The 56,238-nt window shown below is 49.6% G+C and carries 57 protein-coding genes and 3 pseudogenes (2 of these 60 only partly in view); 28 read left to right on the top strand and 32 right to left on the bottom strand.

Features of this window, described 5'->3' with window-relative positions; genetic code table 11:
* The 4 genes in view from ACFX4O_RS03275 to ACFX4O_RS03290 are tightly spaced (each overlapping or abutting the next) and all read right to left on the bottom strand, a layout consistent with a single transcriptional unit that may run on beyond the window.
* A protein-coding gene (locus tag ACFX4O_RS03275) for an ABC transporter ATP-binding protein (RefSeq protein WP_380207237.1) crosses the window boundary here: on the bottom strand, positions 1–597 show its 5' portion. It extends 441 nt beyond the left edge of the window; only the first 597 of its 1,038 coding nucleotides appear in the window; it begins with the start codon at positions 595–597; its stop codon lies beyond the left edge, outside the window.
* Positions 597–1,577: an ABC transporter ATP-binding protein gene (locus ACFX4O_RS03280; RefSeq protein ID WP_380207239.1), complete on the bottom strand. Its 981-nt coding sequence runs from the start codon at positions 1,575–1,577 to the stop codon at positions 597–599. The genes ACFX4O_RS03275 and ACFX4O_RS03280 overlap by 1 nt, the downstream gene beginning before the upstream one ends.
* Entirely contained in the window at positions 1,574–2,419 is an 846-nt protein-coding gene (locus ACFX4O_RS03285; RefSeq protein WP_131406143.1) for an ABC transporter permease, read from the bottom strand. Before ACFX4O_RS03285 ends, ACFX4O_RS03280 begins: the two co-directional genes overlap by 4 nt.
* On the bottom strand, positions 2,416–3,354 hold the full coding sequence (locus ACFX4O_RS03290) for an ABC transporter permease (protein WP_131406142.1): 939 nt from the start codon (positions 3,352–3,354) through the stop codon (positions 2,416–2,418). Before ACFX4O_RS03290 ends, ACFX4O_RS03285 begins: the two co-directional genes overlap by 4 nt.
* Positions 3,355–3,619: 265 nt before the next feature.
* On the opposite strand from ACFX4O_RS03290, the gene ACFX4O_RS03295 reads away from it, so the two are divergent.
* Both ACFX4O_RS03295 and ACFX4O_RS03300 read left to right on the top strand, forming a co-directional pair.
* Positions 3,620–4,375: an autoinducer binding domain-containing protein gene (locus tag ACFX4O_RS03295; protein WP_380207241.1), complete on the top strand. Its 756-nt coding sequence runs from the start codon at positions 3,620–3,622 to the stop codon at positions 4,373–4,375.
* A gap of 85 nt (positions 4,376–4,460) precedes the next feature.
* A complete protein-coding gene (locus tag ACFX4O_RS03300; RefSeq protein ID WP_380207243.1) occupies positions 4,461–5,354 on the top strand; it encodes a proline iminopeptidase-family hydrolase in 894 nt (297 codons plus the stop codon).
* A 52-nt stretch (positions 5,355–5,406) separates the two neighbouring features.
* Here ACFX4O_RS03300 and ACFX4O_RS03305 read toward each other — a convergent pair whose 3' ends face one another.
* Positions 5,407–5,943: a helix-turn-helix transcriptional regulator gene (locus ACFX4O_RS03305; RefSeq protein ID WP_380207245.1), complete on the bottom strand. Its 537-nt coding sequence runs from the start codon at positions 5,941–5,943 to the stop codon at positions 5,407–5,409.
* Positions 5,944–6,755: 812 nt separating this feature from the next.
* On the opposite strand from ACFX4O_RS03305, the gene ACFX4O_RS03310 reads away from it, so the two are divergent.
* The 5 genes from ACFX4O_RS03310 (at position 6,756) to ACFX4O_RS03330 (ending at position 12,272) form a co-directional block, all read left to right on the top strand.
* Entirely contained in the window at positions 6,756–7,457 is a 702-nt protein-coding gene (locus tag ACFX4O_RS03310) for an oligogalacturonate-specific porin KdgM family protein (RefSeq protein WP_340224044.1), read from the top strand.
* Between the two features lie 73 nt (positions 7,458–7,530).
* A complete protein-coding gene (locus ACFX4O_RS03315; RefSeq protein WP_380207247.1) occupies positions 7,531–9,240 on the top strand; it encodes a pectate lyase in 1,710 nt (569 codons plus the stop codon).
* A gap of 105 nt (positions 9,241–9,345) precedes the next feature.
* Complete coding sequence (locus ACFX4O_RS03320) at positions 9,346–9,795, top strand: DUF3828 domain-containing protein (RefSeq protein ID WP_380207249.1); 450 nt, start codon at positions 9,346–9,348, stop codon at positions 9,793–9,795.
* A 453-nt stretch (positions 9,796–10,248) separates the two neighbouring features.
* Complete coding sequence (locus ACFX4O_RS03325; protein WP_380207251.1) at positions 10,249–11,913, top strand: methyl-accepting chemotaxis protein; 1,665 nt, start codon at positions 10,249–10,251, stop codon at positions 11,911–11,913.
* 161 nt (positions 11,914–12,074) lie between these two features.
* A complete protein-coding gene (locus tag ACFX4O_RS03330) occupies positions 12,075–12,272 on the top strand; it encodes a hypothetical protein (protein WP_380207253.1) in 198 nt (65 codons plus the stop codon).
* A 51-nt stretch (positions 12,273–12,323) separates the two neighbouring features.
* On the opposite strand, the gene ACFX4O_RS03335 is transcribed toward ACFX4O_RS03330, so the two are convergent.
* From ACFX4O_RS03335 to ACFX4O_RS03355, 5 genes are all read right to left on the bottom strand, one after another.
* The gene (locus ACFX4O_RS03335; protein WP_380207255.1) at positions 12,324–13,415 is read right to left on the bottom strand and encodes an NADH:flavin oxidoreductase/NADH oxidase; all 1,092 of its coding nucleotides are present in this window, start codon (positions 13,413–13,415) and stop codon (positions 12,324–12,326) included.
* Between the two features lie 155 nt (positions 13,416–13,570).
* Positions 13,571–14,389, bottom strand: coding sequence for a phosphate/phosphite/phosphonate ABC transporter substrate-binding protein (locus ACFX4O_RS03340; protein WP_380207257.1), 819 nt, complete (start codon positions 14,387–14,389; stop codon positions 13,571–13,573).
* Positions 14,355–15,320 (bottom strand): fatty acid desaturase, encoded by a 966-nt coding sequence (locus tag ACFX4O_RS03345; RefSeq protein WP_380207259.1) that lies wholly within the window; start codon positions 15,318–15,320, stop codon positions 14,355–14,357. The genes ACFX4O_RS03340 and ACFX4O_RS03345 overlap by 35 nt, the downstream gene beginning before the upstream one ends.
* Before the next feature lie 349 nt (positions 15,321–15,669).
* Positions 15,670–16,035 carry a nuclear transport factor 2 family protein gene (locus ACFX4O_RS03350; RefSeq protein WP_380207261.1) on the bottom strand — a complete coding sequence of 122 codons (366 nt, stop codon included), beginning with the start codon at positions 16,033–16,035 and terminating at the stop codon, positions 15,670–15,672.
* A gap of 54 nt (positions 16,036–16,089) precedes the next feature.
* On the bottom strand, positions 16,090–16,839 hold the full coding sequence (locus tag ACFX4O_RS03355) for a glucose 1-dehydrogenase (RefSeq protein ID WP_131406129.1): 750 nt from the start codon (positions 16,837–16,839) through the stop codon (positions 16,090–16,092).
* A 165-nt stretch (positions 16,840–17,004) separates the two neighbouring features.
* Between ACFX4O_RS03355 and ACFX4O_RS03360 the strand changes: the two genes are divergently transcribed.
* Positions 17,005–17,910, top strand: a complete 906-nt coding sequence (locus tag ACFX4O_RS03360; RefSeq protein ID WP_380207264.1) for a LysR family transcriptional regulator — start codon at positions 17,005–17,007, stop codon at positions 17,908–17,910.
* 149 nt (positions 17,911–18,059) lie between these two features.
* On the opposite strand, the gene ACFX4O_RS03365 is transcribed toward ACFX4O_RS03360, so the two are convergent.
* Positions 18,060–18,185, bottom strand: coding sequence for a hypothetical protein (locus ACFX4O_RS03365; protein WP_380207266.1), 126 nt, complete (start codon positions 18,183–18,185; stop codon positions 18,060–18,062).
* A gap of 143 nt (positions 18,186–18,328) precedes the next feature.
* On the opposite strand from ACFX4O_RS03365, the gene ACFX4O_RS03370 reads away from it, so the two are divergent.
* The 3 genes from ACFX4O_RS03370 (at position 18,329) to ACFX4O_RS03380 (ending at position 20,286) form a co-directional block, all read left to right on the top strand.
* Positions 18,329–19,279: a hypothetical protein gene (locus ACFX4O_RS03370; RefSeq protein WP_380207268.1), complete on the top strand. Its 951-nt coding sequence runs from the start codon at positions 18,329–18,331 to the stop codon at positions 19,277–19,279.
* 9 nt (positions 19,280–19,288) lie between these two features.
* Complete coding sequence (locus tag ACFX4O_RS03375; RefSeq protein ID WP_131406126.1) at positions 19,289–19,579, top strand: hypothetical protein; 291 nt, start codon at positions 19,289–19,291, stop codon at positions 19,577–19,579.
* Between the two features lie 302 nt (positions 19,580–19,881).
* A complete protein-coding gene (locus ACFX4O_RS03380) occupies positions 19,882–20,286 on the top strand; it encodes an H-NS family nucleoid-associated regulatory protein (RefSeq protein ID WP_017455745.1) in 405 nt (134 codons plus the stop codon).
* A gap of 108 nt (positions 20,287–20,394) precedes the next feature.
* Here the strand turns inward: ACFX4O_RS03380 and ACFX4O_RS03385 are convergent, their stop codons facing one another.
* Positions 20,395–21,978: a carbohydrate porin gene (locus ACFX4O_RS03385; RefSeq protein ID WP_380207270.1), complete on the bottom strand. Its 1,584-nt coding sequence runs from the start codon at positions 21,976–21,978 to the stop codon at positions 20,395–20,397.
* Between the two features lie 202 nt (positions 21,979–22,180).
* Complete coding sequence (locus tag ACFX4O_RS03390) at positions 22,181–24,067, bottom strand: beta-glucoside-specific PTS transporter subunit IIABC (protein ID WP_380207272.1); 1,887 nt, start codon at positions 24,065–24,067, stop codon at positions 22,181–22,183.
* Between the two features lie 443 nt (positions 24,068–24,510).
* On the opposite strand from ACFX4O_RS03390, the gene ACFX4O_RS03395 reads away from it, so the two are divergent.
* On the top strand, positions 24,511–25,926 hold the full coding sequence (locus tag ACFX4O_RS03395; protein ID WP_380207274.1) for a nucleoside hydrolase-like domain-containing protein: 1,416 nt from the start codon (positions 24,511–24,513) through the stop codon (positions 25,924–25,926).
* Positions 25,927–25,978: 52 nt separating this feature from the next.
* Here the strand turns inward: ACFX4O_RS03395 and ACFX4O_RS03400 are convergent, their stop codons facing one another.
* From ACFX4O_RS03400 to ACFX4O_RS03415, 4 genes are all read right to left on the bottom strand, one after another.
* On the bottom strand, positions 25,979–27,376 hold the full coding sequence (locus ACFX4O_RS03400) for a glycoside hydrolase family 1 protein (protein ID WP_380207276.1): 1,398 nt from the start codon (positions 27,374–27,376) through the stop codon (positions 25,979–25,981).
* 28 nt (positions 27,377–27,404) lie between these two features.
* Positions 27,405–28,235: a BglG family transcription antiterminator LicT gene (gene licT, locus ACFX4O_RS03405; protein ID WP_380207278.1), complete on the bottom strand. Its 831-nt coding sequence runs from the start codon at positions 28,233–28,235 to the stop codon at positions 27,405–27,407.
* A 371-nt stretch (positions 28,236–28,606) separates the two neighbouring features.
* Entirely contained in the window at positions 28,607–29,143 is a 537-nt protein-coding gene (locus ACFX4O_RS03410; RefSeq protein ID WP_131406120.1) for a FlhC family transcriptional regulator, read from the bottom strand.
* Between the two features lie 281 nt (positions 29,144–29,424).
* On the bottom strand, positions 29,425–29,850 hold the full coding sequence (locus tag ACFX4O_RS03415) for a GNAT family N-acetyltransferase (protein ID WP_131406119.1): 426 nt from the start codon (positions 29,848–29,850) through the stop codon (positions 29,425–29,427).
* A 208-nt stretch (positions 29,851–30,058) separates the two neighbouring features.
* Between ACFX4O_RS03415 and ACFX4O_RS03420 the strand changes: the two genes are divergently transcribed.
* Positions 30,059–30,736: a hypothetical protein gene (locus tag ACFX4O_RS03420; protein ID WP_380207281.1), complete on the top strand. Its 678-nt coding sequence runs from the start codon at positions 30,059–30,061 to the stop codon at positions 30,734–30,736.
* Positions 30,737–30,902: 166 nt separating this feature from the next.
* Entirely contained in the window at positions 30,903–31,832 is a 930-nt protein-coding gene (locus tag ACFX4O_RS03425) for a LysR family transcriptional regulator (protein WP_380207283.1), read from the top strand.
* Here the strand turns inward: ACFX4O_RS03425 and ACFX4O_RS03430 are convergent.
* The 6 genes from ACFX4O_RS03430 to ACFX4O_RS03455 all read right to left on the bottom strand — a co-directional run bounded on the left by ACFX4O_RS03430 (position 31,803) and on the right by ACFX4O_RS03455 (position 37,981).
* A complete protein-coding gene (locus ACFX4O_RS03430) occupies positions 31,803–33,281 on the bottom strand; it encodes a succinate CoA transferase (protein ID WP_380207285.1) in 1,479 nt (492 codons plus the stop codon). The two genes, ACFX4O_RS03425 and ACFX4O_RS03430, sit on opposite strands and share 30 nt — an antisense overlap.
* Before the next feature lie 15 nt (positions 33,282–33,296).
* Positions 33,297–34,082, bottom strand: coding sequence for a methylmalonyl-CoA decarboxylase (gene scpB, locus ACFX4O_RS03435; protein WP_131406115.1), 786 nt, complete (start codon positions 34,080–34,082; stop codon positions 33,297–33,299).
* A gap of 12 nt (positions 34,083–34,094) precedes the next feature.
* The gene (gene meaB / locus ACFX4O_RS03440) at positions 34,095–35,093 is read right to left on the bottom strand and encodes a methylmalonyl Co-A mutase-associated GTPase MeaB (RefSeq protein WP_380207287.1); all 999 of its coding nucleotides are present in this window, start codon (positions 35,091–35,093) and stop codon (positions 34,095–34,097) included.
* Positions 35,086–37,230 carry a methylmalonyl-CoA mutase gene (gene scpA, locus ACFX4O_RS03445; protein ID WP_380207289.1) on the bottom strand — a complete coding sequence of 715 codons (2,145 nt, stop codon included), beginning with the start codon at positions 37,228–37,230 and terminating at the stop codon, positions 35,086–35,088. The genes meaB and scpA overlap by 8 nt, the downstream gene beginning before the upstream one ends.
* Before the next feature lie 169 nt (positions 37,231–37,399).
* Entirely contained in the window at positions 37,400–37,603 is a 204-nt protein-coding gene (locus tag ACFX4O_RS03450; protein ID WP_131406112.1) for a hypothetical protein, read from the bottom strand.
* 153 nt (positions 37,604–37,756) lie between these two features.
* Positions 37,757–37,981 (bottom strand): hypothetical protein, encoded by a 225-nt coding sequence (locus ACFX4O_RS03455; RefSeq protein ID WP_131406111.1) that lies wholly within the window; start codon positions 37,979–37,981, stop codon positions 37,757–37,759.
* Between the two features lie 951 nt (positions 37,982–38,932).
* On the opposite strand from ACFX4O_RS03455, the gene ACFX4O_RS03460 reads away from it, so the two are divergent.
* Together ACFX4O_RS03460 and ACFX4O_RS03465 are read left to right on the top strand one after the other, a co-directional pair.
* Positions 38,933–39,400: an Hsp20 family protein gene (locus ACFX4O_RS03460; protein ID WP_131406110.1), complete on the top strand. Its 468-nt coding sequence runs from the start codon at positions 38,933–38,935 to the stop codon at positions 39,398–39,400.
* 283 nt (positions 39,401–39,683) lie between these two features.
* Entirely contained in the window at positions 39,684–39,854 is a 171-nt protein-coding gene (locus ACFX4O_RS03465; RefSeq protein WP_235855184.1) for a YnfU family zinc-binding protein, read from the top strand.
* An 81-nt stretch (positions 39,855–39,935) separates the two neighbouring features.
* On the opposite strand, the gene ACFX4O_RS03470 is transcribed toward ACFX4O_RS03465, so the two are convergent.
* Positions 39,936–40,127, bottom strand: coding sequence for a hypothetical protein (locus ACFX4O_RS03470; protein ID WP_380221739.1), 192 nt, complete (start codon positions 40,125–40,127; stop codon positions 39,936–39,938).
* A 272-nt stretch (positions 40,128–40,399) separates the two neighbouring features.
* Here ACFX4O_RS03470 and iraP point away from each other — a divergent pair, with 272 nt between their 5' ends.
* The 3 genes and pseudogenes from iraP to ACFX4O_RS03485 all read left to right on the top strand — a co-directional run.
* The gene (gene iraP, locus ACFX4O_RS03475) at positions 40,400–40,726 is read left to right on the top strand and encodes an anti-adapter protein IraP (protein ID WP_131406109.1); all 327 of its coding nucleotides are present in this window, start codon (positions 40,400–40,402) and stop codon (positions 40,724–40,726) included.
* A 476-nt stretch (positions 40,727–41,202) separates the two neighbouring features.
* Entirely contained in the window at positions 41,203–41,433 is a 231-nt protein-coding gene (locus tag ACFX4O_RS03480; protein ID WP_380207295.1) for a hypothetical protein, read from the top strand.
* Between the two features lie 421 nt (positions 41,434–41,854).
* Positions 41,855–42,943, top strand: a pseudogene (locus ACFX4O_RS03485) (IS3 family transposase); the annotation flags it as partial.
* A 189-nt stretch (positions 42,944–43,132) separates the two neighbouring features.
* Here the strand turns inward: ACFX4O_RS03485 and ACFX4O_RS03490 are convergent.
* Both ACFX4O_RS03490 and ACFX4O_RS03495 read right to left on the bottom strand, forming a co-directional pair.
* Positions 43,133–43,402 (bottom strand): hypothetical protein, encoded by a 270-nt coding sequence (locus tag ACFX4O_RS03490; RefSeq protein ID WP_380207297.1) that lies wholly within the window; start codon positions 43,400–43,402, stop codon positions 43,133–43,135.
* A 49-nt stretch (positions 43,403–43,451) separates the two neighbouring features.
* A complete protein-coding gene (locus ACFX4O_RS03495; RefSeq protein ID WP_380207299.1) occupies positions 43,452–43,754 on the bottom strand; it encodes a hypothetical protein in 303 nt (100 codons plus the stop codon).
* A gap of 370 nt (positions 43,755–44,124) precedes the next feature.
* Between ACFX4O_RS03495 and ACFX4O_RS03500 the strand changes: the two genes are divergently transcribed.
* Positions 44,125–44,349: a KTSC domain-containing protein gene (locus ACFX4O_RS03500; RefSeq protein WP_380207301.1), complete on the top strand. Its 225-nt coding sequence runs from the start codon at positions 44,125–44,127 to the stop codon at positions 44,347–44,349.
* Between the two features lie 21 nt (positions 44,350–44,370).
* Here ACFX4O_RS03500 and ACFX4O_RS03505 read toward each other — a convergent pair whose 3' ends face one another.
* The 4 genes from ACFX4O_RS03505 to ACFX4O_RS03520 are packed head-to-tail and all read right to left on the bottom strand — an operon-like array spanning position 44,371 to position 45,941.
* On the bottom strand, positions 44,371–44,841 hold the full coding sequence (locus ACFX4O_RS03505; RefSeq protein ID WP_380207303.1) for a lysis protein: 471 nt from the start codon (positions 44,839–44,841) through the stop codon (positions 44,371–44,373).
* Positions 44,838–45,281: a lysozyme gene (locus ACFX4O_RS03510; RefSeq protein ID WP_380207630.1), complete on the bottom strand. Its 444-nt coding sequence runs from the start codon at positions 45,279–45,281 to the stop codon at positions 44,838–44,840. Before ACFX4O_RS03510 ends, ACFX4O_RS03505 begins: the two co-directional genes overlap by 4 nt.
* A complete protein-coding gene (locus tag ACFX4O_RS03515) occupies positions 45,278–45,562 on the bottom strand; it encodes a phage holin family protein (protein ID WP_380207305.1) in 285 nt (94 codons plus the stop codon). Before ACFX4O_RS03515 ends, ACFX4O_RS03510 begins: the two co-directional genes overlap by 4 nt.
* Positions 45,549–45,941 (bottom strand): phage holin family protein, encoded by a 393-nt coding sequence (locus ACFX4O_RS03520; protein WP_380207307.1) that lies wholly within the window; start codon positions 45,939–45,941, stop codon positions 45,549–45,551. Before ACFX4O_RS03520 ends, ACFX4O_RS03515 begins: the two co-directional genes overlap by 14 nt.
* On the opposite strand from ACFX4O_RS03520, the pseudogene ACFX4O_RS03525 reads away from it, so the two are divergent.
* The 7 genes and pseudogenes from ACFX4O_RS03525 to ACFX4O_RS03555 all read left to right on the top strand — a co-directional run.
* Positions 45,871–46,350, top strand: a pseudogene (locus tag ACFX4O_RS03525) (DUF2303 family protein); the annotation flags it as partial. The gene ACFX4O_RS03520 and the pseudogene ACFX4O_RS03525 sit on opposite strands and share 71 nt — an antisense overlap.
* Before the next feature lie 129 nt (positions 46,351–46,479).
* Complete coding sequence (locus tag ACFX4O_RS03530) at positions 46,480–47,022, top strand: HD family hydrolase (protein WP_380207309.1); 543 nt, start codon at positions 46,480–46,482, stop codon at positions 47,020–47,022.
* Positions 47,013–47,453, top strand: a complete 441-nt coding sequence (locus ACFX4O_RS03535) for a hypothetical protein (protein WP_380207311.1) — start codon at positions 47,013–47,015, stop codon at positions 47,451–47,453. Before ACFX4O_RS03530 ends, ACFX4O_RS03535 begins: the two co-directional genes overlap by 10 nt.
* Entirely contained in the window at positions 47,447–47,656 is a 210-nt protein-coding gene (locus ACFX4O_RS03540) for a hypothetical protein (protein WP_380207631.1), read from the top strand. Before ACFX4O_RS03535 ends, ACFX4O_RS03540 begins: the two co-directional genes overlap by 7 nt.
* 329 nt (positions 47,657–47,985) lie before the next feature.
* Positions 47,986–48,270: pseudogene (locus ACFX4O_RS03545) on the top strand (dATP/dGTP pyrophosphohydrolase domain-containing protein); the annotation flags it as partial.
* Between the two features lie 23 nt (positions 48,271–48,293).
* Positions 48,294–48,569 carry a hypothetical protein gene (locus ACFX4O_RS03550; protein WP_380207313.1) on the top strand — a complete coding sequence of 92 codons (276 nt, stop codon included), beginning with the start codon at positions 48,294–48,296 and terminating at the stop codon, positions 48,567–48,569.
* 1,329 nt (positions 48,570–49,898) lie between these two features.
* On the top strand, positions 49,899–51,716 hold the full coding sequence (locus ACFX4O_RS03555; RefSeq protein WP_380207315.1) for a hypothetical protein: 1,818 nt from the start codon (positions 49,899–49,901) through the stop codon (positions 51,714–51,716).
* A 278-nt stretch (positions 51,717–51,994) separates the two neighbouring features.
* On the opposite strand, the gene ACFX4O_RS03560 is transcribed toward ACFX4O_RS03555, so the two are convergent.
* Positions 51,995–53,146 carry a reverse transcriptase family protein gene (locus ACFX4O_RS03560; protein ID WP_380207317.1) on the bottom strand — a complete coding sequence of 384 codons (1,152 nt, stop codon included), beginning with the start codon at positions 53,144–53,146 and terminating at the stop codon, positions 51,995–51,997.
* A 206-nt stretch (positions 53,147–53,352) separates the two neighbouring features.
* The gene (locus tag ACFX4O_RS03565) at positions 53,353–54,666 is read right to left on the bottom strand and encodes a hypothetical protein (RefSeq protein WP_380207319.1); all 1,314 of its coding nucleotides are present in this window, start codon (positions 54,664–54,666) and stop codon (positions 53,353–53,355) included.
* A gap of 714 nt (positions 54,667–55,380) precedes the next feature.
* Between ACFX4O_RS03565 and ACFX4O_RS03570 the strand changes: the two genes are divergently transcribed.
* On the top strand, positions 55,381–56,238 hold the 5' portion of the coding sequence (locus ACFX4O_RS03570; protein WP_380207321.1) for a glycosyltransferase. The gene runs 132 nt beyond the window's last position; the window shows 858 of its 990 coding nt (coding positions 1–858); it begins with the start codon at positions 55,381–55,383; the stop codon falls past the right edge of the window.

Consider the following 56,238-nt stretch of genomic DNA (forward strand, 5'->3'; position numbering starts at 1 on the left):
ATTGACGATCTGCCCCTGAATAGAGACATCCAGCGCCGCCACGCACTCGTCGGCGACGATCAACCGAGGTTCGATCGCCAGCGCCCGCGCTATACCTGCCCGCTGGCACTGCCCGCCGCTCAGTTGGCCGGGCCTGGCCGCCGCGTGCTCCGGGCGTAAACCGACTAACGTCAGTAGTTCTTCAACCCGTGCGCTAACCCGGTTGCGCGGCACTTTCTGGTGTACGCGCAGCACTTCGCTGATGCTCTCACCCACCGTTTGTCTGGGGTTAAGCGAGGCGAACGGATCCTGAAAAATCATCGCCGTTTGTAGCCGCAGCCGCGCAACATCACTTTTCAAACCATGAGTAATGCGGTGCCCGTCGAAACGCACTTCGCCATCGCTTATTTTTTCGAGCTGCAACAACGCCCGCCCCAGCGTGCTTTTGCCGCTGCCGGATTCACCCACTAATCCCAGCGTTTCACCCGCGTGGATTTTGAGCGTCACCTGGTTTACCGCATGGACAACACGTTTTTTGCTGAGCAACCCGCCGGAAACCGGAAACGTGACCGAGACGTTATCCGCTTCCAGCAAAGGCCAGTTTGCCGGTGTCGACATTATCCCTCCCGCTGAGTCAGTGGCTGTAACGCGTGGTGGCACGCCGCCGCGTGCGTCAGGCTGTCGCGCGCGAACAGTATCGAAGGCTGCTGCTGGCAAGCGGTGTTCGCCTGCGGGCAACGTGGATGAAAACGGCAGCCTGCCGGGAAGCTCCCCGCCAGCGGCGGCTGCCCGTTGATGGTGACCAGACGCCCCTGCCCGCCTTCGCTGGAGGGCTGGCAATCAATCAGCCCGCGCGTGTACGGATGCAGCGGCTGCGCCAGCACTTCGCGTTTGCCGCCCACTTCGCACAAACGCCCGCCGTACATCACCGCGATGCGATCGCAAGTTTGCGCCACCACGCCGAGATCGTGGGTGATCATCACCACCGCCAGACCTAACTGCTCGCGCAGCGTGGTGAGCAAACGCAGGATCTGCATCTGCACGGTGACATCCAGCGCGGTGGTTGGCTCATCGGCAATCAGCAGCGACGGTTCCGGCGCCAGCGCCACAGCTATCATCGCGCGCTGGCGCATACCGCCTGAAAACTCGTGCGGATAGTTGTTAATGCGGTTTTGCGGATCGGGAATACCCACCTGGCGCAGTAGCTCTTTGGCATCCTCTTTTGCCTGCCGACGGTTAACGCCGAAATGCAGGCGACGGCTTTCGGCAATCTGCTCGCCAATGGTCATCACCGGGTTTAAATGGCTGGCCGGGTTCTGGAAAATCATGCCAATCTCCCGCCCGCGCACCGCCGACATCTGCGCTTCGCTAAGCGTTAACAGATCGCGCCCGCCAAACCACACTTCTCCGCCACTAATCGTCAACCCCTCGCCCGGTAACAGACGCATTAACGCCCGGCAGGTCACGGTTTTTCCGGAACCACTCTCACCCACCAGCCCCAGCATCTCCCCGGCCTGTAGCCGGAAAGAGACCTTATCCACCAGCGCGCAATTGTCCCCACGGGAAATGGTCAGTTGCGAGACGTTTAGTAAAGTCATACGCGCGCTCCCAGTTTGTCGCCAAGGCCATCCGCCAACAGGCTGAATCCCATCGCCAGCAGAACTATCGCCAGCCCCGGAAAAGTGGTTATCCACCAGGCGGTGGTGATAAAACTCTGCCCTTCTGCCACCATCACGCCCCACTCAGCCGTCGGCGGTTGTACGCCGAGGCCGAGGTAGCTCACCGCCGCGCCGTTTAACAGCACCAGCACACAATCCGACATGGAAAACACCAGCGCGCCGGTCATGGCGTTAGGCAACAAGTGGCGAAACAGAATGCGGGCATGACCATAGCCGAGGCTGCGCGCCGCCAGCACAAAATCACGCTGCTTGAGAGTTAACACCTGAGCACGCACCAGCCGGGCGTAAGAGACCCAGCCAACCATCGCCATCGCGATGTAAAAGCTGCCAAGCCCCGGCCCAAGAATGGCGATAATCGCCAGCATCAACACCAGAAACGGGAACGCCAGCACGATATCGATAGTGCGCATAATTAGCGCATCAACCGCACCGCCCAGGTAACCCGACAGCGCGCCGAGCGTGGTGCCGAGCAGAAAGGGGAAGATAACGCCCAGCAGGCAGATTTGCAGATCCACCCGCGCGCCCCACAGCACGCGTGAGAAGATGTCGCGCCCGAAGTTATCCGTGCCAAACAGATGTGTGCTTCCCGGCGGCAGTAAGCTGACTGTCGAATCCTGCATGATGGGGTCAAACGGTGCCAGCCACGGGGCAAACAGCGCGACGCACAGCCACATCCCCACAATCAATAACCCCGCGTTAAGGGCATGCTGCTGCGGAATGGCCCGGCGGCGCAATACGGTCAGTACGCTGATTGCGCTCATAGTTTTACCCTCGGATCCAGCGCCACCGTTATCACGTCGGCCAGTAAGTTGACGACGACCGTGGCAAGGGCAAACACCATTACCACGCCCTGCACTACCATGTAGTCCCGGCTGAAAATCGCTTTTACCAGCAACTGCCCCAGCCCCGGAATGGCAAACACGCTCTCGATCACCACCGTGCTGCCAATCAGCCAGCCGATATTCACCGCCAGCAGGTTCAGCGTTGGCACCAGAGAGTTAGGTAATACGTGACGCCAGAAGATGCGGTTTTCCGGCTGCCCGCGCGCTCTGGCGGCCATCACGTAATCGCTGCTCATCTCCATCAGCAGGCTGGCGCGCAGGTTGCGGATCAACACCGCCGACAGCGCCAACGCAACCGTCAGACACGGCAGCACCATGTGGTGCAACTGCTCGGTAAAATCACTGCCATAACCGGAAACCGGGAACCAACCCAGCACCACGCTAAAAACAATGATCATCATGATGCCCAGCCAGAAGGCGGGGAAACCGAGCCCGGCAGTGGTGAACAGGCGAATAAGTTGGTCGGCGATGCGCCCGCGTTGACGCGCTGCCAGCGCTGCCAACGGCACAGTAAAGATAACGGCCAGCAGCACGCTCCCCAGCACCAGCCACAAGGTAGGTTCGAGACGGGAGTTAATCAGCTTTAGGGTATCGATGCGGTAGACGATCGATTTTCCTAACTCGCCCTGCACCAGATTGCGCAGAAAGTAGCCATACTGTACCCACAAAGGTTCATCCAGCCCGAACTGCGCACGGATCCGCGCCAATGCCGCTGGCGTACTGCGCACACCAAGCAGGATGCGCGCCGGATCGCCGGGGATCGCGCGCACCATCGCAAAGGTGATGATGCTTATTCCCAACAGTACCGGCAGTAGCTGCAGTGGTCGGAATAACAAAAAACGGTAACGGTGCATCAGCATTCTCCTGTGGTGCACGCAGTGTCATGAGGTTAAAAAACCGCCCCGCGATGGTGCACCACTCCCCTGGTTATCTGCGCCCGGCCTTGTTCGTCGGGCGTTTTCTTTACGCTAGCGGCATCAATGGAGGCTGGGTAGTTAGCAAAAATACTAGTTTTGCCCCTCCCGCATGACGGCACCGGAATTGCATGCCTTCATCAATCCGCGGGAGAAGTCTGCACAAAGCGTGCCTGTGACGTGGCACCGTCGACCATGAGGGGGAATGATGCGAATTAACATTGAAAACCCTGCTGCTGCCAATGCCAGCAGGCTTGAAGAGGCATTTTCCGGGCTATTTACCCAGACGCAGGCGCTGGGTTTTGATGCGGTGATTTATGACTACACGCCGGTTCCGCGCTCACTGGAAGGGACGCTTATCACACCGTCGCTGCTGGAGATGCGTAACGTGCCGGAAGATATGCGCCGCTTGTGGTGCGAGCGCGGCTACTACCAGGTCGACCCGGTGCAACATTTTGCGCTGGAGAGTTGTGCGCCGTTTGTCTGGTCTTATCAACGCCCGGACAGCGGCGCACTGTATGGCAGGCTGGATGACAACGCCCAGGAAGTGACGCATTACATGCGTGACCACAATATGCCTTGCGGCGCAACGGTGCCGCTGCATTTGCAACATGGCGGGTTTGTCACCCTCACCGGCATTGTCGCCAGCCAACAACAAGCGCGGGATATCAGCGAGACGCTGGCACAATTAACGTTTATCGTCCACCGTTTTCAGGAATCCGCCTTTCCGCTATTCGACGCGTCGTTGCTCACTTGCCGCCATGTCAAATTGAGCAACCGCGAACGCGAATGCCTGGCGTGGTCGGCTGAAGGATTAACGGCGAAAGAGATTGCCCGCAAGCTGCACCGTTCGGTGGCAACCGTAACGTTGCATCTGAATACAGCGGCGAAAAAACTCGGCGCGACCAACCGCGTGCAGGCGGTGGTGCGGGCGCTGCACTACCGCTTGCTCGACAGCTAAATAACTAGCAATTTTGCTAGTGTTCAGCGCTGCCTTTGGCGTTCTAACCTGAAAGCCAGTTCACTTAACAGGGTAGACGTCAACTATGTACACCATACGTGAAGGCTACGTTCCCTTCCGGGAGTATCAGACCTGGTTTCGCATCTGCGGCGATCTGCAAAACGGGCAGACGCCGCTGGTGGTGGCCCATGGCGGTCCCGGCTGCACCCACGACTACGTTGATGCGTTCAAAGATATCGCTGAAACCGGGCGTGCGGTGATCCACTACGATCAATTAGGTAATGGGCGTTCAACCCATCTGCCGGATAAAAGCTCCGATTTCTGGCAACCGGGGCTTTTTCTTGATGAGCTGAACCATCTGCTGCAAGCATTAGAAATCGCCGACGACTACGCGCTGCTCGGCCAATCCTGGGGCGGTATGCTGGCGGCTGAACACGCAGTGACACAACCGCAGGGGCTAAAAGCGATGGTGATCGCCAACTCACCCGCATCGATGGCGCTGTGGCTGGAGGGTGCGGCGAAGCTGCGGGCGCAATTGCCCCCGGATGTGCAGGACACGTTGTTAACTCACGAGGCAGCGGGCACAGTGGATAGCGCAGAGTACAAAGCGGCAAGCCAGGTATTTTATCAACGCCATGTGTGTCGGCTCTACCCGTGGCCTGCAGAAGTGCAACGCACGTTTGACGCTATGGAGGCCGATCCTACCGTTTACCACGCCATGAATGGCCCCACCGAATTCCACGTTATTGGCAGCATGAAAAACTGGACAATTATCGACCGGTTAAAGCAAGTGCGCGTGCCGACGCTGTTAATTTCCGGGCGTTACGACGAAGCGACGCCGGAAGTGGTGCAACCCTTCAAAGACCATATTACCGGAGCGCAGTGGGTAATTTTTGAATCCTCAAGCCACATGCCCCATGTCGAAGAGCGGCCGCTGTGCATGAAGACCGTCAGCGACTTTTTACTGGCCACATGCTAAGGCTGTTTGCCCGCACCAGGTTGTGTTGTGAAGCGCCGGCCAGGCGCTTTTTTTATGCGCGCATTGCGGTGTAGAGCGAACAAAGCGCCTGCAAACTTTTGGTGCCGGTGCGCTTCATTAAACCGTTGCGCTGCACACTGACGGTAGTCGGGCTGACACCGCGAATGCGGGCGATATCCTCCACCGAATATCCACGCAGCAGCAGGCGCATAATTTGCTGTTCGGCGCTGGTGAATTTAAATGCGCCGTGGTTGTAACCTGGCTGCTGATTCTGTGCAGATAACAGACTCATCACTTCCAGCGCCTGGCGCAGCTCTTCGACGCGTAACCTTTCGGCCAGACATAATTTCACAAGGCCGGGAAAAAGCAGCGACAGCGAGTCAAAGTGACGTTCTGAAGAGATGAAAATAGAGTAGTGCGCGGGCGGACGGGAGAAAAACAGCGAGTACATTTCCACAATGTCCATTCCCGTGGTGACATATATTGTGGGTCCACCATTGCAAAAACGGCTGCCTTTTTCCCTGCTAAGTTGTCTGAGTATTTTCTCAATACCATAAATGAAAAGGCGATCCTTCCCGTAGATAGTCATGTAGGTACTCCAGAGGGTAATGTTTTATTATTTTCCTCTCCGTTAACGGAGGCATGGTCTTTTTTCCTGAATGTGCGGGATGTGTTCAGTCAGATCAAGCGTGATTCTGGCTCGTTTAATGTCTGTTTAGTTTGCAACAACATAAATCACCCTGATTTTCCTTTCTGTACTCTCCCTGATTTGCCCAGTGTATTGCATTTTGTGTCAAATGTTCGTCTTTTATTCCAGGAATAAATTTATTCAGCTATTTATTTACTACTACAAACCATACAAAAACACATACATACACCTATGTATGCAATCAATTTAATTTACTGATTTTAAATGATTTATTATCATTAGGATTATCTTTATAACCGGCTAAAGAATAATTTTTATTCTACTTTTAAATGTTCGATCTCAGTCTCAAAACATCATTTCAAATTGTGTAAAAGTCCGTTCCAGTTGATAGGATAAAGATATCTTGATGCAGACAAAACCGTATTTTGTGTGGTGAATCCCCCTAAGCGGAGGGGTCATGCTGATATGAGGTCATTCTCAATAAAGTTTCATTTTTATGGACGGATTGGGGAGATCGGCACCCAATTCACCGGGAGGCACCCGGCACCACACGCCACTTTAAAAGTAGCATTAACGTTGCTGTCGCTATCAATAATGACGACAACGAAACTATATTTGGCATAATTATTATGCTTGCTAATTATATGAACTTGCAATGAGAGCGAATTAACCATTCCTCTTTGAATTAAAACTATCTGCATTTTTCGCAGAGAACATCTTGTACCTTTTGACTATAAATAATAGGGGATATTATGTTGCGCACTTTGTTATTAGTTACTGTACCTTTTATCAGTATTGCCGCCCAAGCGGTAACATTTGATTATCGCCATGAATTAAATGATAGTGGCGGTAATAACCACAAAGATCGTTTATTAATGTCGCACCGTTTTGCTAACGGCTTTGGTTTATCGCTGGAAGGCAAATGGAAAGGTTCGCAAAATAAAGATAAGGCATATCACGAGACGGTGAGTAATGGTACCGAAGTGGTGGCCAGCTATGTTTATAAAATTAACCCCACCTTCCAGATTGAGCCAGGTTTCTCACTCGACAGTAGCTCCACGGCGAACAACTATCGCCCGTACCTGCGCGGCAAAGTGAACTTTAGCAATGATGTTGGCGCAACGCTGCGCTACCGCCCCTATTTCAAACGTAACTCCAACAACATCGGCACGGCAAAAGACACCAGCGAAAACGGCTATAACCTGACCGCCGCAGTGTCGTGGAAAATTTTCGGTGATTACCAACTCGATTACGAACTGGATTACAAACACGCCACGTCCGCCGGCGTGCTGATTGCAGATAATGAAAACTACGACTGGACGCACGATCTCAAACTGACATACAAACTTGATAAAAACTGGTCGCCATATATTGCCGTGGGCAACGTTTCCGGTAGCAAATATACCGATGAGCGTCAGACTCGTTATCGTGTCGGTGTGAAATATAATTTCTAATAAATAATTGCAGGGTAGCAAACATAAATAAGGGTTTCGGTAGAAATCCTTATTTTTATCTAAGAGGCGAATAATGAAACTGTCAAAAATAGCACTGGCGGTCAGTCTTCTCGGTATCTTCTCCTGCACGGCATTTGCGCAGGAGAGTGCACGATTAAGCAGCGTCAAAGCGTTTGCCGATACGGTCATCGATAAAGCCGGTGACAAACATCACAGCAATGTGCCGCTGCTGGCGGATGGCGTTGATCCACGCACTGGTAAGCAGATGGAGTGGGTCTTTCCGGATGGAAAAACGGCGGTGCTGTCGAACTTCTCCGCGCAGCAGAATCTGATGCGCGTGCTGGTTGGCCTGAGCAACCTGACGGGTGACGCGAAGTATAAAAAACGGGCGGAAGATAATGTCCGTTACTACTTCCAGCACTACCAGGACAAAAGCGGGCTGCTGTTATGGGGCGGGCACCGTTTTATCGATCTGAAAACGCTCGAGCCGCAAGGGCCAAGCGAAAAAGAGATGGTCCATGAACTGAAAAATGCCTACCCCTACTACGACCTGATGTTTGCCGTGGACAAACCGGCAACCGCACGCTTTATCCGCGCGTTCTGGAACGCTCATGTTTACGACTGGAAAATTCTAGAAACCAGTCGCCATGGCGAATATGGCAAAGAGATGGGCAAACTATGGGCCAGCCACTTTGAACAGCAACCGCCGTTCTTCGCCACCAAAGGGCTGAGTTTTCTTAATGCTGGCAACGATTTAATTTATTCTGCTTCGCTACTTTATCAATACGATGGCGAGAAAGGCGCGCTTACCTGGGCGAAGCGGTTGGCGGAACAGTATGTATTGCCACGCGATAAAAAGACCGGGTTGGGTGTTTATCAGTTTACGCAAGCGCTGAAACGCGCCGAAACCACCGACGACACCGATACCAACTCAAAGTATGGCGACCGTGCGCAGCGCCAGTTTGGCCCGGAATTTGGCGCCGACGCGCTGGAAGGCAACATGATGCTGAAAGGCCGCACCAGCACGCTCTACTCCGAAAACGCCCTGATGCAGTTAGCGCTGGCAAAATCGCTGGGTGCCGATGGCAACGACATCAAAAAGTGGACGCTTGATGGCCTGAAAGCCTTTGCGCATTACGCCTATGATGAGAAAACCAACACCTTCCGCCCGATGCTGGCAAACGGCACCGACTTGTCGAACTACACGCTGCCGCGCGACGGTTATTACGGCAAGAAAGGCACGGTGTTAAAGCCTTATCCGGCGGGGAATGAATTCCTGCTCTCTTATGCCCGCGCCTGGACACTGGCACCGGATGCCGAGATGTGGAAAGTGGCGCGCGGCATTGCCAAAGGCCAGGGGCTGGGTGATATCGGTGAACCGGGCGGTAAAAACAGCAAGCTGGATTTGAACACCAAAAACAGCGAGCCCTATGCCATCTTTGCGCTGATCGATCTGTGGCAATCCACCGGCGACAAAGGCTATCTGACGCTGGCCGATAAGGTGGCAGACAATATTCTGGCGACGAAACGGCTGAATAACTTCTTTGTTGATGATCCGCAGTACATTTATGCCAATGTCGACAATATCGCGCCTTATGCATTGCTGGCGCTGGAAGCGGCCATGCGCGGCAAACTGGATGCGGTCGCGCCATTCATCAACGGCGCAGGCTTTACCGAAGGCGCGTATCTGCTGGCAGATGGGACCGTACGCTACTCCACCCGCGATGATGAGTTGTTCATGCTCAAACCGGGTGAGCAGTTGAAACCTAACGGTAAAAAGTGATCCCCTCACCTCTCACGGCGCGCCCGTGAGAGGTTTTCATCCGCATCCTTTTTCCCTTCACATGGTATTCTGGCGGCGATCATGACGCCTTTACAGGAATACCCGATGCGATTCGCTTTGAGCTTACTTTTCGCGTTATACCTTCCCTTCGTCAGCGCCACGGATGCGCAGAAAAGTGTCGCGGCTTTTTATCATTACTATTTGCATGCGTTCGATACCACTCCCCCGCCAGAGATGGTACAAAAACCCGAGATGCGGGCCTGGGTGATGGAAAAATTGTTGACGCGCATTGCCACAGTGTATGAGATGCCCGAACAGGAGTTTCTCGACGCGGATTATTTCACCTATACCCAGGATTACTCCCCGGATTGGATCCCCCGGCTGAAAACCACACCGGCGAAAACCAACGGCAACAGCCAGGTGGTCGATGTCTGGCTCGGTGTAGAAGAGAATAAATCACAACATTTGCAGGTCTGGACGCGTAAGGAAACAGGCGTCTGGAAGATCTGGCGCGTGGTCAATATCACCGATAATTACGAACAAAAACTTTATTAATCACAGCGATGCCGGATATATTCCTCCGGCATTTCCCTCGTTTATTATTAGCATGCAATTTTATTTCCCACTGATTAAATAAGATAGCGACCTTATTATCCGGCCACTAAGAAATAACCATCAAATTGAATTTAATAACACTTAACTCAAATCAAAATATCGGTAGACGATCAAAATAACCTTTTCAAGTTATTGGTGAAAAATAATGGATGTTTATTATTTATTGAGATAACTTATGTGATCGAAGTCCAGGAATAATATTCTACACTCTGATTAATTATATTTAAGTTGATTGATATCAACATCCATAAAATAGAACATCTTTTCAAAAAGTTAAAAGACCGTTTTATTAACGCCAATCGCGTTCTGGTCAAAATGTCATGGAGGGTGAAATAGCCAGAGAGCTGGGCCAATGCCAACCTGAAGGGTAATTTCTATTACCGGGGACACATCATGAAAATACTTCGCGACATAACGATCCGCAAAATGCTGCTCATCATTTTAACGCTTTTCAGCATTATTTGGGGACTGGCAACCGTCCTGACATTTCACAACTTTTCGACCATTGACCAATTACTGTCGCAAAACGCCGGGCAAAAAAATGTCTACGCCTTGTTGGTGAAAGGAAATGATCAATATTTCCGCACCGTAACCCGCATGCTGCGCGCCATGGATTACCAGCAAACCGGCGATGATGAAAATGCGAATAAGACATTCGCCTCCGCTGAAAAAGCACTGGCCATTACCCAGGATATGCTGGCGAAGTTTCGCGCCAGCCAGCACCCAGGTGTCGATAGTGAAACCGTTGCCGCAATGATCCGCGACTGGGACGCCCTGCTCAACAACGGCATTGTACCAATGCTGAATGCAGCCAAAAATAAACAGCCGGATACCTTTCGCGACTTATTTCGTAAAACCTATCCGCCGCTGAGCGTACAGTTTGGCGCAACGGCGGAAAAATACACGCAAGCGATCCAGTCCAACGATTTACTGGATCAAACACAGGAACAGGTGATCTTTAATAAATACGTGCTCGCTGCCGCCTTAATTGCCGGTATCCTCACGCTGCTTCTCACCGACCGCTACCTGGTGAATTTCCTGGTCAAACCGCTGCGCATGATCCAAAAACACATGGAAACCATGGCCGCCGGTAAACTGAGTAACGAATTGCACGAATTTGGCCGTAACTGCCCCGGACAACTGATTCCCTTCATTCGCACCATGCAAGAGAGCCTGAGAACCACGGTGGAAACTATTCAGGATAGTTCGACCAGTATTTACCGCAGCACGAATGAAATCAGAGAAGGCAACGAGGAGCTCTCCGGGCGTACCGATCAGCAAGCGGCCGCGCTGCAACAGACCGCCGCCAGCATGGAAGAGCTCACCTCAACCGTGCGTAACAACGCGGAGAACGTGCGCGAAGCCCGTAAACTGACGGAAAACGCTCAGCAGACCGCGCAAAAAGGTGGCGAAATCACCGCGACCGTGGTGAAAACCATGCACGGGATTTCCGAAAGCTCGCAGAAAATTGCTGATATTACCAACGTGATCAACAGCATTTCGTTCCAGACCAATTTGCTGGCACTGAACGCGGCGGTTGAAGCGGCACGTGCCGGGGAGCAAGGCCGTGGATTTGCCGTGGTAGCCAGTGAAGTCCGTGCGTTGGCAAGCCGCAGCGCACAGGCGGCAAAAGAGATCGAAACGCTGATTCATGAATCCGTCTCCCGCGTTAGAACCGGGGCCGAACAGGTTCAGGAAGCCGGTGGCGCAATGGCGGTAATTATCAACTCGATCGAACATGTGAATAAATTAATGACGGAGATTTCCGTCGCCTCCGATGAACAAAGCCGTGGTATCGACCAGATTGGCCAGGCAATGACCGAAATGGACGGCGTAACACAGCAAAACGCCGTGCTGGTGCAGGAAGCGAAAGCTAACGCTGTCTCGCTGGAAAAAGAGGCTGAACGCCTGAACAAAACCATCGCCATGTTTGATTCTGGCATGAAAGAGAACCGCCGGGGTGCGCAGCCGGGCAGAAGCACGGTACGTCAATCGCCGCAGCTGGCGCTGGCATCCACATCAACAGGTGAAAGCCGCGATAACTGGCAATCCTTCTGAGTCCATTTCTGCTCTTTCACCACGCCCGAAGCTTCGCGCTTCGGGCTTTTTTATTTGTATTACAATCACCTATCATGCTTATTACGCTGTGATTTTGATAAATGGCGGAAATATATCGGTGTGCTAAATTTCTCTGTAGACAAATACGGGAGGGATAACGCATGAAGTTCAATGATGAGCACACGGGACTCATTGGATTAGCCATCGGCGCGGCCGTGATCGGCCTCGTTTCAGAACGCAAAGCCATCAGCCGTGACAGCATCGTGCAGGAGATTGAACGGCAAGGCAGAAGCAGGGGCGATGGCGTAGAAGATGACGTATTCCTCGAGGCGGCAGAGTTGGTTCGTAAAGGGGTGTAGCGCACCAACAACGGTGAGCCTGACGGAATGGCAAGCTCACCGATTCATGCTTTATTTAACCGTTCCTTTCACTCCGTGCGGTTCGGCACGGCGGTATTGCGGCGCGATATGTACCGCGCCGTGCAAAGCGGCGGCGGCGTGCCACGGCCAGCGTGGATCGTAGAGCGCGCCTCTTGCCAGCGCGATAAGATCGGCCTCTCCTTGCTGCAAAATATCTTCTGCATGCTGTGGTTCGGTAATCAACCCCACGGCGATAACCGGCATACGGGTCTGCTGGCGCAACGCGTTGGCAAACGGCACCTGATAACCCGCCGTCACCTTAATGCTTTGCAACGGTGAAAGCCCACCGCTGGAGACGTGAACATACGCGCCGCCCAGGGCTTCAATTTTTTTCGTCAGCACCACCGATTGTTCCAGATCCCATCCGCCTTCTACCCAGTCAGTCGCCGAAATGCGAATGCCTACGGCAACGGAAGCCGGTACCGCTTCACGCACGGCGCGAAATACCTCTTGTGTGAAACGAAGGCGATTTTCAAGGCTGCCGCCATATTCATCGCTGCGCTGGTTGGAAAGCGGCGAGAGAAACTGATGCAGCAAATAACCGTGCGCCGCGTGGATTTCAATCACCTCGATACCCAACGCCACCGCACGCAAGGCGCTGGCGACAAACGCTTGTTTAACCCGTGCCAAATCTTGTTCCGTCATTTCAAGCGGCGGGCGTTCTGCTGGATCGTGCGCCAGCGCGGAAGCAGAGATCGTTTGCCAGCCGCCCTCTTGCGGCGAAAGCTGTTTTCCGCCCAGCCACGGCGCGCTGACCGACGCCTTACGCCCGGCGTGACCAAGCTGGATGCCGATTTTCACCGGCGAGTACTGGCGAATATCGTCCAGCACCACGCGCAGCGCCTGCTCAGTTTCGTCATCCCACAGGCCGAGATCCTGCGGCGAAATTCGCCCTTGCGGCTCAACGGCGGTGGCTTCGATGATCAGCAGCCCGGCACCGGAGAGCGCCAGGTTACCTAAATGGATCCGATGCCAGGCGGTCGCTTTCCCTTCCTCGGCAGAATACTGGCACATCGGGGCGATAACGATGCGGTTATCCAGCGCAACGTCACCAATATTAACTTCTGTGAATAATTTGCTCATATCTCATCCTTTTCCGGTTTCGCAAATGGCGCTCCCGGACGGCAACAGTGTGAATGGTTTGCATGACTTTCAGCCAATTTTCCGGGCTTGTCTTTGGCGGCACGTGCCCTTTTCACGGCATTTACCTTTGATAACACAATGAAATGACTGACGAATTATAGCTGCGTGACGCCGCGTGCTGCGGCCTCATCCCGCCATCTCAACAACAAAGAATAGTCTTGTCGTGCGACCACACTAAAACCACCAATCAACGCCCTGGCACATATTTCGCCAAAACGCGCGTCGCTGACCAGTTGCTGCAACGCCTCTCTTATTGATGCAAGCGTGGCGGCGCTGCTTCGTTGCGCCGTGATCAGCGGTAACCCCGGCGCTGACGGGCTTTGCGCTATCACACACAGCCCATGCAACAGCGAGGGTTCGTCGCGTTGCAATAAGGCCAACGTCACGCAGTCGATGGCAGCGATGTCCGCCGTACGGTTGCCCAGCGCCACCAGCGATTGCCGGTGGCTGCCGCTGAAATGGGGAGCATCGGCGAAAAAGCGTCCTTCGCCCGGAAGCTGCGAAACCAGATAACGCAGCACGTTATAACCTGATTGCGAATCGGCGGAATTACACACCACGCGACGCCCGCGAAAATCCGCGAGCGAAGTACCGCGATCCTCATCACGCGCCACCAGCAGGCTGCGATAGCGAAAACCTTCACAGCCCGACGCAAGATAGTGGAAGCAGCCAACAAGCTGCACATTCGGTAATTGCGTAACCAGCGGGTAGCCACAGGTCTGGCTGAGCAGCACATCATCACGCCGCCAGTGAGCAAGGAGCTCACCTTGCGGCCAGAGTTGCTGCGCCTGTAGCCCGCGTTCCGCCAGCAGTTCACACAAAGCCTGACCCAGCGCTACTGTTTCTGGTGGTGCGACGTTATACATCGGCAGGGAAAGGTTATTCACTGCGTACTTTGCTTGCAGGGTGTGCATTGACCTCTACCGGGGTAAAGAAAAACCGTCGTAACCATTCACTATAGCCGCGCACCAGAAACCCGCTATTGCGTTGCTGGTACGCTGCTTTGTCACGCAGGTAAACCGTTCGCAAGCCGTACCACGGCACAGCGGGCAGATCGTGATGCACGGAATGGTAGTTGAGGTTAAGAAACAGCAGACGCCACGGCCACGCGGCTTCATTGATCACCGAACGCGCTAACGGATCATCTGCTGCGCGGTGTTCGAGAAAAGAACGGACTTTCGTGATAGCCAGCGCCGGGTAGCTGACCATCAGCACAAACCAGACAATGGAAAAATCACAGTGGATAAGCCAGGCGAAGGTCACAACCAACAGCGCAACGTGTACCAGCCACATCAGCATGGTTTTACCTTGCCGCAAGCGAAACGCCGCCACCATTCCCACCAGCAAGTGCGCAATATCCAACGCCGGTGCCAGCAGTAAACGGCCAGCAAAGGTGTTACGCAACTGAATCAGTTTTCGCTGCCAGCGCGTCAGGCGATGCCAGTGTTGAGTGGAAAAATAGTAGGATTCCGGGTCATCCTCCGGCAACGTCAGCAAGTGTGTGCGGTGGTGAGCCAAGTGTGAATCACGATAGATCCCGTACGGATACCACACCGCCAGCGGCATTAACCCCAATAATTGGTTAAACCTCGCCCAGCGCGTGGGGTGCCCATGGATGAGCTCATGCTGCACCGACAAATACCAGGTGGTGAAGAGGATCAAAAGCGCGGTTGCAGGCAGCAGGCCGAGCGTTTTCCAGTGTGCGAGCGTACCGAACCAACCGCCATATACGGTAACAATCACCAGCCAGGTCGGCAACTCGCTGCGCCACAGCCAACTGCGCGATAACCGCCGGACGGCTGCTCGCTGTTGTTCATTTAAATAAACCGCGCTGCTTGTCGCCATTCACTCGTTCACTCCCCGCATTCTCATGTCGCCACGATGTGAGAGAACGCCGGAAATAACAAAGTATTTAAATGGCTTAGCTATTGCTGAAAATCGCTTAATACGGCGGCATCTCAGACCACTTTGCCACGCGGATCATCAACCTGTTGTTGCCGCTGGCCCCTCTGGCACCACGGCATCAATAAGGGTGTACCTGCCCTCGGGTGAACGCGGTAGTAAGCGCTAACCACACGCCTGTAGCTGGCAGTTTGTCATGGTCGGCGCTGGAAAAGTGCAGACTTGCAGAGGCGTTCATGCTGCTTCCTTAACGGACGATGAATTATGCGCGGTTTCACTGCGTGTCGCATCGTTACGGCGTGTTGATAAATACCCAAATGCTGGCAAGCCGACCATCGCGCACGGTGAAAATATCTTCGCCGCGTATCAGGTTCGGATTTTCCTGCGGGCCATAACCCCAGGTAACGCGCCCTAAACCATGGTTCCACGTCACCGAATCAGGTGTGAACGAAAACTCAGGATGCTCACGTTGCACACGAGAAATCAGTGCCGCAACGTTCTGGTATCCAGTTGCCACATCGGCGTAATCCGCAACGAAAAAATCATCGGTATAGACCTCAGAAAAGGTGGCGATCTGTTGTTCAGGGTACGCGCCATTCCAGATAACAAAATGCTTGTCGATCAGCTGCTGAGCGACCAAAAGTGCTGAAGCGTGCATGTTCTGCTCCTGCGTTACGGGCTGGCACAGCGACGGCCAGCCCGGCGTGGTGAATTAAATCTGCGCCATGCCGCCATCAACGAACAGCTCAGCGCCATTGATAAAGCTGGAAGCGTCCGACGCGAGAAACGCCACCACTTTGCCAATCTCTTGCGGTTCACCTAAACGGCCCAACGGAACCTGGGCTGCCAGCGCGTCAAACAAGCCCTGACGATGCTCATCCGGCACCAGATCACCCAAACCTGGCGTGCGGACAGGCCCCGGGCTGACCACGTTAACGCGGATACCGCGACCTTGCAGATCCAGCGCCCACGAGCGGGCAAAGTTACGAACCGCCGCTTTGCTGGCGCTGTACACGCTGAAACTGGCGGTGCCTTTCACTGATGTCGTCGAGCCGGTGAGAATAATCGATGCGCCATTCACCAACAGCGGCAGTGCTTTTTGCACGGTAAACAGCACGCCGCGCACGTTGGTGGCGAAAATGCGGTCGAAATGTTCTTCGGTAATCGCCCCCAGCGGCAACATATCGCCGCCACCCGCGTTGGCAAACAGAATGTCGAGCCGCCCGGCGCTTTTCGCAATCTGGGCAAAGACAGCGTCAAGATCCGCCATTACCGAAGCATCGGCACGAATCCCCGTAGCGCTGGAACCAATGCGTTCAACTGCTGCGTCCAGCTCCGCCTGCCGACGACCAGTAATAAAGACGCGCGCGCCCTGCTCTACCAGTTCTTGTGCAGTCGCCAGACCAATGCCGCTTGTCCCACCAGTTACCAGTGCGATTTTGCCATTCAGTTGCGTACTCATATTCTCATCCTCGGTTCAGTTAAGGAATGTCCCAGCGGCAAACCAGGTTGCCGTCTCAGGTATGGCGCTACTCTACCTTTCACGGTTTTATTGAAAAATACCGAAAAATGAAAATGACTATTCACTGCTGTGTATAATCAACCTCACACCGACGGAGGAACTCGCATGGATCAATTACTGGCAATACGCGCTTTCGCCCGCGTGGTCGAAGCGGGAAACTTTACCCGCGCGGCAGATTCGCTGGAGATGCCCAACGCGACATTGAGCAAACTGGTGCAAGAGCTGGAAGCGCACCTTGGCGTGCGGTTATTGCAGCGCACCACCCGTCGCGTAACGGTGACTCCGGAAGGGCGCGACTATTATGAAAAAACGACCCGTATTCTGCGCGATCTCGAAGATGTCGACGGATCGTTCAATGCCGCACGCGGCACGCCAGGCGGGCAGCTTCGCGTCGATATTGGCGGCTCCACGGCGAAAGATGTGTTGATCCCCGCGCTGCCGGATTTTCTGGCGCGTTATCCAGATATTCGCCTCGATTTAGGCGTTGCCGACCGAGCCGTGGATTTGATCAGCGATAATGTGGATTGCGTGATCCGTGGTGGGCCACTGGATAGCTCCTCGCTGATTGCCCGTCGCATTGGCTCCGCCCCCCTCATCACCTGTGCAACGCCGGAATATTTGAAAACATTTGGTACGCCTGCTTACCCGGACGAGCTAAAGAACGGCCACCGGCTGGTCAGCTACCTTTCGCCGCAAACCGGCAGGGCTTTCCCGTTGCGTTTTGAGCGCGATGGCGAAAAAACTGAAATTAAAGTTGCGCACCGGATTGGTATCAATGAGAGCAATGCGCATCTTGCCGCCGGGTTGGCGGGATTAGGGATTATCCAGACCTTCAGTTACTCACTCGGTGCAGCGCTAAAAGCAGGCACGCTGGTGGAGATCCTGCGCCCATGGCGACCAGAGCCGTACCCTTTTCATGTGGTGTATCCACAAAACCGCCACGTTACTCATCGTCTACGTGTGTTTATTGACTGGCTGTTGGAGATATTTCCCCAGCGAGTGAGCAAATAACCACAAAATAAGCCTGAGTAGATAAATGGCACCGCGTAAACATCGTGGAAACACGCTGAACGCAATATCCATTCCCGTCATGCAAATAACCTCTCGCGTAAATAATAGCCGTGGCTGCACGCAGCCTCGTTACGCCTGAAAAATGGCCTTTAGCCGTGGTTTTTCACCACAACATACATCGCCGCGTTAGATTTATCTGTAAGCGACAAAATAGGCTTCATAACCCTATAAAATTCCGCAGTGAACGTGACTTCCCTGTTGTGCCAGATATCCATTCTTCCTCCATTCTTCCATCATAATTAAATGTGATCCTGCCGCTTCATTCAGCTTATGGTGCGCAAATTCTATTTACTTAAGAAACGACTCATAACCAAAGCCAGCAACCGCGCGCGTTGCTCTCTCTTTTAGACGAAACGTCATGTTGAAAAAATGCAAAATTATCGCTGGATTCGCGGTTTCTCCTTTTAGGCTTCACGCCACATCCACATATAAAATCAACACCATTCGTTCTGCAGAGCAACTGCGTGTCGACGCGCTGCGTCCTGAGCTTGTAAAAACCAGAGAAGAAGCCATATCCACCAAAATTGTACAAACCCGAATGAGGGTTAACCAAACTGTTAGTAAGGAAATAGAGCGAAACCAGCGGCAATTACGCGCGCCAGTTCCGTGGCGGAAAGTTATCGCCGAACGGAAATACCCACGACAAAAACGGCAAGCGAACAGTGAAACACTGAGTAGTGATTATCGCGAGCACGCTTATGCATGTTTTACCATTAATGCCAGTCAGGTTTGTCCGATGCCGGATATAAAGTCATTGAATATCACCAAAGGTGAGCGCGACCAGGCGACCAATACAGTCATCAACAGTGCACTGATTCAACACCGCCTGGACGGCGAGACTCGGGAAGGTAAAACCTACGGCGGCGCAACTAACGCCCACGTAGAAATGGAGATCAGAACATTGTCCGGTAAATATGACGACACCTGGCAACAGGGGAATACACAACGGGAAAGTACGGTGTCACAAAATGCACGCCGCGAACGCACCGGCTATTTTGAACCCGCGGAGAACCCAATATCCCCCAACCTGGTCGTGAAGATCCGTTTTACTAAGCCCCAAAACGTAACACCGGGGCGTTTTAGCCTATCCGTTATTGCACAGGTTGCGCATTGCATTCCATGTTACCGCTCGTTTTCTCGCAGACTGAGTCCTGTAAAAAATAGGATGGCGATAACGCTTAACAGTTTCAGTTTAATATCAGCGAAGCACGCTAGCAGGATAAAACCCGCCCCCCATCATTTATGCGACACGCTACGTGCGCCGCAACAAGCGATATCCACTAACGCAATTATTACTGTCTGTAATTAAAAGATGAGTATGAAAAAGAAACTACAACTGACGGTCAATAAGGTGGATTTTTATGACTTCCGATATGAACTTGAGCGTGCCGTGCTTGCCACCAATCGAGAATATTCTCAACAGTGCCTGACGCGGGCAAAATTTCTTAGCTACCTATTGTGTAGAAACCTGAGTCATCAATATGTGGTCATGTTTAATGAAACATTTAGCAGTGCTGAAATTGCCGCTTGCGCTAACGCAAATCAAAAAGAAAAAACGCGTCAGTTCAGAGATAACTTTTACCGTTTGAAACAGGCGCTATACCTGTAATGACCGATCATTAAGAAAAATCTGCCCCTGGCAAGCGAAAGTCAATGCAAAGATATAGGTTATTTCATGATGAACAAGCGGCATTTACTAACGATTCCGATAAAAATAACCCTTAAATTCTGTGGCTTTTTTAATGCCGCATTGTTACTAAATTACGCTTAGCAAGATACCTACAAAGTCATAGGGTTGCACAATCACATATATATTTGCTAAAACCTATAATTCCGTATTGATTTTTATGTCATTATCACTAAAAATTAATTCCGATAGATTATTCATTTTTCCGCACACGGAGTGACGCTATGTCAGAAGCACTTAAATCACTTAATAACATTCGCACCCTGCGAGTTCAGGCCCGTGAGCTTACCCTTGAAGCTCTTGAAGAGATGCTTGAAAAACTGTCAGTTGTTGTTGAAGAACGTCGTGAAGAAGAATCTTCTCTACGTAAAGAACAAGAAGAGAAAGAAGCCAAGCTGGCTGCGTTTCGTCAAAAACTGCTGGATGAAGGTATCGATCCAACCGAACTTTTATCCTCGCTGAAAGGACAAACGACGAAATCAAAATCTGTTCGTGCGCCGCGCCCTGCCAAATATAAGTATATTGATGAAGACGGCACGGAAAAAAGCTGGACCGGTCAGGGCCGCACACCGAAAGTGATTGCCAAGGCACTGGAAGACGGTAAAAAACTGGAAGATTTTGCCATCTAAAAATAAAGGGTTTTCTTTATCCCACCCTGCATTTTTATCGCTTTCTAACGCAACATCTGCATGCGTTATTGTTCCCCGCCGTTCCGGCGGGGATTCTGTTTTTGTCGTTTAAAAGACCACTTCAGCCTGCACACCAAAACTTATTTGATAATCCTTACCGTCGTTAAAGGTCTGGCTATCGATCTCATGTTCTAACGCTTTCAGGTAAGTACTATAGAGGCGAAATTCCGGTCGGGAATTAAGAATGCTGGTATCCACTTTATACACCTGCGCCAGCGTCACCTTATAACCAGATTCATCCCATGCGGAATTATTGACACGATTTTTCTGTGTGAAATACCCCAACTCCAGCGCAGTCTGCATGTTTTGGTTCCAGATCCATGACGGACGAATAACAGCACGGGCGGTGGTAAAGTCCGTATGCGCCCCGGTATATGTCGAGTAAAGATCGTGGCCGCGACCATACACCAGCGCGTGCGCCATGATTATCTTCTCACCCAGATAGAACTCCCCCTGATCCACTAACCGCCAACCAATACCACCGCTGTGAATACCGTAGTAAGAACTGTTGTAATCAAAATCCGGATTGGCGCTGGAAATATTCATAAACTGGCTGGCAAGGGAGTTATTTGCCACTTGCAACGTCAATTCATTTGAGCCTTTCAGAATCGGGTTACGCAAAATCGCCTGTCCAAGCCAGGAAGATTTCACCTGATAATAGTCATTATCCGCCTGCGCTTTTTTCTGCTCATCCGTCTGGTTAGCAAACGCATATTTTGCCCCCAACTCCAGCGTCGTATTTTCTGTGACAGGGAGGTTTTTGTAGCGAACTTCAGCGATATTGACGTTAACCTGCGTGGTATCGCTACAGCTGGAAGAACCTGCGGCACAGACCGTGCTGTAATTATCAATATCGTTCCGCGTTATTGCCATACTGAGTGCGCCAACCGGCAGCTTCCAGTTTTCTATCCCTACACCGGCACCGGAAAGTGTGCGATTGCTTTTCCAGTCCAGAAGCTGAATTTCATATTGTGGCAATGTATGTTTCCCCACCCACACCGACGCCTCTGGCGCAAAAGGAAGGAGCCCGTTGCCTTCAACATAGAGCTTACTCAGTTTCCCCATACCGCCGCCGGACATCCCTTTTTCAAAGGATTCATTGCTCTGGGTTAACCCGAGATCGCCCTCAAATTGCACGTTCGCCCAGATAGATTTATCGCCATCGCGCCATGCCCGTTTTTTTAAGGACAAGTTATACCAACCGTCATATTCGTTACCAAAACGCCCAAGTGAGCCCACTGCCCAGGATTTTGGTCCGCCATTGGTGGTGGTTGCCCACCCCGAGCGGAAATAGCCGGAATATTTAAAGCCGGTATCGTCCTGCACATATTGGCTTATTTTTTTCAGTGTCCCTGGCGATAGCTCCGGCTCCGTTTTCGCTTGTACTGCCGTCGCCTGCACCGTCGCACTAGATTGCGCTACAGGCACGGCTGACGAGGCAACGTTGCGTTGCTGCGCGTGATCTTTTTCTTCATAGGCTTGCAGTTTCTGCTGCGTAACGCGCAACTGCGCTTCCAGCGCCGCCATGCGTTGTTCAAGCGTTAGCGGCTGCGCCATTACCCCGCTGCTTGCGCCGTAACAGGATAATAACGCCACGGCAATACACGTCTTTTTAGAAATTATGTTGTTCATCTTCATGAGTTCCCCTCGGTATTGCCCCCAGAAAACAAAAAGACCCGCAACCGGCGGAAAATGCTCCGTCAGTTGCAGGTCTCGCCTGAATAAAATCAGTAACGTCCTGTGGGGGTAGTTCAATTAACGCATAAACACGTTTTTTAATAGGTTGCGGCGACAACCGCCCTCACCGCAAATAGCCTCCCGCGAGTAGCGAGAGTTATACCAATAGCGCCATGACCGGCTCGCCAAAGCGGGAATGGGATTTATCGCTAATGTGTAATTCGCGCCAGGCTTCGCTGTTGGTGATGACCACCGGCGTCACCGTGTCATAACCCGCCTGCTTAATTTCATCGAGATCGAAGGTCAGCAGAAGCTGGCCTTTTTTGACTTCATCGCCTTCATTCACCTGCATATGGAAATATTGCCCCTCAAGTTGCACGGTATTAATCCCGACGTGGATCAGTATTTCCGCACCCGCCGTGGAGCGAATGCCAATGGCATGACCGCTGGCAAAGGTGCTGGCAATCTGGCCGTCGACCGGGGAATAAACCCGCCCTTCATCCGGAATAATGGCAAAGCCCGGCCCGACAATACCTGCCGAAAAGACGTTGTCATCCACTTCAGTCAGTGGGATTAACGCACCAGAAACCGGTGCGGTAATCTGCTCAGGAGCCAGCGCAGCGGTTTTCGGTGCTACCGGTTGATGCACGGTATTCTTTTTTCCACTTGCCGACGCGTCAGGTATCGCTTGCACGGAAGGTTCGTCAAAACCAACAATCAGCGTCAGCACCAGGCTGCCAATAAACGCGACGGCGCAGCCAATAAGAAAGCCGATAAAACCATCGCCATAGAAAATAGGCAGCGTCAGCAACCCCGGTATGCCCATTGAAATTGCCGAGCTTTTGGCATACCCCACCACCGCACCGCCAAAAGCCGCCGCGATCACCGCGCAGATAAACGGTTTTTTCAGTTTCAACGTGACGCCGTAGACACCCGGTTCAGTAATGCCGAACAACGAGGCAATAAAGGTACTGCCCGCCAGCGCTTTCAGCTTTTTGTCTTTCGCTCTCAGCATCACCGCCAGTAACGCACCGGACTGGGCGAAAACCGAGGGGCTGGAGGCAGCTTTGAGAAAACTGTGCCCCATCACCGAAATGTCGTTGATAAAGACGGTAACAAAGCCCCAATGTACGCCAAAAATCACCAGCACCTGCCAGGCGGCCGCCATCAGCGCGCTGGCAATAATTGGGTTGAAGCCGTAAATCGAAACAAATAAAGACGCGACAACCTCACTGATCGAAATGCCAATCGGCCCGATGGTCATTAATGTGAGCGGCACCATCAACGTCAGCAGGAAAAACGGCGTCAGAATATTGCGCACGCTTTCATGAATATGGCGATTAAGGAAGCGTTCAATTATCGACATCAGCCAGACGCTGAAAATAATCGGGATTACCGAACCGGTATATTTCATCATCACCACCGGCAGACCAAAAAAACTCACCGGCTGGCCGCCATCAAATAACCCTTGAATGCTGGGGTAAATGAGCGCTCCCGCGATCGACACGGCAACAAAAATATTGGTTTCAAATTTACGCGCAGAGGTGATGGCCAACAGCATCGGCAGAAAGTAGAACAGGCTGTCGGATGCAGCATGCAAAATAATATAGGTGCTCTCTTTATTGCTCAGCCATCCGGCCGCCAGCACAATCGCCAGCGCGCCTTTTAGTACACCGGCTGCGGCCATCGCGCCTAATAAAGGCGTGAAAATCCCGGCGACCAAATCAATCAAACGACCTAGCAGCGAGGCATTATTTTGCGCCTGTTCGACAGGCTGTTTCTTTTTATCATCCTCCAGTAATGCGGAGATCGCGCCAAACGCGCGGAACACCTCTGGCACTCGGTTGCCAATCACCACCTGTAATTGGCCCGAGCCATTCACCACGGTAATGACGCCGTCCAGCGCTTCGAGTTCGGCCAACCGCACTTTGCTGTTATCGATAATTTTAAAGCGTAAACGCGTTGCGCAATGCACCAGCGTCGCAACGTTGCTCTCCCCACCTACCAGCTGCAGAATATTCTCTGCCAGTACTTTGCTATTCATAATGAGACTTCCCGTTTCACAAACGACAGTAATAATCAGGTCACCCTGGTGTTGCCTGCATCCGCTGGCCAGCTGGAAAAAAGCAAAAAAAAACCTGGATAAAATAGTGTGAAAACACACTGCTTTATCCAGGTCTCGCCCAGAATTTCTCTGGTGACGTCCTTAACTAACGCCCTCTTTCTAACAAGCCGCGCGGGCAATTACCACCGCAAATGATCAATTTGTGAAAATCATCACGCAAATAGCGTTGCCCCGGAATTCAACAGGCAAGGAAATACCGAACCCCGCTCACATTTATCAATATTATGCGTTGCCTGCCTGAACGACTCTTTTTATAACCATGCTCACAGGACGTTACATCACCTTTGGCGAAACCTGCTTTCCGTTGCTCCGCCAGGCAACGGAAAGCAGGTTTTTTTGTTTTTTAAGATAGGGAAAACACCATGTCATTTTCTAAAACGCTATTAAGCACGTTACTGACGCTCTCTCTTGGCGCAGCCAGCGCAACAACACAAGCCGCCCCAGAACAACCGGTGTCCGGAAAAACCCGCATCCTGATTTTGTCTGATATCGGCAACGAGCCCGATGATTCACAATCGCTGGTGCGTTTTTTGGTTTACAGCAATGAGTTTGATGTCGAAGGGCTGGTTGCCACCACATCCACCTGGCTACGCGACAAAGTGAACCCGCAGATGATGCTTAAACGTATCGATGCGTATGAACAAGTGCTGCCGAATTTACGCAAACATGCCAACGGTTACCCCAGCGCTGACGCGCTGCGCGACGTTGTTCGTGCTGGCCGCGCGGGTTACGGCATGGATTATGTCGGCGCGGGAAAATCCACGCCGGCGTCACAACTGATAATCAACGCGGTGGATAAACACGATGAGCGCCCGTTGTGGATTGATGTCTGGGGCGGCGCGGTCGATCTGGCACAAGCGCTGTATGATGTGCGCGCGACGCGTTCACCGCAAGAAGTGGCGGCGTTCGTGAAAAAGATCCGCGTCTATGCCATTTCTGATCAAGATAATACCGGCGAGTGGATCCGCGCACAGTTCCCGGATCTGCGCTATATCACCAGTATTCATGCGTGGAATGATTACTTTATTGCCACCTGGACAGGTATGTCGTCGAAATATGCCGAAGGGGGCGATATGCGCCAGGTCAACAACGACTGGCTGGCGAAAAATATTCGCAACAAAGGGCCGCTGGGTGCGGTTTACCCGGCGATCGAGTACACCATGGAAGGCGATACGCCCTCGTTTCTCTACTTGTTAAATAATGGGCTGAACGCGCCGGAACACCCGGAGTATGGCGGCTGGGGTGGGCGTTACGCAGCGGTAAATCCCGATAGTCGCAGCGGTTTACGCACCAGCACGTCTGATACCGTGACCGGCATTGATGGCAAAAGCCGCCGCACCGCCAGCGCCACTATCTGGCGCTGGCGCGAAGCGTACCAGAATGATTTTGCCGCGCGTATGGCATGGAGCGTTAACGCCGAGGTGAAAAAGGCGAACCATAACCCGCAACTGGTGCTCAACGGTCAACCCGGAACAGAGATTGTGAGATTGCAGGTGAAGCCCGGCGACGTGGTGAAGCTTTCGGCGAAAGGCTCGCATGACCCGGATAACAACCGCCTGAGTTACCGCTGGTGGCAATATAAAGAACCCACTGCGACCAGCATGGGCATCCATTTCGCACCAGAACTGACGCTTGAGAACAGTGACTCACTCGCTGCCAGCTTTACCGCGCCGCAAGTCAAAACCGCCACACCGTTCCACATCATTTTGCAGGTACAGGATGACGGTACGCCGTCACTTTTCGCTTACCGCCGCGCGCTTATCACCGTGGCGCCATAAGCGACAAATGCCGGATGTGCGTTAACCACATCCGGCATCGCTTTCTCTCATATTACGGCGCTAAGGTTGCCCCATTACTGCTGATCACATCGCGATACCAGAAGAAGCTTTTCTTACGCCGACGCGCCAGCGTGCCATTACCGGCATCATCGCGATCCACATAGATAAAGCCATAGCGTTTCGACATCTGCGCGGTTCCGGCGCTGACCAGATCAATCGGCCCCCAGCTGGTATAACCCAGCAGTTCCACGCCGTCTTCAATCGCCTCTCTGACCTGCACCAAATGTGCCTGCAAATATTGGATGCGGTAATCATCTTCAATTGAGCCGTCCGCGGCGGGAACATCTTTCGCCCCCAACCCGTTCTCCACAATAAACAGCGGTTTCTGGTAACGATCGTGCAATTCATTGAGCAGAAAGCGCAGCCCTTGCGGGTCTATCTGCCAGCCCCACTCGGAGCTTTCAAGGTGCGGATTGGGGATCATGCGCATAATATTGGTGCGCGAGCTTTGATACAGCTCCGGTTGTGCGGCGGCGCAACCGCTCATGTAATAGCTGAACGAGATGAAATCGACCGTCTCTTGTAGATCCAGTTCATCCTGACCGGTGATATTGAGCGAAATGTTATTTTCGCGGAAAAAGCGGCCAATCCACGCCGGATAAGCGCCACGCGCCTGAACATCGCCAAAAAACAGCCAGTCACGATTTACGCGCTGCGATTTCAGCACATCTTCCGGTTTGCAGGTGATCGGGTAACGAATGCCCCCCAGCAACATGCTGCCGATTTTGGCATCCGGGATAATTTCATGGCAGGCTTTTACCGCGCGAGCGCTCGCCACCAACTGATGATGAATGGCCTGATAGATCTCCTGCTTGCTGCGTTCACCAGCAAGTCCCACGCCGGTAAATGGCGCATGCAATGCCATGTTAATTTCGTTAAACGTCAGCCAGTATTTCACTTTATCGCGATAGCGGGTAAAAACCATGCGCGCATAACGCTCGAACAGGTCGATCACCTTCCGGCTGCTCCAGCCGTCATAGTTTTTTACCAACCCGTAAGGCATTTCGTAGTGTGAAAGCGTGATCAACGGCTGGATGCCATAGTGCGCCATTTCATCAAACAGCCGGTCGTAAAAAGCCAACCCCTCTTCATTTGGCTCGTCTTCATCACCATTCGGGTAGATACGCGTCCAGGCAATCGAGGTGCGCAGCACTTTAAAACCCATCTCAGCAAATAACTGAATATCTTGCGGATAGCGGTGGTAAAAATCGATTGCCACATCTTTGATACCGGTGCTGTTCGCGTCACGTTCAACGACATTACCGTGTATTCCCTGCGGTTGCAGATCGGAAGTGGAAACGCCTTTTCCGCCCTCGTTCCAGGCGCCTTCGACCTGGTTTGCGGCGATCGAACCGCCCCATAGAAAACCCTCGGGAAATCTCATTTGCATCGTTACTTTCTCCTTTATCTTGCCGCCGTTAACCACCGTTCAGGCGATTGATATGAATCGTCAGGAACATCACCTCGTCGGTGGTGAGCTGGCACTGGTAATTTTTTTCAACATAATCATTCACTTTCATCGCGCAGGCATAAGCAACCGGCATCATACCGGTGATCCCCTGATAGATGCTGTCGTCGCCGTGCGCGACGGTATTACGGTTCAGTAAGCGCAGTGCGAAAAATTTGAGGTGTGTGATAAGGCGCTGATAATTTAGCGATTCTTCGTCATAGGTCAGGTGCAGATCGTATTTCAGGATTGTCAGCACATCTTTAATGATGGTGGCGCTCTGCATGGTGCTTTGCATATCGCTGTTATTTTTGGCGTTCGCCAGATGCAGTGCGATAAACCCGGCTTCATCCTCCGGCAGGCTAATGCCCAGTTTACTGTTGATAAGCTGTAACGCCTCAAGCCCCACCGCATATTCATGGGCATAAAAACGTTTAATGTCCCACAGTAAAAAGTTCTTTATTACCAGTCCGTTGGTTTGCCGCTGGATTGCAAAATTTAAATGATCGCTTAACGCCAGGAACAGCGTGTCCTGCACAGTGATCGCGAGTCGCTGCTGAGCCAGCGCAATTATCTGCTGCGTGACAGCCAGGTAAGGGGGCGGAATTTCCGCCAGGAGTTGCGAAAGGACGTCCGCCAACCCTTCCGACTTTTTGACGAACTGGCTTTCAATCTGGCTGCTGTCGACACCATCGCCCTGTCGTTTGCCAAAACCAATGCCCCGCCCAATGGCTACAATCTCTTCATGCTTTGCATTGATGAGCAGAACAGCGTTATTGCTGAGTATTTTTTCTACTTTCATTTCAGCTTTCTCACCGTTTAATCCTGATGTCTTTTCCGGAAGCGTGCGTCCGGAAAAAAAGCAAAAAAAAACCTGACTCCATTGCTGCCACACTTGGCAACAATGGAGTCAGGTTTCGCTCAGTTTTCTTCTGATTACGCCCTGGGAACCCTTATAACGAATCAGACGAGACGGCTCAAGCCCTCAAAACGGGAACTGTGATGACAATCATGGATGTGTGATCAGTATCCTGCTAACCGTGCAATCCATTGCAGGGTTGTACATGTATTTTTTGCTATTGACGCAAATATTTTTTACCGGGAACATCGGCATACAGCAGAAGAGATAATGTTTTATTAGAATCCTTTATCTATATACAACGTTATCAATACTTAATCGCTAAGCTGTTGCGTTTTATTTAATAAATAAGAATTATTACGACTCACTAAACAGGCTTGCTTTAATAAACCGGACTCTAATTGCAAAGTGGGTTCAAAACACAATTGATATATATATTTTTCCAGCAAAGAAGGTGCGGATTGCTCGCCGAAACAGCATGCAGGTTCGCACTCATCACTACAGGCCAGACACTTCTCATAAGCTTCGATTAACACCCAGCCCTGAACCAGCGTCAGCACCGGTGCGGACTGTAACTCCAGCAGGCAATCACTGACATAAAGCGAGTAAACATCAAGGATTGTGCGGCTTGTCGCCTCAGTATCACGCTTTTTTAGTAGCCGCCATATCCTGCCAAAATGACGGACGTGTATCCGGTGAGTATGATCCAAAAACCACGCTTTTGTGAAAGGAGAGCTGCTGTAAGTGTGCTTATCTCCTTCATTATCAGCGAATATATTACAGACGCCTCTGTTCGCTAAAAATAATGCCAGAGACACCTTTTGCAGTTCAGAAATATAAGATTTATTCATTGCTTCACAAAAGAATATAAGAATTTACTGTAGTACCCATAATCAATAATACATTTTAAATGAAACTTTGCCACAAAGATTTCAATGATACCTAATAAAAATTTGTTACCCGTATCGCAAAAACAATACTTAAATAAAATGCAAACTAATGTTTTCTTAATAAATAAACCTTAAACAGAGCAAACGAGTCGAATTTGTACAAATCCTCATTAACTACATGGTTATTTTACAGGCATTCAGAGAATGCCTGTAATGGCCGAGAGAGGGTTCTCCTGAGCCCCTTAAAGCTGTTTGCGCAGAAAAATCCGACTGGTTCCTTCAGGAAGGCAATCGATCCGACCAAACTCCTCCCAACCATTCTTTTTATAAAACGCCGGTGCCTGAAAACTGATGGTGTAAAGAAAGCCGGAGATGCAGCCGCGCTTTCGCCCTTCCTCTTCGAACTGTCGCAGCAATGTTTCGCCTAAACGTTGCCCACGAAGCGCTGCCGGAAGATAAACCAGATCAATAAACAGCAGCCCCAGTGAAGTACGACCAATCATCCCGCCAATGACTTCATCGGTACTCACATCTTTAACCAATACGCTCAAAGGCTTACGATCGCTGATACCGGTAATCTCATCATTAAAAGCATTCAAGCCTTGTTCCACCGGAAAAAAATTTGCCGCGACAGCCTGATCTGAAACGCTGACCACATAATTTGCCATGACCTTCCCCACACGAAAGCATTAATAGGTTCCTTGATTTGCACCAATAAAGATGAAAATTCAGTGCTAAATCTCCTCTAAAGCTTATTTAAATCAGACCGTTATCTTAGTGAACCACTTTTTGCTCAAAGTCGGCCTCCCAGCATGTTCACTGACAGAACCGGTCCGCTGGATTAAACGTTGTAAACAGAAAAAAGAAGGAAAAAAAGTGAAAATTAAAGCATTAGCGCTCAGCGTACTCTCTGTCGCCCTGCTGGCCGGGTGTGCGGGAACCAGTACGCACCCGGTAAAAGCCACCAATGGTACAACACTTGAGGTTGCCACCATTTTTAGCCCGCTGGAAATGAATAACAACCGCTACCCTGATGTGAAACTGCGTGAAGTGAGCCCCGCCCATGCTGGCACTGGTATGGGGCTTTCGTTACTCAGCGCCGCGCTTGGCGGCGGTGCGGGCAGTGGCGATGCCTTTGATAAAAATAGCTATAAAGGCAACGCGATAGATTCCATGCCGGAACCAACATCGCGCTATTTAAGCCCAAAAGCGGAAGTGAAAATTCGCGAATGGCTCGATAAACAGAGCGGTAATTATGTTTACAAACAGCCGCTGTATATCGCAGCAGCGCAGTGGTCGCTGGTCTACACAGATATGTCTGCGGGAAACAGTAATTATGATCTGGCCTACCGCGTGTTGTTCTATAAACGCGCAGAAGATGGCAATGTGCTGAGCGCGTTTGTGAAAGCTGAATGTGCGCCAACGGTGAAAACCGCGCCGCTGGCCGATTGGCGGGCGAATAATTACCAAAAAGTGACACAAGAAACGCAGAAAATGATGGATGCGTGTCTGCTTGAACTGGAAAACCAACTGCCACGACTGTTGAAGAAATAATCTGAAAAAGCCGCAAATAACTGCGGCTTTTCTTCCACTCTGTATTGATGCCTCTGGTTCGTGCCAAACAGCAGTGTTATACCATTGCTGGCAGCAATAAATAGCATGCTAATGATGGCACGGATGGCCATACGCACCGGTTATTTAGTCAGAGAGGGATTTTCAGATGAGCAACTCTATTTTTATTTCCAAAAGAATGCGCAATTTCATTTTACTGGCGCAGACGAAAAGCATTGCCAGAGCAGCAGAAAAGATACATATGACCGCCTCGCCGTTTGGCAAAAGCATTGTCTCGCTGGAAGAACAGATTGGTTATCCGCTCTTTACTCGCAAAGATAACACTATCCGTTTGAATAAAGCCGGGCAGGAGCTTTATCAGAAACTGTTCCCGGTTTATGAACGCTTATCTGCCATTGAAAATGAACTTCACTCTTCCGCACTGCGCTCGCACAAAATCGTTATTGGCGTCGACAACACTTATCCCACCATCATTTTCGATCAACTGCTAAGCCTGGAGGATAAATATGACAATATCAGCACCCAGGCCGTCGAATTCAGTGACAACGGCGTGATTGACGACCTGCTAGGCCACCAGCTTGATTTTATTATTTCACCCCAGCAGGTTTCCCCACGTGTTCTGGGTCTGGAGAACCTCGCTGCCACCGAGTTGCCTCCGCTACGTCTGGGTTTTTTAGTTTCCCGGCGCTATGAGCAAAAACAGCCGCAGGAGTTGTTGCGTGAACTCCCGTGGTTGCAGATGCGTTTTCAGAACCGCGCGAATTTTGAAGCCATGCTCGATTCTCACATGCGCCCTTGTGGGATCCACCCAACCGTTATCTACCGGGCCTACAGTTTTATGGCGAAAATCAGCGCGGTGGAAAGCGGGCAGTTTCTTACCGTGATCCCTTATTTCGCATGGCATCTGGTTAACCCCACCACACTGCGATATTTCGATGCGCCAAACGGACCGATGTATATGCAGGAATATCTATATTCCTTGAAAAACCATCGGCATATCGCCGAAGTCTGTCAGTGCATTGATGACGATCGCGACGGTTCGTCCGATTCAGCCGAGCATCGATCCTGTGTTCAGTAAATTAGTGTGCAACTCGAATACGCGGCTAAGGTCGTGATGAAGATGTCCGCCTGGAGCCGTTTCCAGATATCGATGAAGGTAATCCCGATAGAGTGGGTGCGCGCAGTTATCAATAATGGTGCGGGCACGCTCAATTGGCGACAACCCACGCAGATCGGCGATACCCTGCTCCGTAATGATCACTTTGACGCTATGCTCGCTGTGATCAACATGGCTGCACATCGGCACAATGGTAGAAATTTTTCCCTCTTTGGCAATCGAGGGCGCCATGAATACCGACAAATAGGCATTACGCTCAAAGTCTCCGCTGCCACCAATGCCATTCATCAGGTTAGCGCCCGCGACGTGTGTTGAATTGGCGTGCCCGTAAATATCAAATTCAAGCCCGACATTCAGCGCTATGACCCCAAGTCGGCGGATGATTTCCGGGTTATTGGAAATTTCCTGCGGTCGCAAAACGATACGCCCGGCGAAAAAATCCATGTTGTCGTAAATGTTGCGCAGCGTCTTGTCGGAAACCGTCAGGCTGGATGCGCTAACACCGAGAATTTTTCCTGCTTCAAGTAAATGCGCTACTGACTCCTGCAACACTTCTGAGTACATCATAAACGCAGGGATGTCCGGGCTTTCCCCGAGCCGCGCCATCACTGCATTATTGATATTACCCACGCCGCTTTGTAACGGCAAAAACTCGCGCGGAATGCGCCCCTGCGCCATTTCATGGAGCAGGAACGTCACAACGTTGTCGGCAATTTGCTGGCAGAGAGGTTTCGCGCTATCCAGCACGTTACCGGCATCCGGTAATTCGGTATCCACCACAGCCACAATCTTTTGGGGCTCCACCTGCACATAGTGCAAACCAATTCGGTCCAACGGGCTAAAAATAGCGACACTGTGGCGATATGGCGGTGCGCCGGGCGTGGCGATATCGGCGAATTCAGCCACCCGCGGGTTGTGGTAGTGGTTAAGCTCAATAATGATTTTTTTCGCTTTTCGCAACCAGGTCGGCGCATTACCAATTCCGCTGGAAAGCCAGATTTTGCCATCGGATGTTAACGCAGAGGCTTCGATCACCGCGATATCAATATCGCCAAAAAATCCGTAGTTCACCATCTGCGCAACTTCACTTAAATGCAGATCAACAAACTTAATTTGTCCCTGGTTGATTTTTTGTCGCATCCCCGCCGCAGACTGATACGGTGCGCGCCAGCTGACCGCGTCCGCTTCTGATAACGCATCATCAGCCGCCGCGCTAATGGACGCGCCGGTCAGCAAACGGATTTGAAAAGGTTGCTGCATTTGATGCCGCTCCCGTGCCCGACGAGCGATAGCGGCGGGCAGCGCTTTGGGTGAACCTGCCGCAGTAAAACCACTGAAAGCAACCATATCATTGTGCTGGATGATGTCTGCCGCTTCGTCGGCGCTCAGCCGGGGCCAGGATTGTTTCATTATCGTCTCCGTTAATCAGCGCCCAAGGAAGTTCGGCTTACGTTTTTCCATAAACGCGCTCATCCCTTCCTGATAATCCCGGCTGTCATAAACAGCGCGACGCATCCCCTGAATACGTTCAAACTCATCCGAATTCATGGTGTGTGCTTCGCCAAGCACGCGTAGCTCTTCTTTAATTACCGCAATGGCGAGCGGTGCCTTTTCCGAGATCTGATGCGCCATTTGCAAGGTGAAATCTTCAAGCTCGCTGGCGTCGACAACATGATTCAGAATGCCAACCTCCCGCGCCCGCTGCGCCGTGATGGGTGCCGCCGTGAAAATCAACTCTTTAACGATATGGAACCCGGCGTCGCGCGTCAGGTTATGGATACCGACCAGGTTATAAGGAACGCCGAGATTAACGGGCGTCATAGAGAATGTTGAAGTGCTGGCGGCAATGATCAGATCTGAACTCATGATCATTTCAAACGCCCCTCCCCAGACGCTTCCTTCCACCATGGAGATCACCGGCTTCGGGTATTTTTGGATCATGCGGGTGATCTGGCGCAGCGGGTCATCATAAGAGAGAGGATCGCGCCGCCCAGAGGGTAACTCATGTATATCATGCCCGGCGGAGAAGACTTTCGCGCCGTGCGGCGCTCGCAGGATCACGCAACGAATCTCCGGCTTGTTAAGATCTTCCAGCGCCCGCATCAAATCATCAATAAACACCTTGCTGAGCGCATTAAGCTTGCGCGCGTAATTAAACTCAATGACAGCCACTTTTTGAATAATGTTTACAACCACATACTCATACGACATATCAATTCCTTTTTACTGTGCAAAATAGTGATGCTGAAGGTATTCACGGATGTGCTGTAAGCCTGTGCGCGGCGCTTGTTGATGATTTTTCACCTCATCAAGCGTTTGGTTGAAATCTTCACGGAAAGCGCGGTGAGCATAAAGCTGGCGCATCGCTTCTTCTTCAACCTGTTTTCGTAGCCATGTCACCGTCTGCTGCTGGCGCAATAACTGAAGACGACCACTTTTTACCATCACATCGTAAAAATGAACAATTGCCTGCCAGACATCCTCTATGCCACGCTTTTCCAGTGCACTACAGCTCAACACCGCTGGTCGCCACTGCGGATATTTGTGACGAACGATAGCAAGCGCGCTGTCGTACATTTGCCGGGCGATGGCAACTGCCGCGCGGTTGTCGCCATCATCTTTGTTGATAACAATGATATCGGCCATTTCCATGATGCCTTTTTTGATGCCTTGCAACTCATCGCCACCCCCGCCGATTTGCAGCGAAACGAAGCAATCGACAATGCCTGCGACCTCCGTTTCAGACTGGCCAACACCGACCGTTTCCACGATCACCACATCGTAATTGGCGGCTTCGCACAGCAGTATCAACTCACCGGCGTGCGGGCTGATTCCCCCCGTAGCGCCGCCGGAAGGCACCGGTCGAATAAACGCCGCATCGGTCCTCGCCAGTTCTGTCATGCGGGTTTTATCACCCAGCAAACTGCCGCCGCTGAGAGGGCTGCTGGGATCGACCGCTATAACCGCTACTCGTTTTCCCAGGCTAACGAGTAGCATGCCGAAGGTGTTGAGAAATGTACTTTTCCCGGCACCCGGTGTACCGGTGATGCCAATGCGCATTGCCCTTCCCGTCGCGGGCATAATCGTGTCCAGCAATTGTTGGCTCAACATTTGATGTCGTGAAAGCTGACTTTCCACCAGCGTCATGGCCTGAGCGAGCGCGACACGATCCCCCGCCCGCAAGCGACGGATTGATTCATCAAGGTTTTGTTCATTAATCATGGCGCTGGCTAATCCGCATCAGCACATCGCGCACACTTTCAAGCATCGGTGTACCAGGGCCATAAATCGCTGCCACACCGCGTTCACGCAGGAAGTCATAATCCTGTGGCGGGATCACGCCACCAGCAATCACGCAAATATCCTCACGACCATATTTTCTTAGTTCGTTAATCAATTCAGGAATCAGCGTCTTATGACCCGCCGCCAGCGACGATGCGCCAACTACATGTACATCATTTTCTATCGCCAGGCGGGCAATCTCTTGCGGTGTGGAGAACATAGGGCTGAGATCGACATCAAAACCCACATCGGAATATGCGCTGGCAATGACTTTTGCCCCCCGGTCGTGCCCATCCTGCCCCATTTTCGCAATCAAAATGCGCGGACGACGACCCTGCCCGGCAAGAAAATGTTGAGTTTGCGTAATGATGGCGTCGAATTCAGCCGCTGCTTCGCTGTCCTGCTGATAGCTTTGCGTGATCACCCCCGTAACGCATTGACTGGGAACGAGGTAACGGTCAAACGCTGCCTCCAGCGCACTGGAAATCTCGCCAAGTGTCGCGCGCAATCGTGCGGCATGAATCGCCGCAGCAAGCAGGTTTTCATTGTGCTGAGCGGCATGGGTAAGCGCGGACAGCGCATCGCAAACGGCAGAGGAATCACGCGTGGTGCGGATCTGCTCAAGAGCAGCGATTTGTTCGTTACGCACCTTCACATTGTCGATTTCCAGTACCGGCGTAACCGCTTCTTTATCGAGCTTGTATTTATTTACACCTACAATAGTGCGTTTCCCCTGGTCGATAAGCGATTGCTCCCGGGCGGATGCCTCCTCAATCATGCGTTTTGGCAGCCCAGATTCGATAGCCTTCGCCATCCCTCCGACATCATCGATCTGGCGGATAATTGCCCGCGCCTCTTTTATGATTTGATCCGTCAGAGATTCGACATAATAGGAACCTCCGAGCGGATCGACGGTACGGCAAATCTCTGCCTCTTCCTGCAAGATAATTTGCGTGTTACGCGCAATACGCGCCGAAAAATCCGTCGGTAGCCCCAGCGCTTCATCAAACGCATTGGTATGTAGAGACTGGGTACCGCCAAGCGTGGCTGCCAGCGCTTCAATAGTGGTGCGAACAATATTGTTGTAGGGATCCTGTTCCGTCAGACTCCAGCCTGATGTCTGGCAATGCGTGCGGAGCGCCAGCGATTTCGGATTGGTTGCGCCAAACCCACTAACGGCTTCGCTCCATAAATAGCGAGCCGCGCGCAGCATGGCGACATTCATAAATAGATCCATGCCAATACCGAAGAAGAAAGAGAGGCGCGGCGCGAAGTCATCAATTTTCAAGCCAGCGGAAAGCGCTGCTTTAATATATTCAATGCCGTCCGCGAGGGTAAACGCGACTTGTTGAATACAGTTAGCGCCCGCTTCTCCCATATGGTAACCACTGATGCTAATAGTATTAAATTGCGGCATATTGGCAGAGCACCAGGCAATAATATCGGCAATAATCCGCATCGATGGTTTTGGCGGGTAAATATAAGTATTGCGGCAGAGATACTCTTTTAAAATATCATTCTGAATAGTACCTGCTAATTTCTCAGGAGAAACGCCCTGCTCTTCCGCTGCAACAATATAAAATGCCATGATAGGTAAAACAGCACCATTCATCGTCATCGATACCGACATTTTATCCAGAGGAATATTGTCGAAGAGTATTTTCATATCTTCCACGGTATCGATAGCGACCCCCGCTTTCCCTACATCGCCCGCTACGCGCGGGTTATCCGAGTCATATCCCCGATGGGTTGGCAGGTCAAACGCAACGGAAAGCCCTTTCTGTCCGGCGGCGAGATTACGCCGGTAAAACGCATTCGACTCCCTGGCAGTTGAAAACCCGGCGTACTGGCGTATCGTCCACGGTTGGGCGGTATACATTGTGGCGCGCGGTCCGCGAGTATAAGGCGGAAGACCCGGTAGCGTACCAGTGATTTCCAGCGCGTTCAGATCGTCAGGAGTATATAAAGGCTTAATCGCAATGCCCTCTGGCGTCAGTTTGACCAGTGATTCAACGGTTTTCCCCTTACGGCTGAGTTCTTTATTAGCGATTTTTTGCCAGTCAGTCATTGTAGCCATAGACATCTCCGTTATTCAAAATCAATAACTCACTGGGCAGAAATAGTAATTTCCGCTATCAACATTGTCGCCAGCAAAAAAAGACCTGCGGCAATTCATTTTTTGCCGCAGGTTATATTCTGATTATTTCTTTTAACGTACCAATTAATAGAACGGGCACATCGATTATTTAATATTTATGGGAAAAGAACCGCTCAATCGTTTCCTGTATATGCTCATCAGGATTTTCTGCAATGTCCCCTTCTCCAGTGACGTGTCGTATATAGTGATTTTGCCCGGAAAGTTGTGGGAAAGAGGGTGCCGCCGAACTGGCAGTAGAGGCGAACGTTAAAAACAGAAAAAACCAGGCTACGCTTAACTTTTTTCCCATCATGCCTATACCTTCCAAAAGAGAGTTAACAGGCAACATACTGAGAGAAAAAGCGTCAGTAAGTGTCAGGGATATTCAAACCTGTCCCGGCAGTTGTAATCAGTCATGGGAAATGAGAGATAGAGGAAACAAAAAAACCGCCCTCAGGCGGTGTGATTACAGGTCAGATTCTAACGCATCCTGAATCGCATCGGCGAGGGTGGCAACTTCTTGCGAGACGTTACGCAAGTCCATCTGGCTACGAATGCCTGAATTGGCCGTGGTTGCAGAAACTGCCGCCTTTGAAATTTCCAGCGCTGCCTGTACAGCTAATAAGCGCTTTCTGTTTTCTACCGCCGCATCCCCTGTTGCCCCATCAAGATCAAAATACCCTTCTAACATTACCTTCTCCTTCGCGTTTACCAGCAAAGGCCAAGCATACACAGTTGAGCGAGAGGATGAAAACGTAAACGCGTTGCGAGCAGACTCGGAAAACGAAGTTATGGCGAGCAATGAAATAGACTGCGGGGTGCAAAGCGCCAACGATAAAAGGAATTATCAGGCGGGAGATACGATGTTCGGTGAGCTTAGTAAAAAAATACCTGCCGAGTGGCAGCATTGAAGATATGAAAACGTGAAGATAAAAAATGCGATTGCAACGCCGGTGTTTTTGTCCGGTTATTCATTTGCTCTTCATACCGTTTGAAAAGAAATGTTTATCATGCTGAGCGTTAGCTAAATCCGGGCAAAAAAAACCGCTCGGACAGAGCGGTAGAAAAACATCACCAGGGAAAATAGGGTTAACGATGATAGCGCGTTAACTATAGTTACTTTCCGTAGCTCTGCCAGTTCAAAAAGCATTAATTAAACCAATTACATAGAGAGTCAATGCCTATCAGAAATCGATTACAAATGAGAATAATCTCATTGTCAGCAAAGTAATAATTAGCAAACTAATAAACGTAACGAATATGCATTTGCATCCCTCAGGAGCAGCCCGGATTTCCTATTCCTGAGGGTCTTTTCTTATCGACGTTAATTCCCCCTTTCCCCTGAGATGAAATAGCAGATAATTACATCCTCCCGAACCACTCATGCTGCGGCCCACGTAAAAAACTGAGCGGCGAGCGTACGTTTGCATTAACGGCTTTTTCCCCTTTCATCTTATTTTCTACACACCAACGGCCATTTTAGATGCTCTCAACCACGCAGTTCGCCGGTCGGTTCGATGCAGGCAAAATTTTTTTTATGTGCGGCCTTGAAAAATACGGTGAAGGAATTATTTATATAGGCGGACAAGCAAAGCTTGCCTTTAAGTTGAGCTTTTGAATTGATTATTCAGGAGGTTAAGTTATGGCACTCAAAACCTTGTCAGCACTTCCCGGTTTCACTGACTCTGTTTTTGCTGACCGTTTTAATCGTATTGACCGGCTGTTCAGCCAGTTAACTGGCGACTCGCCGGTTGCATCATTACCTGCTTATGACCTGAAAAAAGTCGATACAAGCAATTATCTGTTACACGTAAGTGTCCCCGGCTGGAAAGAAGACGAGCTCGAAATCGAGACCGTTGGCGGGGTGCTAAATGTATCAGGTAAACGCGCGGAAAATGAATCTCATGACGAGCAGGGCTGGATATACAAAGGTATTCGCCGTGCGGATTTCCGTCTGAGCTTCTCGCTTCCGGAACATACGAAAGTGAGCAATGCAAAACTTGAAAATGGGATATTGCAAGTGTCCATTTATCAGGAAATTCCCGAGAGCGAAAAACCGCGTAAGATTGCCATTGAAAATACACAAAAAGCCATTGAACATCAGGCTTAATCGCTTTTCTTTTTTTCCCCTGGGGCCCGCACATGCGGGCCTTTTTCTTACCGTGCTCCGGGTACGTCTCTTTGTCAGTGCGTATAAACACAAAGAGATGTTTTCCCCGACGCCAGACATATGTAGCCAAGCGGACATCGAGTTTGTCATTCTTTACTGTGACGATTCCATCATCGAACGACATAATGAAAAACCACACGTTTCTGACGCAGTCGAAAAGGATTACGGGCAATATGCGTAGGGATAGTGTATGGTGGCAGGCCATTTATCAGGATAATACTCTATGCCACAACGCAAAGACTCAAAAAACAATCGCAACTACCTCACCAAATGCACCTGCCCTCACTGCTCACAGCAGTCAGAACACAGCTTCATCAGAGTCCAGAAAGGCGCAACATTAATGTGCCCACACTGCAGTAAAATCTTCAATCAGGACAAAGCCGCTTTCGCTTAAAACCGGGCTATGTCGAGAAACCGGTCGAAATATCAGGGCCGGTTATCGAATTGGGCGAGGTCTGACAATGAAAAGCCACGGTCATTCGTACTCGCTTTCGACCTGAATCACGCCAGCATAATTGTTCAGAAATAACCGCAACTCGGCATGCAAAAAGAGATTGCATGGGTCAATCCGCAGAACGCCAAACGATCCGAGCACTGCATGAATTGCCCAGTCATTGCTCTCATCAACGGTGTGGATCACACCCAAAAGCTCATCAGTCAGCACCATTTTCATACTTCAAGGTGTGTCGCATGAGCTCTCAATGTTGCTGCCCGCAGTGGTGATGAGCCACATCCGTAGTTGGCACGCGGCGGCGGTTCCCGTTGGCACCCTGTATCCTATTATGAATAACTCTATGAGTATCAATGCATTAGACAAAATTTCTGGCCTGCTTCAGGCCGGAAGAATATATAGCGACAACAAAAACTATTTCACCCTTCATTATAGAAATCTCGACCATAATATATTCAGGGGTGATGCGGAAAATAACAGGGGCACTTATGAAAAACTTGATACTCGGTGTAATTGCAAAAATCTCGAAAATGGATGCGGAAGCCAAGCTACTTGCAGCCAAAGTGGAAGCTCAATCTTTACTAATCGGGGCATTACTGCTGACACTTGGCAAAAACGGTGGCGTGAATGAAATGCTCGATAATGTAAAAAAAGCGATTAACGCAGCGCTTGATGCGGCTGATATTCCGCTGAAATCAGACGCAGAATTACTTATGAATGAATTTAACAATCTTATTCAATTAACTCAGCTGCTTGAAACAAACGATGCTGAAATTGATATAGAAGCGTTAAAGGGCGCGTCAGATAAAATTTAACGCAATGATTTTATTAATTATAAGGCTGGGAAGATAAGCATCCGGCCTTCCATTTTTGCTCCACAGTCCCCCTTTCTTTACCCATACTGTTTGTCGTAAACACCAAATGCTCTATGGGGGCCAGTCACAATCCGATCACCGAAGCTTTCGCCACAATGCATCAAACCGGCCTATCCCCAACGGCGGTCAGTGTTTTCTTTGTCTGTCAGAATCGATGCCACTCACGCAGTTGTTTCGAGCCGCCCTCGTGAGAGTGAAACACTCCCGCTGCGCTGGAGGCATCTTACATGTTGATGATGCGATCTTAACGCCACACATCACTCCGACCCGGTCCCGATGTTATCCCGATCCGGTTTGGTTGTGGCTCCACTGGTTTTATTTGCCTAACTGAACGATATTAAATATTCGTATCGGTAATCGCGACAAAACATTTCTTGTTTGTCAGTGAGCGCCACAGTATTTCTTAAGGAGAGGTTATGAAGCCAGTAGAAGACGCGATTAATGACCTGCAGTGTCGTGCTTTAGCGTATGAAATCATTTTTCAGTCCATTTGCTCAGAATTGCCGCAAGTGTTCATAGAGAAAGCCGTAGAGAACATTGAGCGTAACTTCAAAGCATTTGAATCTGGCACGCATTCTGAAGCAGGGAAAGCAAAGCTTGAAGCGGCGAAAGCCATTGCCTCGAGAATTATAGGAGTAAAGATTTAACCTCCCTCCCAAGCGTGATCCTGAGGTGGAGGGGAAATATCAATCATTTCTTCTCCGCTTTTTCCTTTGCAGTGTTGTGGTGCTTGCTATGGACATAAAGGGGTGTTCGCCCCCTCTAAGGCAGGAAAAGTCATGATGATTCAGTCACCCTACAGTCAGGAAAATGAGCGTCAGTGATGGCCGCGCACGGAAGTCTGAATGCCAGCGAGCGGACATTGATAATTTCCCATTCCATGAACCTAAAAAACATGAGCTAGCGGGTTAATACAGCCCGACGTTCAGCTATCTGCTCTTCAGGAAATGGGGGGGCTGGAAAGTATCGAAATGGTGCGTTGATATGCTTGTAAGTATCCCGGTAAACCGGACCATTCACTTTCAGAGATCTTCCGGCATACTGACTATGTTCCTGGAGGAGATCGCCATGCGCAAAGCCCGATTCACCGAACACCAGATCATCGCCGTTCTGAAGTCCGTCGAAGCCGGACGCACCGTTAAGGATGTCTGCCGCGAGGCCGGGATCTCTGAGGCCTCGTACTATAACTGGAAAGCGAAGTTTGGCGGTATGGAAGCCTCTGATATCAAAAAGATGAAAGACCTGGAGGATGAAAACCGCCGGCTGAAACAGATGTTTGCGGACCTGAGTCTCGAGTGTCGCGCACTGAAAGACGTTATTGAAAAAAAGCTTTAAAACCAGCGATAAAACGTGAGCTGGTCAGCTATCTGACCGCGCAGTTTGCCATGAGCTTACGCCAGGCCTGCAGGACATTGTCGCTGAGCAGGACGGTATTTCTTTACCAGCCGGATACGCAACGTGATGAACCGGTGATTATGGCGCTGACCGTGGCGGCTGAACGCTATCCGCGATACGGATTTAAAAAGCTTTTTCAGGTACTTCGCAGGCAGTGCAATAGCTGGAACCATAAAAGAGTTCACCGTATTTACTGCCTGCTGAAACTCAATTTTCGCCGTAAAGGAAAACAGCACCTGCCGGTGCGTAATCCGGCTCCGCTGGCGACGCCAGAGGCGATGAACCAGAGCTGGTCCATCGATTTTATGCACAATGCGCTGGTGTGCGGCAGACGCTTCCGGACCTTCAACGTAGTTGATGATTTTAACCGGGAAGCGCTGGCGATCGAAATTGACCTGAATATCCCGGCGCTGCGGGTTGTGAGAGTGCTGGACAGGATCGTGGCAAACCGCGGATATCCGCTGAAGATGCGGATGGATAACGGTCCGGAGCTGATCTCGCTGACGCTGGCACAGTGGGCAGAAGAGCATGGTGTGATGCTGGAATTTATCAGGCCCGGCAAGCCAACGCAGAATGCCTTTATCGAACGGTTCAACCGGACATACCGGACAGAAATTCTGGATTTTTATCTGTTCAGGACGCTGAATGAAGCACGGGAAATTACAGAGCGCTGGCTGGCTGAATATAACGGCGAGCGCCCCCACGCCGGAAGAGTACCGGCTGATGGCTGAAAACCCGGACATCTCAAAAATTGCGTGGAACTAAAACAGGTGCGCTTACAGTGGCATTGAATATCCTTTTAGATGTGAGCCTGTCGCATGGGGCTGCCGCCCGAGAAAACAGCTTTCCCCAAGCTCATGACTGAAAGACTCTCGATTGTTTAGCGCATGCGAAGCGCAATAAAAAAGCCACTGCGTAGGTGGCTAAAAAATGTCTGGACGTTCTGCTGGTTTAGATATTCGACAAATAAGCGTCCACTTTATCTTGGGCTTTTTGCTGCATGTATATGCCAGCATTAAGAGCCCCTTCATGCAGCGTGAACTCTTCTATGATTGAGGGAATGATGTTCGCTGAAAATTCATCTTCATAGTTTTTTTTCTTAAAACTGACTGTAACGATCCAAGTAGTTGCGGATTTTTGTTTTATATCAGTGATTATGATGAAATTTTTATATTCTTGTTCCATAAGATCTACACATTGATTTTCTTCTTTCTGTGACATTAAAACCCCGGAAAATACTGGGACTGTAGTTATTGGCGTTTACAATTCCTTACCCCAATTTTCCACGGTGATCTTGAAGGATTTGGTCAACATATTGTTCAAAATTTGGTTTGCCTGCCATATGGACTTTAGTTTGAGGAGAATGCAATCCATAATCCTGATTATATTGATTTTGTGTAACATCGAATTCGTCAATTTCGACAAGAATTTGTGGATTCCCAGCGCCTTTATTCTGAACATCTGTTACTTTAACGACACAATCACCATTCCTTTTGGTAATCACGTCATACCGCACTAATCTTGTGCTTTGGGTGCAATCCAAGAACAAGCGTCTCACTTGGTCATATATCATGAAAAAATCCTCTAAGTTATCGGGCATTACTTATGCCCAATCCAAGAATGCCAATTTTGCGGAATAAATTCCTCAAATATCATCAAAGGTAAATGATTAATTTTCTGATTTTTTCATTTAAATAATTGAGGTGAATTTATTGCGTTCTTACATACAATATAATTATTAATATACGATTTGCATTATCACAGGCACTCAGTGAATTCCTGCTGTAATGCCGTCAGATTTGTACCTTGCTGGCCAGAGCTACTAAATCTGTGAAGTGCTGACACGTATCCAGTCGGTGACCATGATCATCGATCAAAGTTATAAGTTTTGAATAGTTCTACGATTTCCTCGGGACTTCTCCCATTCAAACGAGGAAACTGCTTTGATTCGTCAACCTGTTTCATCTTCAAATCTCCAATCAGTTGGTTATGACCAAGCCACTTCAACTCTGGAAATTGCATTCCACAGCAGTGGCATTTATCAATACTCTCGGGTTCCACCTACCGTATACACGGCACTGATGAATGCGCCGTCAAAAGGCCAGTATTTTGATGACCACATCAAAAAAGCTGGCTACCCTTACCGCAAAGTTGGGTCAGTAATCTAAGCGAGGCTAGCCCTCGCTTTTTTATCTGAGGTACTGCGTGTTTATGTACTCTTGCAACCCTGCAATCATTTTCCCGCTGATTTCGATTCGCTCTTTGAGACGCCAATAATCCCGCTCAGCGGCGTCAGTAAGTCGGGGGCTGGCTGCATCATCCAGGCCGGGGGCGCTGGTGGCGTTGCCCTTACTGCAGGTGGCGTTGAGTTGCAGCCTACGCTTGCCAGCAGCAACATCACGTTCAAGCTGATCAATAGTGGCCTGTGCATGTGCCAGTTCTCCGGTGTACTTGGCATCCAGTTCAGCAACGTCGCGCTGGCGGGTTTGCATATCGGTGATGGTATCTTTTGCCAGTTTCAAATCGCTGGTGGCTTTATCGCGCTGCTCTTTATAGGTGATAGCGTTGCCGCGGTAGTGATTTACCAGCAGTCCAAGCACCGCTATGAGTGCGATAACTGACAACTGAAACCAGTAGCGCTTTAACAATGCCTCAATCACGACAGGAACAGAGCATGCTCTGCCTCACGGCGTCGGGTAAGACAAGCCAGCATCTGCCCGCCAGCTTTGTTCCAGCGCAGGAACTCATCGGCAGCGCCGCGGTAATCGCCTGCATTTAGCTTTTTCAGCAGCGATGATGTGGAAAGCGCACGGGCGCCGAGGTTGTAGGCGAAAGAAACCAGCGCATCAAACTGGCCCTGCGTCAGTTTCGCTTTCACCAGTTTCGAAACATCGCTCTCAAAGCTCACCAGCCCTGTACGCAACAGGCGTTCTGCCGTTTCTTCTTTGATGGTCATTCCGGCGCGGATAGCTTTCCCTTCCACCGGCTGCGTCCAGCCATAGCCGATCGTCCATACGTCCACGCTGTCCTGATATGCCGTCAGCCGCAGACCTTCAAACTGTTTGATGAGCGCGATGCCCTTATCGCTAATCTGCATTATTCAGGCCTCAGTACGTGAAAAATCCGGGCTACGTTACCGCGCGCCGCGAATACAGCAGCGCAGATGATGAGATTCATCAGCACGGTTGCCCAGTGGGCATGGAAATAGAAGTTGAACATGAAACGGAATGGCACCGAGGCATAAGCCAGGATGATCAGATAAGCCAGCCATGACGCCCACCAGTTGTGTCGCCCGCCCGGCTTACGAAACATCATCAGGCGCAGAACGATAGCGGTACTGGTCACAACGTTGGTCAGCACCAGCGGATCACTTGTTACCATTTGTCCCTCCTCGCCACCTTTGCAGCAGCGACATGGGATCCTGCTCGCTGAAGAAGGTGAGCGTCTTAATCGCCAGCGCGGAAAGCAAAACCGCGCCGAGCGCATCAAGCGGTTTATCACTGTAATGGGTGATGCTCGCCAGCATTGAACCCACCAGCCCGGAGCCGTACACGCCAGCGAAGTAAGAAACGATGAAGTAGGCCGAACGGCGGAGAATCGTCAGATCGGCAGCCGTGGCGACATAGAACACGGCACCAGCGAACGCACCGAACACGACACCGTAATCTGTGCCGGTTAACAAGCCATACAAACTGACACCGGTTAAAGCGCTTGCCGCCGCAGCGGAACCGGAAACAGGTTCGGATGATCTGCTCCCCATTGAGGACTGGTCTGATTATGTCATCGGGTTCGATGCCGACTGGCAGGTTATCGAAGCCAAGCGCACGGCGGCGGCTGTTCGCAAAATTACAATCGATGCGATCCGCAGCGCTGAATATGAAGATCAGGACTTCAGCGGCAAACGTTCTGTGATGGAAAGTGTTGAAGCCAAAAGCAAAGACATTATGCCGGCGGCGTTCGAATTTAAATGCATTCCTTATGAAGGGCTTGGCGAATACCGCATCAAGCTTCGCATGAGCATTCTGGCCAGCGACAATCCGGTGCTGGTTCTGCGTATCATGCAACTGGAAAGCTACGAAGAAGAGATGGCCGCCGAGTTTCGTGATCTGCTGGTCGAAAAATTCAAAGGCAGCAGCGTGGAAACTTTTATCGGTACCTTCAGCGCTTAATTTCTCTGCTACAAATGCCCCCGGTGCGGGGCATTTCTGGAAGCGAAATCAATTTAATTATCGCCACCGGGCGAGGGATTCGTGCATCCAAAAATTGCGCGTTGCAGCGTGCAAAGGAGATACAACGCAATGAAAGAAACCTTTATTCGCACCTACACGGGCAAAAAGTTTGACTACCTGACGGCCACCGCCGACGACATTGATATTGAAGATATCGCCAATGCACTGTCGAAGGTCTGCCGCTTTAACGGTCACCTGCCGGAATTCTACAGTGTGGCGCAGCACTCGGTGCTGTGTAGCCGTATCGTGCCGGTTGAGCACGCGTTCGAAGCACTGATGCACGATGCCGCCGAAGCATACGTGCAGGACATTCCCGCCCCACTGAAAGCACTGCAGCCTGACTACCGCCGCATCGAGGATTTGGTTGATGAAATGATCCGCCAAAAGTTCGGGCTGCCCCGCGAGCATACGCCTGTCGTCAAATATGCAGACCTCACCATGCTGGCGACCGAACGCCGCGATCTGGATATCGAGAACGGTACCACCTGGGCAATTCTGGAAAACATCCCGGCAACCGACCTGATCCAGATTAACCCACTCCGGCCAGGGCAAGCCTATGCCCTCTTCATGAATCGCTTTAACGAATTGCAGGAGGTACGCCAATGCGCCTGAATGCCAAAGAACTGATTGCTGATGCCCGTGTTACGGTTCCTACTCTGCCACCAGTAGCAGCGAATCTAATGACTGAAATGGCTGACCGCCTGGATGTTCAGTTTGCGGCGTTGTGCGAATCACGTGATCAGGTTAAGCGGATCGCTGAACTGGAAGCGCGGACGGTGAGCGTTAAGTTGCCAGACGAAGATGTTAGTTCGAAAAGGAATCAACCGGGCTTTGTTGTTGCGGTTCATATCGACGCTGGTGATTTTGTGAAAGTCAAAGGTCAGGTGTTTGAGGTCAAGGAAACCGACTTTGATGACCATGATGTTACGTTATGGTTCGTGGGTGGGAATGCTTTGCAATGTGCGGCAGGTTGTCCGGTAGAAGTAGTTTTTGCGCCAAGCGCCGCCGTTGGCATCAAACTGGATGTGGAGGAACAATCATGATTGCCGATAACTACAAGATGCACCTCCATTGTGATTGTGAAAAATGCCGGGCGCTTAAATGGGGTTCTCCAGACTTTGGTGAATTCATTGGTAAATCATGGGCACAGTGCGCGAAATATGCCCGCGCCTGTGGCTGGCGCATCAGCAAAGACCGTCAACGTGCTTTCGCGCCTGGTCATAAAATTAGCCGGGAGGCCGTATGACAGCACAACTTAGCCGGGAGCCTATTGGATTCCGTTGCAAGCGTAACGATGGGCTGGGTGAATGGAGTTACGTTTATCATCGCGAGCCAGATGATTTTGAGCGCAAGCATTTAGTGATAGAGCGCATCTTCGCAGAGTCACCAGCGCCGGTGGCAGTACCTGATAATCTGATTGAAACCGTTAAGAACATTTGGGTGAAAGGCAATTGCCGCCACTTCATGACCGATGCTGTTGCCACTCAGATCATTGATGCCTGCCGCGGCGACATGCAAGCCGAACCTGTAACGGCGGCTACGGTGCCGGAAGAGAAAGGATCATCACTGCAACTGCGAAACCTGATCCGCAAGCGCCACGCGGAATGGTCACAGAAAGCATTCGGTAATGTCGGCCCGGTTGGCCCGCTTAAACACCTTGCGAAAGAAGCCATTGAAGCCGCTGAAGCGCCGGATGATTTAAGTGAGTGGGCTGATATGCAATTCCTGCTGTGGGATGCGCAGCGTCGCGCCGGGATAAGCGACGCAGAAATCACCGCAGCGATGGAAGAGAAGCTGAAAGTGAACATGGCTCGCCAGTGGCCGGAACCGAAAGACGGTGAGCCGCGACTGCATATCAAGGCAGCGCCTGAGCAGGAGGCATAATGCCCAGCAAACTGAAGCTCCGCCGGCTGCGACGTTTGCGCGATGACCTGAACTGGTGGCGCGCTGAGGCACAGGACTGGAAAGAGATTGCGATCGAGCATCCCGACGAAATTGCCGCGCTGCATCGGCAAGTCTTTCGCGTTCCAATGCCGGTGCTTGTTCCTGCCCCGATCATGAAACTGGTGGCTCCGGTCACCAGCGAGCCTGTGATTTGTTTGAAATGTAACGACGGCGCCAGGTTTGGCTACTCGTCATGTGCGTACAGATTGAAATAACCGGTTGCAGCCGGTAGTGGAGAAATTATGGCGACAAGATATTTAACAATGAAAGACATGTGCCAATTAACCGGAAAGAGTAAACCGACCTTATGGAGAATGTATGCAAAGCGTGGGGAGTTTCCCAAGCCTGAGCGTACTGCAAGCGGGACGTTTCTGGGGTGGAGTGAAAAGGTTTATGAGGACTGGGTAAGCAGCAATAAAAGCGAGCCGTACTGAAATTTCTACCTGACCCGTTACCTGACCTTACATCGTGACGGGTTTTTCTTTACTTACATCTAACTGATTGATTCGTAATGGTACGCCCTACAGGATTCGAATAGATGAACCTTTCCCTTTGTTATTACTAATTTTTTATTTGTTCGAAAAACGTCGGAGCCCCCAATTAGGCCCCCAAACGCATTTCGCTGAAAACTTAAGCGATTTCGAATAGGTAGAATTGTAGCTACTAATTACCTTACCGCCAACATCCCAGGATAATGTCTGCTGACGATTGCACTCATCGCCCTCCACTAACCCAGGGCACTTAAAGGTGATATGCCCACTTCGCCCCACTACCCGTTAATTAATACATCATGATATTAGTAATACGCTCATTAGTAGTGAAAAAACTTTTGGAGTTTCTGATTTTCATTCATAGCGGTCCAGATACCAATGGGTCCTGACTGCTTCGTGCCAAGAGCGGGCCTTGCGAATGCAGCTATACATTCACGAAACAGAAGCCTGTCATGCTCGATTAAAATTAAATGAAGCAGTATACATGACAGTTTTTTTACCTTTCTGGTAATAATTTTGGAAAAGAAACTATGCCCGGCTTTGAGTAAGGCCCCTCTCCTTGCTTATAGTCTGTTTAGGACTGGGACAGTTGAAATGCCTTTAATAGGGTTGAGGCACATGACAGTAAGGCTTTCGATGCTGCGTATTTCTAGTCCAAGACTTACCAAGTATATCATACAGTAGTAAGCGAATAATTATGAAGATAAAGGATGGGTAGTGAGTCACAGCATCATGATTCCAAGTACTGTATTCGGCCAAGCAGGCTTAAGAGCAGGAATTATTGACATTTTGAATAATGGCATTGAGCAGTTGTCGATAGTAGCATAATCAAAAATAATGATATTGCTAACAGATTTTAAATAAAAAATCACTCATTCTTATCTTGGCAGATGATAATCTTGTCCAAAAACGTAATCACAAATAGAAAACGCCTACCATTAATGGTAGTAACAAGCAAACATTCAACTTCATATTAGATAACTCAATATTAACATTGTAATTTATAGAAAAATGTACAATCATGAAAAAGTATCAGATACCTTCGGGGGTTTTATGATGATTGATAGATTAGAACTTACTAAAAACATTCAATTCTATAATTTAATAATACCAGAAGATAATAAAAACAGAACAATAACAGACGTTGAAATAACTAATATCCTGGATGCTTCAGATGATAATATTGAACCTGGCAGTGATTATATATTTGAGGAATTTAGAGTTTATAAAAGATTAATTAAAAATGATATCCCTTATAGATATTCATTGCGAATTTTTCCCACACTAAGACCTGTTTATTTCATTGGAGAGATCGAAGGGGGAAAGAATTACCAAGATAAAATTTATGCTTTTATATTAATCCTTGAGTTTGATAACAGCATAGCAATAATAAAGAAAAGCTGCGCCAATATTTCAGAAAATATTGAAAGGAATTTTGATTTAATCTCGAGTAAGTTATTGGCTGACACCTTTAATGATTCTGATGTTTTATTCCAAAAAATAGCAACAAGAACAATAACCAATTCAGACAAGGCAATCAGAAATAGATCTGCAGAGTCAGCAGATCTTAAAGGCTCTTACTCCACTCATGCTGCTGGTAGGTCAATACCTTACTATTTGAAACTTAGGCAAGGTGCAATAATCAAGACAATATCTAGTTCAGGACGATTAGTAGAGGCTTCACAGAGAGTTAATTTCGATGAAATTACGACATGGTCTTATAACCAACTCTGTCTGATAAGGCAAGGTGGAGGAGTTAAAGATTTCCTCAATTCTTTTGCAAAGCAAAAAGATTTAAGTGAGGTTTTAAGTTCTACTGTACCAAATGCCTTATTAATAGAAAGCACTTCATTATATGAAAAGTTACAATCGGAAAATGCCATACTAAAATACAAATTACCTGATGGAACCGATTGTATTCTAGATGAAATACAAGTAAATCGGTTACTTCGTAAACTTGAAAAAGTTTATGAAATAAAACCTGATTTAACTATCCTAGCACCGCTTGGTAATGCCAGGATACGGAAAAACAACAAAACACTGACTATTGACTCGACCTTCCTAAAAAAAATAAAAGTCTCATACAACTCTAAAGATATAACTTTGCAAAGTTTTATTTTAAAAAATGGTTTCTACAGCATTACGTTTACTGACCCTTGCTATATGTATTTTATGGGTAATTGTTTCGAAGACTCTTCAGGCATATCCGAAATTAATAACATATTAGAAATGCTTGTCCCTAAAGATAATATAAAGAATGTCTCAAGTGAGAAAGGCTTGCTTTTAAGAGGCATAAATAAATTCCCTAACGATTCGATGTTTGACGTGGTGGAAAACATTCATAGTGGGGACGACTACATATTTTGCGATGATTTAGGGAATGAATGGGCAGACCATATCACATTTAACAAAGTGGAGTCATGTATTTGTTTTATTCACTCAAAGCATGGTGGCAAAAGCACATCAGCCAGTAAACTTCATGACGTTGTTGGTCAGGGAATAAAGAATCTTGGATATATGTATTTCAACACTACTGATTTCACTGCCAAAATAAAAAACAAACTTAATAAAAATTATATTGGAATTTACAAAAAGCAATCAATTCCAACCAAGATAAAAAAGATAAGAAAAGGTGACACTAAAAAAATTAAAAAATATCTTGACGACCTTTTTAAAGATGTTAAGTTGCATAGAAAATGCATTCTTAGCTGTTCGTTTTTATCCAAAAAAGAGATAGTACGGGAGTTTACTAATTTGCGTAGAAAAAAATCGGTTAAGCCTCATGTGATTCAACTACTATGGATCTTGTCTTCTTTTTCTCATGCTGTAAAAGAGGCCAATGTTGTTCCAATTATTTATTGCGACAACTAAAAAACATTTTTTAGAAAACGTTCTGGTTGCCTGGTTTTGCCTCTCATTGTGAGTTCAACGGGTCGATCCAACGCTATCCTTAATCAAGGGGAGACGTTTCTAACACATCGAGGTATGACAATCTACAAAAAGTAAGCCATCGCCAAAACGTACCAATGATTAACGTCAAATGACAATGAGGCCCGCCCCTCATTTCGCTATCTGTCTATGCATTAGTTAACTGCACAGTATCAGAAGTGCACATAACTCTAACATTATGACCACTAAAAATGGTCAGGTTATACTGGCCATTCGATAGAGTAAAATTTCACGAGGCATGACTTGGCAAAGTCAGGTTCAATCATGTTTGCATAGTCAATTAAGCCACGGAGGTGCATTTTTAGCCCCCATACAGAATCAAACTGTCGATTGAATGCGTGTTGTACAGGACCCATTTTTTCCAAATAGTAGAGATGTTGTCGAATGCTGTCTCTTGTATGTTTCGCAAGCCTTGGCAGCTCCGAATCTACGTTGAGTCCCAGTACAATCTTTTTACTGCTAGGAGGTACTATGGTAGTTTTTCTATATTGTGGCCTAAAACCGTATTTTGAAATTATTTGATAGGCATTAAAAATAAACTCCTTTGCTTTAGAACGATCAAATTTTTTATCTGTGGTTGAAAAAGTCAGATCATCACTATACCTTGTATAGATAAAACCATTCCTTTGAGCTAGAGTTAGTAGGGCTTTATCACAATCACTCATTATAAGATTTGCAAGGAATGGGCTAGTAGGGGCTCCTTGTGGCAAGTAACCAAGCAACTTTTGATTATAGAATGGAATAACATTATTGGGATTGAATGTTTTCCAGTTTGGAAAAGCTCCTCTAGGGCTCTCATTATGTGTGCCGACAGTACATATACGCGCTAACTCGAAAGCTACTAATGGTTGATAATTTAAAGTTCTAAAAATTCGGTAGACTTGGATTTCCGAAATCGAACTGAAGAAATCTTCAATATCAATTTTAATCAGCCACTTAGCACCACAATGACGAGATGCACATTTTTTGATTGAATTTCCTTTTTTAAAAGCTTGACTTGAAGAATGCACAGGCAGCTTCGCAAGAATATGCTCGCTGATCCAACGTTGAATATGCATTAACTTCGGAGTTGGAACATGAATAAATCGGCGATTACCAGATCGTTTCCGAATAGAAAACTTCTTATAAATTTCGAAGCGTTCAACGCTTGTGGTTGCGTTTCTCATAACAAAACCACGAAGCAGTTCATATTCAACGCCAGTACGCTTAGCCAAATGGTTCAGACTCAGAATAGAAGGTAAGTTGTTCTGTGAATAAATAAGAAGTTCGCTCTGGGTTATAGCTTTAATGAGAAGGGACTCTGAAAATCCCTTGGCTAATCCCTTTTTCTTGTAAATTTGAGAGGACCACATACAACTACTCCGATGCGTATGTCGCCGCAGGCGACGGCGCGCTCTGGTGACCCAAGGCTCACGCTGGAAGAGGCAGAGTGCGCCGTCTCCAGCCAAGCGAGGGCTCTTTCATAAGGCTCAGGAAATCCCTACCCCAACATCAACTTCGAATGATGTTGCAACTCTCAATCAGGCCAATAGGTAAGGTAGAGAGTTGCTCGTTGACACTAGTCATATGTAGTCTCTCTCAGTTGCCTAGGATAGTAGTAGTCAGAACCTACAGCAAGAGGATTTTTCAGGGAAACAGACGTGTTTTTTGCCGCAGACAATTCGGAAAGCCCTCGGCGAGTAATCCTTATCTCTGGCGTAAGAAATTTCCACTTAATACATTTTGAAAGAAGCAAATCACAGTCCTTCTGATTTAGCCCTGTGGCGTAGCTAATAGCCGAACGTTTCCGTTGCCCCTTTGCGACTAACCCTAATACCACAAGTATGAGGATACCAAGCTTTCCTCTGCGAGTGAGTGCACCAGACTTGGCCAATCGTAGCTGACCAACGTCATAAAGAGTTTGTACTGCATCACCACGCACTATTTCAAATGGGAAAACTGATGCAGTTGTACTATCAATAGTTCTGTTTGGAAAAATCCCTATCCACTCTCCGTTTTTGTCTTCTGTTGCCCACAAAATTGCCGGGGTGTTGTTTGGGCATCCGTGTTCAAAAATCAGCGAAGACATGCCTTTATTAAAACCCCACCAAACATGTTTTCTTTTTTTTAGAGCCTTTCGTCCGTATTTCTCACAAAGGTAAAGTAGCGCATCTCTTCTTTCAGCCTTAATTGGAAGAGTCTTAAATGTTGGCGAATCTCTATGTATAATTAACTCTGGTTTTGCTTTCAAACTCCCGAGCAATTCGATTCCCCGTTCTGTTGCAGAATACGCAACAACTTGGATTTTAATGTGCTTTGTTGACAACCATGAGACTATAGTTTTATCACGCCAAAAAGCATCAATAAACTCGTACACTCTTCTTCCAGACCCAATATAGTCATCAATAAATATTAAAGAGTCACACTGATGAATACGGAGGCGTTCTTTAGATGGATGGTTAAGTATTTTATTAGGGTTGGCTTTTGAAAGTTGTCTAATTATCTGTGCAACGATTGCTTCGCTACCCTGATCTGAAGTGGCTTCGACGGAGTTTACAGATTTGCCATCCTTACTTAAAATTGCCTGTTCAAAAAAGGGAATAACATGAGTGGAGAAAAAACCTTCATCGTTCTGTTTTTTTAATTCTCTTATCGCATAAAGACCTACCGGCCCATCAACTTTTGCTGAAGCCTCCATGATAAGATTTTCAAGGTTCCGACGAAACTCAGTGTGAGATACAAGTGTCAATGAATTGAGAAGAAGCTTCGCAACCTCCCGGTCTAATTCATCAAATTGATTTAACCATTTTTCCCCTTGTTGAGTGTAGACAAGTTTTCTCGCATCAGGCTGATTTTCTTTATCTTTACAAGATGTCGTTTTGCTAAGTTCCATGCTATTCAGTACCCATCATTTAGGAATACTACAGGTTTTGCTATATTATTGAATTATTCAGATTACTAGAATCATGTCCCTATGCAACAGGTAGCTGCAACATGCCTGCACACCGCTCATAGCTGCCATTCAAAGCGTTAATAATTTTTTCCACATGATGTCGGTTATTGAGAATGGTTTGACTATCCAACTGGTAGTGCATCCTTTCCAGTTCAACAAACTGATCGCGCTGATAGCGTGTGCAGGAATACGAATGGCGCGTAAAGCAGAGTGAAAAAGATGATCGATTAAACCGATCGATTGGTAAAAATTGATCTGCAAAATGAATTATCCGGCCAGGTTGTGTCTGTGCTAAATTCCCAAAAACTCATTTAACGTATTGTTTATTAATTCATTTCCTGTCTTCTGGCGGGCGGCCTTCTTTTGTCCTGCGGGCACGGCATGGGAATGCGACAGCAGGTGATGGAATGAAAAGGTGTGCCAGATGTAACAAGAAAAGAGGCGTTCTGGACCGGATTTTCGGGCTGGATAAAGAATTCTGCGATGACTGTCTGATGGTGGTTAACCTGGAAATAAGAGAAAAACAAGTTGTATCAAAACCAGCACGAAAATCACCGGAACGCTCTTCCTGATAATGTTTCTTACCCGGCAGGTTATTGCCCCTGATGGGGTGACAACTCTAAAGCTTCCCTCTGTTTAAATTCCCTTTGATCAATGAAAATCAACATCGATATCAGCGTCATCATTCCTGCCTTTAATGCGGCTGACAGCATCGGAGCTCTGGTCCATACACTGCTTGGCGAAACAACGCTCAGTACTGAAATCATTGTTGTGAATGACGGTTCAACCGACGAAACATGGACGGTACTCAGCGCCATTACAGATGAACGGCTTATTCTCATTCGCCAGGAAAATCAGGGTGTGTATGCTGCCCGTAATACTGCACTGGCGATTCACCGTGGCGAATGGGTGGTGTTCCTGGATGCGGATGACCGGGTTTCGGCAGATTTTCTGCAGGAGCGGCTGCGCACAGCCCGCGAAGTACGGGCCGATGTCGTCCTTTTCAATGCCCGGCATACAGACAGCGCCGGACATCTGCGGCATACCGTTCACCGCAGACAGCCTTACGGCCAGACGCTGACGGGGCAACAATGGATACGCCATTGCGTCAGTCAGAGGGAGTGGCCGCATTACCTGTGGCTGCAGATAATCCGTTCAGCGTATATCCGCGAGCATGACCTGAGATTCCAGGAAGGGAAAAGCCACAAGGATATTCTCTGGACGATAGAGCTTGCCGCCGCAGATGGCCGGTTTTATTTCTCTGACAGACAGGATTACTTCTGGGTGAATAACCCGGCGTCAATTACCCACCGCCCGGATTATTACGATATCCGCGCGTTCAGCTATAGCGACGTGATTGCAGATATTCTGGCACTCAGTACACAGATGCAGTACCGGTCTGTCAGACGAGCGCTGGTCAGGCATGCGCTGGTGGAAAGCCGTCACTTTCTGGGCCTGTACCGGCGCAGGGTGAGTGACCGGCAGGAGGTCCGGGCGCGTTTTCGTGCGCGG

It is taken from the genome of Kosakonia sp. YIM B13571, assembly GCF_042788095.1.
GTDB lineage: Bacteria > Pseudomonadota > Gammaproteobacteria > Enterobacterales > Enterobacteriaceae > Kosakonia > Kosakonia quasisacchari.

Coding starts and splice junctions, on each gene's coding strand:
- scpA (WP_380207289.1), bottom strand. CDS start 37,230: ATGGCTACAATGACTGACTGGCAAAAAATCGCTAATAAAGAACTCAGC.
- ACFX4O_RS03560 (WP_380207317.1), bottom strand. CDS start 53,146: ATGTGGTCCTCTCAAATTTACAAGAAAAAGGGATTAGCCAAGGGATTT.
- ACFX4O_RS03460 (WP_131406110.1), top strand. CDS start 38,933: ATGGCACTCAAAACCTTGTCAGCACTTCCCGGTTTCACTGACTCTGTT.
- iraP (WP_131406109.1), top strand. CDS start 40,400: ATGAAAAACTTGATACTCGGTGTAATTGCAAAAATCTCGAAAATGGAT.
- ACFX4O_RS03325 (WP_380207251.1), top strand. CDS start 10,249: ATGAAAATACTTCGCGACATAACGATCCGCAAAATGCTGCTCATCATT.
- ACFX4O_RS03530 (WP_380207309.1), top strand. CDS start 46,480: ATGAAAGAAACCTTTATTCGCACCTACACGGGCAAAAAGTTTGACTAC.
- ACFX4O_RS03350 (WP_380207261.1), bottom strand. CDS start 16,035: ATGCACGCTTCAGCACTTTTGGTCGCTCAGCAGCTGATCGACAAGCAT.
- ACFX4O_RS03280 (WP_380207239.1), bottom strand. CDS start 1,577: ATGACTTTACTAAACGTCTCGCAACTGACCATTTCCCGTGGGGACAAT.
- ACFX4O_RS03335 (WP_380207255.1), bottom strand. CDS start 13,415: ATGAGCAAATTATTCACAGAAGTTAATATTGGTGACGTTGCGCTGGAT.
- licT (WP_380207278.1), bottom strand. CDS start 28,235: ATGAAAGTAGAAAAAATACTCAGCAATAACGCTGTTCTGCTCATCAAT.
- ACFX4O_RS03430 (WP_380207285.1), bottom strand. CDS start 33,281: ATGAAACAATCCTGGCCCCGGCTGAGCGCCGACGAAGCGGCAGACATC.
- ACFX4O_RS03520 (WP_380207307.1), bottom strand. CDS start 45,941: ATGGGGAGCAGATCATCCGAACCTGTTTCCGGTTCCGCTGCGGCGGCA.
- ACFX4O_RS03330 (WP_380207253.1), top strand. CDS start 12,075: ATGAAGTTCAATGATGAGCACACGGGACTCATTGGATTAGCCATCGGC.
- ACFX4O_RS03315 (WP_380207247.1), top strand. CDS start 7,531: ATGAAACTGTCAAAAATAGCACTGGCGGTCAGTCTTCTCGGTATCTTC.
- ACFX4O_RS03305 (WP_380207245.1), bottom strand. CDS start 5,943: ATGACTATCTACGGGAAGGATCGCCTTTTCATTTATGGTATTGAGAAA.
- ACFX4O_RS03495 (WP_380207299.1), bottom strand. CDS start 43,754: ATGATATATGACCAAGTGAGACGCTTGTTCTTGGATTGCACCCAAAGC.
- meaB (WP_380207287.1), bottom strand. CDS start 35,093: ATGATTAATGAACAAAACCTTGATGAATCAATCCGTCGCTTGCGGGCG.
- ACFX4O_RS03535 (WP_380207311.1), top strand. CDS start 47,013: ATGCGCCTGAATGCCAAAGAACTGATTGCTGATGCCCGTGTTACGGTT.
- ACFX4O_RS03455 (WP_131406111.1), bottom strand. CDS start 37,981: ATGTTAGAAGGGTATTTTGATCTTGATGGGGCAACAGGGGATGCGGCG.
- ACFX4O_RS03480 (WP_380207295.1), top strand. CDS start 41,203: ATGAAGCCAGTAGAAGACGCGATTAATGACCTGCAGTGTCGTGCTTTA.
- ACFX4O_RS03375 (WP_131406126.1), top strand. CDS start 19,289: ATGAAAAAGAAACTACAACTGACGGTCAATAAGGTGGATTTTTATGAC.
- ACFX4O_RS03555 (WP_380207315.1), top strand. CDS start 49,899: ATGATGATTGATAGATTAGAACTTACTAAAAACATTCAATTCTATAAT.
- ACFX4O_RS03370 (WP_380207268.1), top strand. CDS start 18,329: ATGTTGAAAAAATGCAAAATTATCGCTGGATTCGCGGTTTCTCCTTTT.
- ACFX4O_RS03400 (WP_380207276.1), bottom strand. CDS start 27,376: ATGCAAATGAGATTTCCCGAGGGTTTTCTATGGGGCGGTTCGATCGCC.
- ACFX4O_RS03415 (WP_131406119.1), bottom strand. CDS start 29,850: ATGGCAAATTATGTGGTCAGCGTTTCAGATCAGGCTGTCGCGGCAAAT.
- ACFX4O_RS03565 (WP_380207319.1), bottom strand. CDS start 54,666: ATGGAACTTAGCAAAACGACATCTTGTAAAGATAAAGAAAATCAGCCT.
- ACFX4O_RS03380 (WP_017455745.1), top strand. CDS start 19,882: ATGTCAGAAGCACTTAAATCACTTAATAACATTCGCACCCTGCGAGTT.
- ACFX4O_RS03290 (WP_131406142.1), bottom strand. CDS start 3,354: ATGCACCGTTACCGTTTTTTGTTATTCCGACCACTGCAGCTACTGCCG.
- ACFX4O_RS03345 (WP_380207259.1), bottom strand. CDS start 15,320: ATGGCGACAAGCAGCGCGGTTTATTTAAATGAACAACAGCGAGCAGCC.
- ACFX4O_RS03340 (WP_380207257.1), bottom strand. CDS start 14,389: ATGCACACCCTGCAAGCAAAGTACGCAGTGAATAACCTTTCCCTGCCG.
- ACFX4O_RS03300 (WP_380207243.1), top strand. CDS start 4,461: ATGTACACCATACGTGAAGGCTACGTTCCCTTCCGGGAGTATCAGACC.
- ACFX4O_RS03360 (WP_380207264.1), top strand. CDS start 17,005: ATGGATCAATTACTGGCAATACGCGCTTTCGCCCGCGTGGTCGAAGCG.
- ACFX4O_RS03385 (WP_380207270.1), bottom strand. CDS start 21,978: ATGAACAACATAATTTCTAAAAAGACGTGTATTGCCGTGGCGTTATTA.
- ACFX4O_RS03285 (WP_131406143.1), bottom strand. CDS start 2,419: ATGAGCGCAATCAGCGTACTGACCGTATTGCGCCGCCGGGCCATTCCG.
- ACFX4O_RS03395 (WP_380207274.1), top strand. CDS start 24,511: ATGTCATTTTCTAAAACGCTATTAAGCACGTTACTGACGCTCTCTCTT.
- ACFX4O_RS03490 (WP_380207297.1), bottom strand. CDS start 43,402: ATGTCACAGAAAGAAGAAAATCAATGTGTAGATCTTATGGAACAAGAA.
- ACFX4O_RS03515 (WP_380207305.1), bottom strand. CDS start 45,562: ATGGTAACAAGTGATCCGCTGGTGCTGACCAACGTTGTGACCAGTACC.
- ACFX4O_RS03355 (WP_131406129.1), bottom strand. CDS start 16,839: ATGAGTACGCAACTGAATGGCAAAATCGCACTGGTAACTGGTGGGACA.
- ACFX4O_RS03295 (WP_380207241.1), top strand. CDS start 3,620: ATGATGCGAATTAACATTGAAAACCCTGCTGCTGCCAATGCCAGCAGG.
- ACFX4O_RS03465 (WP_235855184.1), top strand. CDS start 39,684: ATGCCACAACGCAAAGACTCAAAAAACAATCGCAACTACCTCACCAAA.
- ACFX4O_RS03365 (WP_380207266.1), bottom strand. CDS start 18,185: ATGGATATCTGGCACAACAGGGAAGTCACGTTCACTGCGGAATTTTAT.
- ACFX4O_RS03310 (WP_340224044.1), top strand. CDS start 6,756: ATGTTGCGCACTTTGTTATTAGTTACTGTACCTTTTATCAGTATTGCC.
- scpB (WP_131406115.1), bottom strand. CDS start 34,082: ATGTCGTATGAGTATGTGGTTGTAAACATTATTCAAAAAGTGGCTGTC.
- ACFX4O_RS03390 (WP_380207272.1), bottom strand. CDS start 24,067: ATGAATAGCAAAGTACTGGCAGAGAATATTCTGCAGCTGGTAGGTGGG.
- ACFX4O_RS03450 (WP_131406112.1), bottom strand. CDS start 37,603: ATGATGGGAAAAAAGTTAAGCGTAGCCTGGTTTTTTCTGTTTTTAACG.
- ACFX4O_RS03410 (WP_131406120.1), bottom strand. CDS start 29,143: ATGAATAAATCTTATATTTCTGAACTGCAAAAGGTGTCTCTGGCATTA.
- ACFX4O_RS03425 (WP_380207283.1), top strand. CDS start 30,903: ATGAGCAACTCTATTTTTATTTCCAAAAGAATGCGCAATTTCATTTTA.
- ACFX4O_RS03550 (WP_380207313.1), top strand. CDS start 48,294: ATGCCCAGCAAACTGAAGCTCCGCCGGCTGCGACGTTTGCGCGATGAC.
- ACFX4O_RS03470 (WP_380221739.1), bottom strand. CDS start 40,127: ATGGTGCTGACTGATGAGCTTTTGGGTGTGATCCACACCGTTGATGAG.
- ACFX4O_RS03320 (WP_380207249.1), top strand. CDS start 9,346: ATGCGATTCGCTTTGAGCTTACTTTTCGCGTTATACCTTCCCTTCGTC.